Below are 52,682 nucleotides of genomic sequence, written 5' to 3'. Positions count from 1 at the left end.
CACCAAATCGAGCGAAGCCATGATCTATGTGGCTTCCATTGGTCGCATGCTCCGCCGCTTAGCTCCTTCACCCAACCAAGCTCCGTTCAAATACCGACTTACAGCATGAAGAGGATTCCGGATAGGCTCTTAGTCATTCGCTGTGATCGACTGCAGAAGCGGCTCATTCGTCGTCGTCGTTGATTGCTTCAGCTTCGGCACTCGAGGCGGATTCTTCGGCGGTGTTCTGTGAAGCAGAAGCCACGTAGCTTCGATATCGATCGGGAATCTTGACGAAAGCTGTGTATCCGGCGATTCCGAGCAGAAGAAGGAGTCCCAGTGCCGCGCCCAAATTGGTCATGGGGCCGTTGACGTGTTTTCCCATGATGTCTTTGCGAGACGTCAACCAGAACAGGATGGCTGCAATGAGCGGGGCACCAATCACTGTGACGGCCTGAGCCATGATGAGTGATGGAGTCAGGTCGAAGCCGAACAGGATCGCCGCAATTCCGAATCCCATTCCGGTTAACAGTGCGGCAGCTGTAAAGAGTCGCGGCCATTTTTCATCGGGACTTGCTCCGAGGCCAAGGCCATCCGAAAGAATGAATCCCCCGATCATTGAATTGACGAGAAACGAAGAATAGGCAGCTGAGAAAACCCCGAAACAGAAGATGACTTTCCCATTCGTACCGAATGTTGCTTCGAGAGCCTGTGCGATATCAACGGGAGATTTTAAGACGACGGGCTCTCCGGTATATAATCCCGCTGCTGCTGTCGACATCAGCATGATTGTCAGAACGCCCATAATCACAGAGCCGATTCGCGCGTCCATCAGACCGTTTTGAAGTTCCGATTCGCCCCAGCCTTTCTGTCGAACGAGATACACCTGATAAAACGCTGCTGTCGTGACGAAAGTGGTTCCCAGCAATCCGAGGAGGTCGAGTTCGATCATCCCGACTGATGGAATGAAACCTTCCGCCATCTCTCCGAGATCGGGACCAAGTCGAACTAAGTTGATCGCAAAGCTGACGAGCATCAGCCCGACGAAACCCATCATCAACCGTTCGAGCATGCGATAAAGGTCTTTAAACGCGAACAAAAACATTAATGCGATGGCATTAAATGCGACAATTAACCCGACGATGACTTCTTTGGAATCCGAGAATGCTTCGAAGGCAGAAGCGACTCCGAAGTTGTTTCCTGACTGATAAGCTGTCGCGATGAAGAAGACGCAGCAGCCGACCAGAATTGCCAGCCATGACCCTGCGTGCTTACGAATTAAATCGCCTGCGGAACGATCAGCGACAACTCCGAGTTTCGCTCCCAGCGTCATGTATAACATCATGAACGCGACGGAAACGACGACGATCCAAAGCATTGAATAGCCGTTGTTGGCACCGACCGAAGAACTGGTCGTAATACTGCCTGGGCCAATGACAACACATGCTGTGATCAGTCCCGGGCCAATGCGGTAGTACCATGGATTTGACGAAGGGGTAGAATTCATAAGTCTCGGTTCAATGGAAGTGCGCGGGCGTGCGAGGCGAAGCAGGTGAGTGATTCAGTTGCTGTTTTGTTTCTCGAGGGGATGAGGAGTCAGGATGGAATCTCTCAATGGCCGGGAGAGCCGATCGATGGATTGGAGCATCGATCGATTCTGACCGGTGACGTCGTTGAACAGGAGGGAAATCTATTTCAGTAGGGAGGCGTCAATCTGTTCTGCGAATCGGAATCCTTCACGCCACTTGGGCTGATCTAATTCTGTTGTTCCGACCAAGTCTGTTTCGTCAAGGAGAAGAGTCGGTTCGTCGTGAATCTTCCCTTGCTGATCTCGATAGACCTTGACCACAAATCGTCCGGGAGTGAAAGGATTTGGGGCGGTTGTTTCTGACGCCGATTCTCGGGGGGCGATCACCAAGAGGGTTCCATTCACCAAATGTCGCGGAGTCACTGTCCCTTGCGTGAAGGCGACTGGCTCATCACTTGCCATTTGGTGCTCTTCGTCCCAGGTGTGAATGAAGATCTGAACGGTCTCTCCGACGGGCCATGACTCAGGGATGTTTGTGAGTCGCACAACCTGTTGAGTCCCGATCCACAGATCTTGAGGAAGGTCGGAAACAATTTTGTAGTCGCCGTGGACAGCTTGTGCATAGTCATCAATCCACTTGATGATGGCTTTGTAAGTTTGGTCGTTGGGATGAAGTTTTAAGCCTCCATAATGGCTGACTGGATCAGACGAAGAAGGCGGGCCGAGTTCGTTTTCGCCGATCTTTGCAGGGAGTTTCGACATCGGTTTGAGGACGAGCAAACTCTTCGTGGGAGCCTCAAGGTTGAGCATGGGGTAATCTCCCGGCTCAGTCTGACGGCTTCGGCGAACGAGTTCGTCGATCGTTTGTTCGGGAGTCCGTTGAAAGAGATCGAGTCGATCGACAAGTTCCGGATGCTTCTCCGCGAATTCCCTCTGCTTCTTGATGACAGCCTGATGGCGCGGATTGGATTCGTCAATTTCAAAAGGTGTGTGACACGGGAAGCAACGCATGCGATGAGTCCAGACGGTCTTTGCGAAGGACTCGGCGAGGCTGCTGCGTCGAGTGTGTCGAATGACTTCGTCAGGCTTCGCCGGTCGAGCAAGTTGACTGGGTGAGAGCGGAGATCGATTCACCAACTCAGTGTCAGCACAGGACGCTTCGATCCAATTCGCGAATGCTTCGAATTCTTGCTGGCGAAGCTTTTCGTGAATGAGTTTGGCGCCCTCGTCGAGATCGGTTTCTCCCAACTGGATTAGTTTCAGGATTTTTGAATCGGTCGGAGTCTCGACATCAATCAAACCCTGATCACGGAGGGAAAGGAATGTCTCTTCGTGTGATGGGAGAATGTATTCTTTCAAATCAACGGAAGAGAGATGGCATTGGATGCAGCTTGACGGTTCCGGCGAACGAAAGATGGGCATGATCCGTTGATTGAAGACATCCTCTGCCTTCTTGGGATCAGAATCGTTTGCGAGAACGGATGTCTCGCAGAGAAGCACGACGAAGCAAGCATATCGTGCGGCGGTTAGAAACGCTCTCATCGTCCGTCTCCTCGAATCATGTGAAATGACATTGATCAGCGATGGAACACAGCAAGCGTTAAGATTAGCGGTTTTCGGAGGCGATTCCAAAGGTGGACTTAGCGAATCCCGTTCAACTCGAGTCAATGGTTCGATGAAGAATTCACTTTTAGCAGTGGAAACGCGGAAAGTGTCTGCGTTTCGGAATCATTCCTCTGAGTTTCCGTGGTCGCGATCACGTGTCGAAATTTCCCCGGCAGGTGACGTTTGGGACGGATCTCGTATGATTGATGTCAGATCCCCTCTCTGCATCATTGGAACAACGTGATTCAGTCGTTGATCAAAGACTTTCCATATCAGTGATCATCGATTGAGATCGGGAGTTGGAAAATTTATGTCTGCAAATCTCAAAAGTATTGAAGCACTGAGGGCGTTTCGGGCGTCCTTGATTCAGTTCATCGAAGACGCTTCGTCAGCGCTTCAGTCGATGGGAATGGAGTTGCAGAAGTCGCGCGAATGGATTGAGCATGATCGACCGCAATACTGGACGATTCAAACTCGCCGCGCGTTCGATTTGGTCAGCCAGACGAGAACAGCTTACGAAACTTGTCGGATGAGAACGGTTGCAGGCCATCGTCCATCGTGTCTGGAAGAGAAGGAAGCCTACAATGCCGCGCAGCGAAGGGTTCGCAATTGCCAGGAACAAATCGAGCATGTCAAACGCTGGGCGAATAAGCTTCAACACGAAACCGATGAGTTCAGAGGTCGTTTTGCGAGGCTGCAGATGATGCTTGAATCCGAGCTTCCGAAAGCAGTGGCTCGACTCGACAGGCTGGCTTCGATTCTGGAATCGTATGCCGAGATGGACGCACCGCCTCCCAAGACAGACCAGTCAAAGTGAAGTGAGTCCTGTTGATGGAAACGCTGGCAGAGCGACTTTGGAATGGACTCATTCAATCAAAAATTGCGTCGAGAAACGGTCACGCAGTGAAAGTCGTTCATGATTGGGCGAAGTCGTCGAATCAACATAGTCGTCGCAGATAAGAACAGATAGAAAACGGAGGAGTACGATGAGACCGGGGAATATTCAATCGGGGGCTGGGCAGCTGAAAGATGCGACCGAAAAACTTTCGCTTGCCTGGCAGTCGGTTCGCGAAGTCTGGAAAGACAAACAGGCGGCGGAGATTGAAGAGGAGGTGATCGTTCCTCTTCTCGACGAAGTCGCCAACTTGCTTCCCGCGATCAATGAAATCTCGTCCGTCATGGGCGCGGCAGTGCGATCGTGTGAGGAATAGGAATTGATGTTGGATCACTCTTCCATGAAGACGAAATCGGCAAACTCGTCGACAGAGAACTCGACCGGCGAGAGCCAGCGGTTCACTCGGGCGCAGCGACTGAGAAGCGGGCGCGACTTCGAGCGGGTCTACGCACGCAAACTCCGGGCGGGGAACGAGCATCTCTTGATCTTTGCTGATCGAAGCCCAACGCAAACAACGAGAATTGGGCTCAGTGTTTCGCGTAAGAACGGCAATTCCGTTATCCGGCATCGGATTCGACGACTTCTTAAGGAAGCGTTTCGGTTGGCGCAACACGACATTCCGGAGGGAATCGACATGATCCTCATTCCGCGACCGGGTTCGAATTCTACAGTGCTCGATTATCAGAAGGCACTTGTTTCTCTCAGCCGCAAATTGACTCGACGGATCGCTTCGGATTGAGAACTCCGATGGACTGTAGCGGTCAATCGGTCAGTTCAGACTCAAACAATCGGCTGGGAGCGATGTTGACCGCTTCGGCTTTTGGAGTGGATGGGCAAAATCTCGCAACTTCTCCGGATTGGACCATATCGAGAAAGCCGACAGGCATATTCTCTCGGCGAGCCAAACTGAATGTGTTTGTATAGGCGCGTGAATGTTCCGGGTTTGATAATTAGTGACTGCTGAGAAAGTCGACAGCTTGAGTCGAGTCGACCGACAAGAGGAGTTGACTGACCTGAGACAGAAGTCTTTCTAAGGGGAGTCCCTATTCGGTTGAGAAACATCTTGCTGCAGGTTGATTTGCGTGCAGAATCGAGTGTTTTCAGGAAATCTGCCATTCGGCTTCCTGGAGTCTTGTCCGCCGATTGCACATGGGGGCGACATCAGTTTGCCCGGGCGAGTTCGCGCGAGACTTATTCGATGATGCTTTGGATGTGTACGTTGCAATGATCCGATCTGCATTTCTCACTGTTGGACTCTACTTGCTGCTCTCTGGCGTCGTGCTTTGTGTTGTCGAAGAAGTGGTGTTTAATGCCAAGATCTCTGAGACACCCGCTCCAGTGGTGGAATTGCTGACGCGCGTCGCCGACAGCGGGCTTCGAACGTTTCATCCTCCCGAGTGGATGGCGTTCACGTTTGTCGGAGTCGGGGCCGTTACGATGATGTACGCGATCGCGTTGCCTCGAAGGGCTTAGTGCTGTCCCGCATGCTTTCTGCTTTCTCCGCAGAGACGAGTCGACTTGCAATGTGTTGGCCCGGTCCATTGTTCGCGAGTCTCGGCTTCTTCGCTCGATCAATGTGTTGAAGACTGAAGCGATGACATTCTTGTCTGCTTCGTCACTCAGGATCTGAGCACAATCGCATTCGGCTTGGAGATGTGAATTCCGCCTGTGTACCATCCAGTTTGAATCAGACGAGTCTCGGAAAAACCGTTTCTGGATAATGGCTGCTGAACGTCATCGGCGTTGGATGAAGCGAACAGATCAGGAGGGATGGAATGGTGCAATTTGACATGCTGCGTTTTGACAGGCTGCGTTGGGGAATCGTTTTGTCGATTCTGGGGTTTGGCACCTCAGCGACAGCGGGGGACTGGCCGCAGATTCTCGGTCCGAACCGCAACGGGATCGCTTCCGCTGATGAAAAACTGGCCGACAAGTGGCCGTCCGGTGGCCCCCCGGTGATTTGGGAGAAAGACGTTGGGAGCGGTTATGCCGGCGTGGCTGTGGAAGGCGACGACGTCGTTTTGTTTCATCGAGTCAAAAGAAACGAAGTTGTCGAAGTGCTCTCTGCCGAAACAGGGGAATCGAAGTGGAACGTGAAGTGGTCCACGGATTTTTACCCGCAAGTTGGAGGGGGCGATGGTCCGCTTTGTGTTCCTGTCATCGCGGGAAATCGCATTGTTGCGTTTGGAGCACAGGGAGTTTTGACGTGTATAGATCGTGAGTCAGGAGAACAACTCTGGCAAGTCGACACTCGGTCAGAATTCGGAGCGCGGGAAGGTTACTTCGGATTTGGGAGCACACCTCTGGTCATTGGGGAGCGTGTGATCGTGAATGTCGGCGGATCGAAAAAGAAGGCTGGTGTCGTGGCCTTTTCGCTGGAATCAGGAGAAGTTCTGTGGAGCAGGACCGAAGAGCCCGCCAGCTACTCCGCTCCGGTTGAGTGTTCCGTAGCAGGAATGCCGCACATCATGATCATCACGCGATACAAGTGCATGCTGATGGATCCCGAGAATGGGTACCTGCGATTTCAGTTCCCCTTCGGCCAACGCGGGCCAACGGTCAATGGAGCGAGCCCTGTTGTTTTGGGAGATCACGTCCTCGTGACGTCCAGCTACGGAGTCGGTTCAAGGTACGTCAAGTTCGACTTCTTCGGCTCCAAAGAGGTTTGGGAAACGGAACGGACGATGGCGTCGCAGTACTGCACTCCGATTGTCGTTGACGACAAGATTTACGTCATTGACGGCCGAGACGATATTCCTCCGGCCGATTTGAAGTGCCTGGACCTGAAAACGGGAAAGCTGCTCTGGTCTGAGCCGAATTTCGGTTACGGGACGCTGATTCACGCCGATGGGAAGTTTCTAGCCTGTCTCGTTTCCGGGGAAGTGCTGCTGGGCAGAATGGAGGAGACACGCATGAAAGTGTTGTCCCGAGCGAGGTTGTTTCGATCGACGATGAGGGCACTTCCGGCACTCTCAAACGGGAGAATGTACCTAAGGGATCAATCAACCTTGAAGTGTTACAGCGTTGCACCCGGTTTATAAGTCGCAATCGCGACGTTCTGTCGCTGAGACCTTACGAATTCTTCGAAATTGTTACATGTCGGTGAGCGAATTCACGATAGTTGCATTTTGATGGCAGACGCTCCGGTTTTGAATGCCAAATCGCCCTTGGTTCCTCCAAAAATGACCACTGAAGTTTTGACGGAAATCAAGTTGACCAAAAGAGATTTGACGCGTAAGAATAGGTGGGGAATCTGACTTTAATGAATTTTGAAGAAATCGTTTGTTCCCCAAAATTTTACGTGGACGAGGGGGAAGGGTGTGTTACGATGGCACCTCAGTTGAGGACAAAATTGACAACTGAGAGTCGCTGGTCGAATCGAACACACTTATTTGTTGACAAGATGTTACGGAAATTTGTGGTCCTCAGGATTCGACGACGGCCCCCAAATGGGAGCGAGTAAGGATGCTGAAGACCCCCGATCGTTTGGACTGTCGATTGCAACGGTTCTGCCCTCCTCTTTGTTTACTCAGACCTCCCATGTGCTACGGGTCTCCACCACGTTCAGGTTGATTGTCATTCATTGGCAGATTCGCCGAATCGTGTGAGTTAAAACGTGGTAAGCTTGGAATCAACCCGGTTGGAGAGGGTTGTCCACTGAAATGGTTTTGGGGTGACGGCACACCTGATGACCAAAAGCAGGTTGTTCTGGAAATGCAGATCCTTCCCCATGAAGACCTTGTTGGTTTTCTGTTTCTGCAAACCGCAGATTTGGTGAGACCAAGGGGTGGCAATCAGGCACTCAAAGCCGATTGCTTTCAGAATCATCCGGAAAGTCTGATTTTCTGACTTGTGTTCTGTCTGTTTCACTGGATGGTGGATCAGTTAGCAACCGTGAGTCATTTTCTCTTAAAAAGAAATTCTGTTGCTGCGGTATTGAGTTCTATGAGTGATGTGAAGATTTCGCAAACTCATCATGGTCATGGCAGCAGCTGTTGTTTACTTGAAATTGCATGTTGGATTGGAGTGAACTGTGCATCGGCTAGATTCTGGATTGAAATCGTTGATGGACCGCGCTCAAGCGCGAGGATTTTTGACATACCAGGCGGTTGATGAATTCCTCCCCGATGAGGGTGGCGACCCTGTGATGATGGATCGCATCATCCAGGCGCTCGAGGAATTGGATCTCCCGCTGATCAACGATCCCGATGCGCCTCGCACGGTCGCTGAAAAAACACGGATGGAGCAACAGCAGACCACCGAACCGGAAGTGACCGAGATGGCGGTGGCTCGTGGGCTGATTGAGCCTGAGACGCCAATGTCTTCTCGTGACCCGATCCGCATGTATCTCAGCCAGATGGGGAACATTCCTCTGCTGACGCGTGAGGACGAGATCTTTCTGGCCAAGCAGATTGAAATCACTCGAAAACGATATCGTCGAACGTTGATGGAATCGGATTTCGCGCTGAACACTGCCCTCGAAATTCTTGATCAGGTTCATTCGGGCGAGCTTCCATTCGAGCGAACACTTCGAACCTCAGACACTGAAAACACGAAGAAAGAACAGATTCTTGGGCGTATGCCGATCAATCTGCCGACTCTCAAGCAGCTTCTGGCCGAGAACGAAGCTGATTTCGAGTTGATGCGAGCCGAGGGAACTTCCACCGAGGAAATTGCCGAAGCACGTGAGCGGATGATGATCCGCCGCAGAAAGATGTGTTCGCTGGCTGAAGAACTCTCAGTGCGAACTCATCGGCTGCAACCCGTTTACAAGCGAATGCAGCAGATTGGTGACCGGATGAACGAACTCGTTCGCGACATCAAGATGCTGCGTCGTCGGCCGTCTGCTGCGAGCGAAGTCGAAATGATGCAGCGGGAACTCGCCGAGTTTGTCGAAATGACTCGCGAAACTCCTGCCGAATTCAAAGCCCGGCTCGGAAAGATCAAGCATCGTTTCGATGCCTGGACACATGCGAAGCAACAACTCTCCGGTGGAAACCTTCGTCTGGTTGTCTCCATCGCCAAAAAATACAGAAACCGTGGTTTGAGCTTCCTGGATTTGATTCAGGAAGGAAATGCCGGGTTGATGCGTGGTGTTGAAAAGTACGAATACCGCCGCGGTTACAAGTTCTCAACTTACGCGACTTGGTGGATTCGACAGGCGATCACTCGTGCGGTGGCCGATCACGCTCGGACGATTCGAATTCCTGTTCACATGTTCCAGAGCATTTCGACTCTGAAAGCGAAGAGTGAACAGATTCGTCAGGAAACCGGTCGCGAACCGACCACTGAAGAACTTGCAGAAGCTGTTGGTCTTTCCGTTGAAGAAACGGAACGGATCATGAAGACCTGGAAGCATCCGATCAGTCTCGATACTCCTGTTGGGGAAAGCGAAGACTCCAGCTACGGTGATTTCCTTCAGGACGGAAGTGAAAACACTCCTGCCGATTCGGCGATGCACCAGATGCTGCGAGACAAAATCAACCATGTGTTGAAAAGTCTGACCTATCGTGAGCGGGAAATTATCAAGCTTCGCTACGGTCTCGGCGACGGTTACAGCTACACACTCGAAGAAACCGGACGAATCTTCAAAGTGACGCGTGAGCGAATTCGTCAGATTGAATCGAAAGCATTGCGAAAGCTGCAACATCAAACCCGTGCAGAGCATCTGCGTGGATTCGTTGAATCTCTCTACAACGGCGAAGGTGACGAACTGCCTGCAGTCGAATCGGAAGAGTCTGTTCCCGTGTAGAAGCCGGATTCAGCGATGCCGGGAAAGGTGATCGTTGCCGAGCTTTCCAAACACTCCTGGATCAGGTGATCTGTTTGGAAACGGTCATTGGAAATCGGGAGAAAATTTGAACGAAGCGATCAAAGCTCGTTCATGCTTCCAGTTTCCGCCTCAACCGGGATTTGAATGTGTGAACACCATAAACCCGCCGATTTTTGTCGGCGGGTTTTTTGATGAGAAATTCATCCAACGCACATTTGTCTGAGCTGGGAATGAATCGAGTCACAAACTGTTGTGGTTCAATCCCGGTTTCGCAACAATACCGGCTTCCCTTGGAGTCCCTTGGTTGACTCCCGGGGAATTCCGCGTCTTCTCTCTGTTTTCCCTGGGTCTGTGGAGTGAAGCTTCTTCCGAACGAATCGTGCGACATCGGTCGTGGTTCGCAAGGCGGAAGAATGGAGTCGATTTTGCTACCCCGGAATCTCGCATGCTCATTCTCTGCACAGATCGTAGAGACAGAGTCTTCGATCGAGTAAGGGAGAGGGAGTTCAAAGTCATCGGTCGGTTTTCGGCGGGATGATTGCGATTTTCCCTGAGAGTACGCGAAAAGTTTCTCGGTGAAAGTTTCTCGGGAAAAATGAACGTGCGGGAGAGTTACGGGCTCCCACAAGAATCAATTGACGATGGCGCGTTGCCATCGATTGAATTCGTAGAAAACCCGAACGGGTTGCATACACACTATTGAATGTCCACGGATCGAGGAGGATTTCGGAGATGGCCGAAGTCACAGCTGCCGCAGTGAAAGCACTGCGGGAAAAAACTGACCTGCCAATGATGGATTGCAAAAAGGCTCTCGTGGAGGCCGGAGGCGATGAAGATAAGGCAATCGCGATCCTCCGAGAGCAGTTCGAAAAGGTCATGGTGAAGCGGGCGGACAATGAAACCGCCGAAGGTCGAATCTTTACTCTCGTCAGCGAAGACGGTTCACAAGCTGTTGCCGTTGCAATGCTCTGTGAGTCGGCCCCAGTTGCTGGCAGCGAAGGGTTGGCTGAAATCGGGAATGCAGCAGCCGCTCAGTTGATGAACGGGCCGGGTGCTGAATCCGGAGAAGCTCTGCTTGAGCAGGACAATCCTGCTGGCGGAACTCTCAAGGAACTTTACGAAACACAGATCAATAAGATCCGCGAAAAGATCGTCGTCGGTGAGATTGCACGCGTTGAAGGTCCCGTTGGTGTTTACGTTCACCACGACGGAAAGACCGCTGTTCTGTTTCAGGCAGAAGGCGAGCCCAAGGATCCGTCTGTGTTGCGGGACATCGCAATGCACATCGCTGCGATGCGACCAACGGTCACTTTGGTCGAAGAACTCGATTCAGCCGTTGTCGAAGCTGAACGAAATCGCCTCTCAGAAGAAGCGAAAGCTTCCGGAAAACCTGAGAACATCATCGAGAAAATCGTTGATGGTCGGATGAAGGTCTTCTATCGCGACGAAGCTGGCGTTCTGACTGAACAGCCTTTCGCGAAAGACGACAGCAAATCCGTCGGGCAAATCCTTGCCGAAAACGGTTTGAAAGCCAAAGGATTTACTCTGATTGCAATCGGTTCGTAGTCGAACCATGTGCCGAGAGCACTCGTGCTCAGGCTCTGAAACTTCGAAAAAGAACGCTTGGTTTCTTTCAGAATTGACCAGGCGTTCTTTCTTTTTAACCATGGGCTTGAGCCGAGCTTGAATCTGATCGGGAAACCATCCATTCAGGCGGAGCCGTAAAATCCCCGAAATCGTCTCAGGTGATTGGCGAAGGCGATTGCGTTCGAACAATGTTCGGCAAGGAGAGAGTTGATGGACGAGTTTGTTGCAGTCGCGAAGACCGGGGAAATTCCAGATGGGGAAGGGCGGACCTATCCGGTGAACGGCAAAATGGTCGCGATCTTCAATCTCAGCGGAGAGTATCTTGCGATCAACGATCTCTGTCCGCACATGGGAGCATCGCTCTCAGCGGGTTATGTCGAAGATGGTCAGGTGAGTTGCCCGTGGCATGCGTGGCGTTTTCGTCTCACCGACGGAAAGTGGATGGATAATCCGAAATCCGACATCAAGACAGACTGCTACGAAGTGAAAGTGGAAGAGACGGATATTCTCGTCCGTGTCCCAGCTCCGGAATCTTCTTCGGACGTGACCGACCTGGCGGAGTGAATCAGCGAGCAAGTTCGAAGACGGACTTATTGCTGAGGCGGACTCTCTTTGAATGATGCAACCGCAGCATCGACATCGGGATAAATCGGCCAGACAGAGGTCAGGTTGGTGACCTGCAGCACTTCCAGGCAATACGGGCGGAGTCCGCTCAATGCGAAACGTCCTCCCTCGGCGGATTTGATGCGATTCCACATCCGGAAAAGGGTTTCAATGAATGATGACCCAAAGAAGTCGATATGCTGCATATCGACAACGACTTGCGGGGGAATGCTGACTGTGTAGTCCAGCAGTTTCTGGCTGATTTCTTCAAGAGCATCTTCGGAAATGCTGACATCGTCAATTCCAATGACGAGCACCTGAACTCCTTCAACGTCTCGATGAGTCACCGGGATGGACATGGTCATTAATCCGACAGAGCTGAAGAGATTGGCACCGCAGAACTCACAGGGGAGTTCTCAATTGCATAGTAATGAGCGGGAGCAGGTTGTCAAAGTCTCGGCATTCCAATAGCTTCCGAGAATTGCAGTGTGGGAATAGAATTCACGAGGAAACTGCGCCGATCCCTTCCGGTGGTGTTGTCTGCCAGCGACTGATTTCATCGCTGTTTTGCAGTCGTTGTTTTTTAGTGACATCGGGAAGAGTGACGTTGGGAAACCGAATCGCATCGATGAGTCTTGACCTTTGATTGAGCGTCGCCTCGCTTCCAGTCATTCGGCTCACCGCGAGAATTCGAACAGCTGCTGAATTCCGTTCGGGGCTTCGCGCAAGTCGCGAATTGTTGATCAGCGACGTGTGTTTTGGTGAATTTCGGAGACTGTGATCAAGGCGATCAATCCGAGAGGTAGCGTCCGAGAGGCAGCGATTGAACTCTCAAGCGGTCGACACCATCCGAGCAGAATGACTGTTCGGATGGGAAATGACCGGGAAATCCATGCAGGTTAAGAAAACTTGCAGGAGAAAATAGAGGGTGAGCAACGGGATTTGAACCCGCGACCTCCTGAACCACAATCAGGCGCTCTAACCAACTGAGCTATGCCCACCACATGGTCAACCAATAACTGGTTTGGAGATACGCAGGTTATCCAAGAATTCGATTGGAAACAAGAGTCCCATGGCAGAATACGAAGTCGCTCTTCAGGAGTTTTTGAATGAGTTTCTGACTCCCAATCGCAGACAGCGGATTGCAGAGGTTTTGGATCAGCGGATTGCGTCACTTGCATTGATGTTGTTTGATGTTTACCAGAGTCACAATGCGAGTGCCGTGCTGCGAAGTTGTGATGCGTTCGGGGTTCAGGATGTCTATGTCGTGGAGCAGGAAAAGGAGTTTTCTCCGAACAGAGACATCGCGCGAGGCTCCGATCGATGGTTAACGATTCAACGCGATTCGGGGCCCGGGGCGATGGAGCGATCGCTCGCGAGTCTTGACCAGAACGGGTTTCGGTTGGTGGCGATGGTTCCGGAATCTTCCGGGAGCCAAACTGTTGCATCGCTTCCCGTTGAAGAGAATCTTGTGCTTGCCTTCGGAACAGAGAAAACAGGGCTGCCAGAAGAGATTATTGAGCGGGCGGAGTATCGTGCGTATCTCCCCATGTATGGCTTTGTTGAAAGTTGCAACGTTTCTGTGGCAGCTGCACTGGCGATGCAGGAGTTGGGCGCGAAGGTCCGCAACTCTCGGCAGGAGTGGCAAATCTGTTCGGAAAGAAAGCGGAAGCTGATGCTGGATTGGACGAAAAAATCGATTCCCAACGTGGCTGCCATCGAAAAGCGGTTTCGATCGTCCTGGAAGCAGGGTGCTCTCGATTGAACGGCGTTTCCGTTTCGGAAGCATCAATATCTGTTGACTTTATGGCTCTCGGTTTCGAGAGATTGTCGATTGCGATTGCCTATGCGTGTTGTCGAAAGTGATCATTCGGTCTATCGTCAAGTAACCTGCTTTTCTGCTGATGTCGCTGCGGAGATGAGTTGATGCTGTCGCAGACTGTTGAGTATGCCTTGCGAGCTGTCGTTTATCTTGCGTCTGTCTCTCCGGAGGGAAAAACCACTGCGCAGATCGCGGAGGCAACCAAAGTTCCTCAGGCGTATCTTTCGAAAGTGATGCAAGGGCTCAGAGGCGAAGGAATCCTCAATTCTCAACGAGGCGTCGGAGGAGGAATTTCACTCGCCGTTTCTCCAGAGACTCTGACCATTCTCGATGTTGTCAACGCGGTTGAACCGATTGGGCGAATCAAAACCTGTCCGCTTGATCTCCCTTCGCACGGGGAGCATCTCTGTCCGCTCCACGCTCGAATGGATCAGGCGTTTCAAGTCATGGAAGAAGCATTCCGTAAGACGACGCTTGCTGAGATTCTTGCTGATCCCAACCCCAGTATTCCACTGGTGGATTCATTGCTCCCGGGCTCCGATACCCTTCCGTCTGGAGAGGGAGAGGGGTAAAAGATTGCGACCGGTTCCTGCAGCGAGTTCATATTATTTCTCGCTGATTGGTGCGAAACGCGGAGTGGGATTCTAAAATGAGCAGGAGTGACTCTCTCTCACATACTCTGAGGACAACTCCGTGATGCGTGATCGTTTCTGCGACTTGGCAATCTTGTTCGCTTTGTTGGCTGTTTCTGTTCTCCCACGCCAATCGATGGCCGAAGTGGACTATTTGACGGAGATCGCGCCAGTCTTTCAAAAATATTGTGCAGGATGTCATAACGATGCAGATCGAGAGGGCGAATTCTCGGCGGAGTCGTTTCGATCCATGAGCGAAGGAGTTGAAGATCGACCAGCGTTTCTTGCAGGCGATCCTCAGTCGAGTCTTGTGTTTCGGCTGATCTCGGGAGTGGATGAGCCGAAAATGCCTCCCGAAGATGAACCTGCTCCCACTCCTGAAGAAGTTGAGAAAATTCGTCAGTGGCTGGAAGAAGGGGCCCACGGTCCAGAGGGAGAAGAACCGGACCGCATGACGTTGAAGACACCGCATGTCCCTTCCCGGACAGAATTGAAACCGATCACAGCTGTTGATTGGTCAATGACCGGGGATGCTCTGGCCATCGCGAGATTCGGAAACGTCGAAATGCAGCGACAGCTTCGGATTCGCGATGCAGAAACTGGAAAGAAGAAGCAAGTTTGGCATTCGGTGGCCCAGTTGTCAGATCTGAACGGAAAGGTCAACTCGGTTCATTTCTGTCTGGGCGGCGGGAAACTGATCACTGCTTCGGGAGTGGCTGGTCTGGGAGGTGTCGCGACGTTGTGGGAATGGCCTCTCGGAAGGAAAATCCTCGAGGTTCAAGGGCATCGCGACTTGATCTACGACGCCGAAGTTTCACCCGATGGAACTCTGCTCGCGACTTGCAGCTACGACAAAGACATCATTCTCTGGGATGTCAAAACCGGAGAGCCGCTGCGGACATTGTCGGGGCATAACGGGGCTGTCTATGACATCGCCTTCAGTCCTGACGGAACGACGCTCGCGAGCGCGAGTGCGGATGCAACGTGCAAGATCTGGCGAGTTCGAGATGGTGCCCGACTGGATACTCTTGGTCAGCCTTTACGAGAGCAGTATTGCGTCACGTTTTCTCCCGATGGAAATCACATTGCCGCTGGCGGGGCGGACAATCGGATTCGTGTCTGGAAGTTCCTTTCGCGTTCGGAAGCCCGAATCAATCCAATCGTCTCTGCACGATTCGCTCACGAGGGACCAATCGTTCAATTGCAATACACTGCTGATGGCAAGTCGCTGGTCTCGGTGTCCGATGATCGATCGATCAAAGTCTGGGAGACAGCTGGGCTGACAGAAACACAAGTCTTCGAAAACCAACCTGAGGTGGCGATGGCTCTGTCGATCTCGCCGAAGGGAAATCAATTCGTTGTTGGCCGCATGGATGGAACGCTCGACTTCTATCCGATCAAAAAAAACTCGAAGCGTGGATCGCGAGTCAAAGAACAAGTTGCGATTGAGATTCGACCGAAGGTCAGCGAAGAACAGCCATCTTCAACCGTCGCTGAGGTGGAGCCCAATCAGTCGGTTCAGTCAGCACAGGATGTTTCACTCCCCGTCACGATCACAGGGGTAATTCATTCGGATGAAGAAACTGATGAAGACTGCTTTCGATTTTCTGCAGAGGAGGGGGAAGAGTGGGTTTTCGAAGTTGATGCAGCCCGGTCGAAGTCACCGCTCGATTCGATCATCGACATCCGAGATGAATCGGGACGGCCTGTTGAACGCGTGCTTCTGCAGGCAGTCCGCGACAGCTACTTTACGTTCCGAGGAAAAACGGCAGATCAGTCGAATGACTTCCGGGTCTTCAACTGGGATGAGATGACGCTCAATGAATATCTGTATGCGAACGGGGAGGTCGTCAAGCTTTGGCTTTATCCTCGGGGACCAGATTCCGGCTACAATGTTTATCCGGGGAGTGGGAGTCGCTGGGGCTACTTCGATACAACCCCGCTGGCCCATGCTCTTGGTGAACCGTGTTATATCGTCCGTCCTTATCCACCCGGGAGTGAAATCATCCCGAATGGACTTCCGGTCTTTACAGTTCATTACGAAAACGACGACGAGTCGAGGCGACAGCTCGGGAAAGATTCTCGTCTCTATTTCGTTGCCCCGAAAACCGGACGCTACGTTTTGAGAATTCGTGATGTCCGAGGCATGTCGGGCGAGAATTTTCAGTACAAGTTGATCGCTCGTTCCCGAACTCCTGACTTTCGAGCGCATCTCGTTGACCGGAAATTGAACGTTCCTTCAGGGGGAGCAGCAGAGTTCCGACTTAAAGTCGATCGGCTCGACAACTTCGACGGAGAAATCACAGTCGACGTTTCTGGGCTTCCTCCCAGATTTCGAAGTTCGCTTCCCGTCACAATTGAACGGGAACAGCTTGAAGCTCAGGCAGTTCTAATTGCCGATCCCGGGGCAGAGAGTTTGACGGAAGAAGAGCTTTCGCGAATTGAATTCACCGCAAGTGCGAATGTTCGGGGAGAGCGTGTCCGTCATCCCCTTGAGAAATTCGATACCGTTTCTGTGGAAGCAGCCCCGAAGGTGCATCTCGTCATTGGGCCTGCAGCGGGTGGAGTCCAACCCGTGGCGACCAGCGATTCCGGGATTCTCGAGTTCGAAATTCGTCCTGGCGAAACCATCATGCTTGAGGTGAACGCGGAACGGCACGACTATGACGGACTCGTATCTTTTGGAAACGAAGACTCTGGGCGGAATCTTCCCCACGGCCTGTACGTTGATAATATCGGTTTGAACGGGCTCCTGCTTCCTGAGAATCAGACTCAACGAGAGTTCTTCGTCACCGCCGATGATTGGGTGCCACCGCAGACCCGGTTGTTTCATCTGCGAACAGGCAACGCTGGCGGTCACGCGACATTGCCGGTCCGCCTCAGAATTCTTCCAAATTCTCCCGAAGCCGAGGCGGGAGCGGAATAGGATACAGTGATTAGACGTATTACTTATCAAACAATGGACTTCGGGTGTGGCAAAATCATTGCCAGTGTCGCTCAGGTGTTGACCGATCTGTTGGTGCGGTCTAGAGTTGCGAAACTGCACTTCAGAAATGCTGAAAACGTCGAAAAAGCGAACGGATTTTGCTCCGTAGCAGATTCGCCGGATGGCATTTTTCATCACGACCCTATCTGACTGAATTTCGCGGCGATCTGTTTAATTCAGAGACGTGCAACGAACCACTTCCCAAGGATGCTGAGCTGATGACCTCGCTCCCACCAGAAAAAGAATCGTCCGAGCAAAATAAAAAGCCCAAAGGTGAAAAGCCTTCTGGTCCGACTTTTTGGTATCTGCTGATCGGCTTGATCGTCGCGATTCTGCTTTGGTCGTGGGTCAATGAAAATGGTCACGCTAACGAGCTGACCTTCGGGAAATTTGTCCAAGGTCTGAAATCGGGGGAATTCAACTCCCAAAACGTCCATGAACTGCGTCTTGGGTTGGAATACATCACGTTTCAGGATCAGCCCAAAGCGAAGTCTGCGGACGAGGAAGCGGCTTCTGCGGAGCCTGAGAATTCGACCACCGAAGCGTCCAATGCTTCTGAAGTCGACTCATCTTCCAATGGCAACTCCGTTGCAGACTCATCTGACACTGAAGAAACAGCCGAAGCGATGAAACGCTTCCGGATTCCGGTCGGAGGAATCTCGCCTCAGGATCTGGACAAGCTGACGGATCTGCTCGAAGAAGCGGGGATCGATTACACAGGAACGTCCCCGCAGACTGAATGGGGGACGGTTTTCTCCATCATGCTGATGGCTGCGGTCGTGTTAATTTTCATCGTCTTTCTGCGACGCATGGGCGGACCGGGACAGGCAATGTCTTTCGGTCGAAGCCGTGGTCGTCTCATGGCTGAAGATGACGTGAAAGTCACCTTCGACGATGTCGCTGGGATCGATGAAGCGGTTGAAGAGCTCAGAGAAGTCGTCGAATTCTTGCGAACGCCCGGAAAGTATCAGGCACTCGGCGGTCGAATTCCGCGAGGAGTTCTTCTCGTGGGGCCACCGGGAACCGGAAAGACATTGCTTGCGAAAGCCGTCGCTGGCGAGGCAGGCGTTCCGTTCTTCAGTCTCTCCGGATCGGACTTCGTGGAGATGTTCGTGGGAGTTGGAGCGGCCCGAGTTCGAGATATGTTTGCTCAAGCAGTTCAGAAGTCTCCGAGTATTATTTTCATCGACGAACTTGATGCCCTCGGTAAGACTCGCGGAAGTGGGATGCCGGGCGGACACGACGAACGTGAGCAAACACTGAACGCGCTGCTCGTGGAAATGGATGGCTTCTCGTCCGATCAAAGTGTGATCGTCATGGGAGCAACAAACCGTCCGGAAACACTCGACCCCGCCCTCATGCGGCCCGGCCGATTCGACCGACATGTTCTCGTCGATCGGGCAGACTACAAAGGTCGTGAGAAAATCCTGCAGGTGCATGCTCAGAAAATCAAGATGGACGATGATGTCGATCTGAAACGCATCGCGAAACTGACTCCGGGATTTGTCGGGGCGGATTTGGCCAATCTCGTCAACGAAGCTGCTTTGCTGGCAGCCCGAGCCAATAAGTCTGCCGTTTCGATGGTGGAGTTTGAGGAAGGAATTGAACGCGTCGTGGCTGGTCTCGAAAAATCCTCGAGGCTGATTCAGGAAGACGAAAAGCTTCGCGTCGCGTATCACGAATGCGGTCATGCCCTCGTAGCTTCATCACTTCCACAAACCGATCCTGTTCACAAAATCTCAATCATTCCTCGTGGGTTCGGGGCATTGGGATACATGTTGCAGCGACCGGAAGACGATCGCCATCTCATCACACAGACGGAACTGGAGAATCGGATTTGCGTCGCGCTCGGCGGGATCGCGGCTGAAGAGTTGTTCTTCGATGAAACTTCGTCCGGTCCTCAAAACGACCTCGAACAAAGTACGTCAATGGCCCGCAGGATGGTCATGGAGTTTGGAATGAGTCCCAAGCTGGGCCGCGTCAACTATCGGGAATCCAAACGCTCTCCGTTTCTGCAAGGCGTGTCGCAGTCGAGTGCTGAGTTTGCTCACAGCGAGCAAACGTTACGTGAGATTGATCTCGAAGTTCGACGGATCATCGACGAAGCAATGGAAACGGCGAGAGAGATCGTCCGGAGCCAGAAAAACGTTCTCGAAGAAATGACGCAAGAACTTCTCAAGAAGGAAGTCATGAATTCGGACGAGTTGAAAACGATCCTCGATCGCTACAAAACCGGCCCGCAACTGAAACCCGGCACATCAGTTGCCAAAAGAAGCGGAGAAGCTCCCGCTCCCGGTGAAGAAACTCCTGAAGCCCGAAAGCAGGGAACGGACGAGTAACACTCATTCACTCACGTTCCCCAACTCACGTTCTCCGACCACCGTTTAGTTCGCGAATCTTCTTACTCACCCGGATCAGTTTCTGTGGGAGTGGTTAGCTCCTGCGGGTAATGGACCTGGGCGAGATAAAGCCCGCACGCAGGTGCAGTTGCCCCGGCAATTTTTCTGTCCTGTGCATTGAGGATGTCGACAAGGTTCTCTTTGGTCCATGTCCCTCGGCCAATATTGACGAGAGTGCCGGTGATCGTGCGGACCATGTTGTAAAGAAAACCGTCTGCCTCAATTTCGAGGCTGATGAAGTCTCCGGCAGTTTCGTTCCCTGTTTGTTCAGAGGCGAGTTTTTCGTTCTCTTCGGGCTCGTTCGAATTCGTTGGGGACCAGAGATTCCAGTCGGAATGCCGTCGAAGGGAGATCGCGTGGACGGTTCGCACGCTGGTCGCTTTGTTGGGCCAGTGAGATTCGAAGCTTCGAAAATCGTGAGTCCCAACGAGAACCTGCGCTGCTTCGTGCATCGCAATTTCATCGAGAGGCTGAGCGATTCTCCAGACGAATGTTCTCCAGAACGGGTGTTCAACAACGCTGTTGTGAATGACGTAGCGATAACGTTTCGACACGGCCGAGAAGGTCGCGTGAAATTCATCAGCCACCTGATCTGATTCCAGAATGACGACATCCTCCGGAAGGTGAGACTGCAGTGCGGGCCGCCAGCGATGGGGAGGAATGTTGAAGTCGCTTCGAAAACTCGCCACTTGCCCGAGGGCATGAACTCCCGCGTCTGTCCGACCTGCACAGAGCACGCTCATCGCTTCGCCGGTCAACTTGTGGATCGCTGTTTCGATCACACCCTGGACGGTCGTCTCATTGGGCTGAACTTGCCATCCGCTGTAGTTTGTTCCGTCGTAGGCAATGCGAAGTCGAATCGTCGGCATAAAAGGGTTCGTCGTGTGAGACGGTCATGGGCAGAATTTCGGAAGTCGCTGCAAGATACTCTTTCAGGAGCACTCGATTGAACCCTCGCATTCAGGATTCCGTCGGGTTTGTTCTTTCCGGTGGTTGATGTGAGTGAAAGCGGTGAAACAAATTTTTCGCATCGCCTCTTGACGGAGAATGGTTTACATGTAAACTGTCGTCGTGCGAAGTGAATTCCTCAAGTGTTGATGTGATGTCTGGAAAACTGCAAAGCGAATTGAAGAAACGCAACCCATTCGACCTGCCGGAGCAGGAAGCGATGCTGAATCTCCTGCGCACGAACGACCAGTTTGAAAATCGATTTGGACGTCTCTTCCGGAAGTTTGGATTGACTTCCTCTCAGTACAATGTGTTGCGAATCCTTCGAGGTGAGGGTGAACCGATGCCCTGTCTGGAAGTCGCCAATCGCATGATTCAAGTGGTGCCAGCGATTACGGGACTGATCGACCGATTGGAAAAAGCGGAACTGGTCACACGTTGTCGATGCGAGAATGATCGTCGAGTCGTTTACATTTCTCTGACTGAGAAAGCTGAAAAACTACTTGAGCAAATGGATGAGCCAGTGATGGAATTGCATCGGACGTTACTCGGGCACATGAGCAAAAAAGAACTGACGGAATTGACTCGACTTCTCGAAAAGTGTCGGTCGAGTCTCGAGGAGTAACAGGGTGAGGCGGTTTTAAAAGCCTTCTGTTTTTTACCGAATTAGTTGACATGTGAATTATTGACTAGTGATTAAGGGAGAGTGGAGATGCGGTTCGAAGGTAAAGTCGTTGTGGTGACCCGTGGCACATCCGGGATAGGCCGGGAATCTGTGATTCAGTTCGCCAGCGAAGGGGCCAAAGTGGTCTTCGGTGGGAGACGTCAAAACGAGGGCGACGAGATCGTCAGCGAAGTGACGAAGTCAGGAGGCACTGCGGTATTCGTCAAAACAGATGTGACCAATGAAGCAGAAGTGAAAGCCCTTGTTGAAACGGCTGTCGAGAAGTTCGGGAAATTGGATGTCGCGTTCAACAACGCCGGCGTCGAACAGATCGGTGCGGTTCAAGAGTTTCAGGAAGAGGAGTATCGAAAAACGTTCGATGTAAATGTGCTTGGCGTCTTCCTCAGTCAGAAGTATGAGATCCCGGCGATGTTGAAATCGGGGGGCGGGGTGATTGTGAATACGTCGAGTGTTCTGGGGCATGTCGGAACCCCGGGAGCTGCAATTTACACCGCAAGCAAGCATGCTGTTGAGGGGATTACCCGATCAACTGCCTTGGAGTTTGCCCAGCAGGGAATTCGGGTGAATGCTGTCGCGCCTGGGCCGATTGAAACGGCGATGATTGACCGCTTCGCAGGTGAATCGGGTTCGGAGGGGCGAAAAGGGATGGAATCGTACGTCCCGGTTGGACGACTCGGAATGGCTGAAGAAGTCGCTAAGGCAGTGCTCTACCTCGCTTCGGATGATGCATCGTTCACGACAGGAGTGTCTCTTCCAGTCGACGGGGCCATCCTCGCTGGCTGACACCGAGAATGAGACTCGAACTTTAACTTAAGTGGTGCTTCTCAGAGTGCGCGCAGCTCGACAGAGACTCTTCATGCTGTGTGCGGGAGTTTTTAACAACAGATTGATGGTGTGGAGGGAATACGATGTTAACTGTCCGCAAAGCCAATGATCGTGGCAGTGCTGATCACGGTTGGCTGAAGACTTCGCATACGTTTTCGTTTTCAACGTATCACGATCCGAAGCACATCCACTTCCGAACTCTTCGAGTGATGAACGAAGATTGGGTCGCACCGGGAGAGGGATTTGGAACACATCCTCATAAAGATATGGAGATTGTGACCTACGTGCTCGAAGGTGCGCTCGAACACCGTGACTCGATGGGAAACGGCGAGATCCTGCGGCCTGGCGAGTTCCAGAGAATGACCGCCGGAACCGGGATTACGCACAGCGAATTTAATCCTTCGAGTGATGAACCGGTCCATCTCTATCAAATCTGGATTTTCCCCGAGGAGAAGGGGCTTGAGCCGAGTTATGAACAGAAGTCATTCGATGATGAGTTGATGAGAAATCAGCTGCTGCTCGTCGCGTCTCGTGCGCAGCAAGGGGATTCGTTGAAGATTCATCAGGATGCCGAAATCTTTCTCTCGCGACTTGATCCCGGTCAGAGTGTGACTCATCCGATCGCAGCTGGACGCCATGTGTGGCTTCAAGTGTTGAGAGGAAATGTGTCACTGAACGGAGAAGAACTGGAAGCTGGTGACGGAGTCGCTGTCAGTGATGAAGTGTCTCTGTCCATTCACTCGTCTGATTCGTCAGAAATCCTGCTCTTCGATCTTGCCTAATTCTTGTACTACTTCCGATCTGAAAGTGATTTAATCATGTCGTTTCCAAATCTATTTTCCTCGTTTCAGCTTCGAGATCTCACACTTAAGAACCACATTGCCATGGCTCCCATGACGAGAGGGCGGTCTGGTGTCGAGCGAATTCCTAATCAGTTGATGGCGGAGTATTACCAACAGCGCAGCGACGCGGGGTTGATTATTACTGAAGCAACCGTCGTTTCCGAGCAGGCAGTCGGTTGGAACGAAACTCCCGGAATTTACACCGATGCGATGCGAGATGGATGGAAGTTGATTACGGACACAATCCATGAAGCTGGGGGGAGAGTCTTTCTTCAACTCTGGCATTGTGGACGAGCATCTCACAGCACGTTTCATAACGGGGAGAAAGCGGTCGCTCCTTCAGCAATTGCCATTGATGAAGAGTACATCCACACACCCGAAGGGAAGCTGCCTCACGAAGTTCCGAGAGCACTGGAAACTGATGAGATTCCAAAGATCGTCGACGACTATGCCGACGCCACGCGTCGAGCTTACGAAGCGGGATTCGACGGTGTCGAGATTCATGCGGCGAACGGATACCTGATCAACCAGTTCCTGGAATCGAAAACGAACAAGCGAGATGATCGATACGGGGGAAGCATTGAGAACCGGTACCGCTTTCTGGGTGAAATTGTCGATGCTGCGACGTCGGTCTGGTCGCCACAACGCGTGGCAGTCCGGCTTTCGCCAAACGGAATTTTCAACTCAATGGGTTCACCAGAATACCGAGAACTTTATACCTACACCGCGAAACAGCTCGATGAATACGGACTGTCTTACCTTCACGTCATGGATGGCTTGGCCTTTGGGTTTCATGAGCTGGGAAGTCCGATGACCCTTGCGGAGTTTCGGGAGGTCTTCAGCGGACCGATCATGGGGAACTGTGGTTACGATGCTAAGTCTGCCGAAGATCAGGTTGAAAGCGGAAACGCCGATCTCATTGCCATCGGTCGTCCGTTCCTGAGTAACCCGGACTATGTCGAGAGAATCAAGAACGGATGGCCTTTGGCTGAACCTGCCGACCAAAGCGTATGGAGTTCACCGACGGGGGCAGAAGGATATACGGACTTCCCAAGCTATCAACCAGTCAGTGTGTAGGTCAGTCTTAAGTTGACTTTCTAATTCCATGAACTCGATTATTACACGCTGGACGGTGATTCTGAGAACGCATTCTTTATAAGTTTATTGCCAGGGAACCGTCCCGTAGCGTTGAAGTTCCTGTCTGAGAGCGGCGCTGAGTTCGTTAAAAATTCTCGGTGCCTTTTCAGCTAGGTTGTTCTGTTCCAGAGGATCGTTTTCGAGGTTGTAGAGTTCGAGCGGTTCGAACGGGCTGTTCTGGAGGAGCTTCCAGTTTCCTCGTCGGACTGCTTCAATTGTCTTTCCTCCATACCGGTTGCCTCCTTCCCGGCGTCGAAAGAACCAGAGTTCTCGTAGCTCGGATTGATTCTCTCCGATGCAAGTTGGCAGGAAACTGGCTGCGTCGAGATTCCAGTCGTCTTTCACGTCAATCCCAGCTGCTTCGCAAGCTGTCGGGAAGATATCCATGGTGAGAATACGAAAGTCAGAAACCGTTCCGGCCGGGATTTGACCCACCCAGCGTACTCCGGCCGGGATCTTGATTCCGCCTTCGTACACGCTTTGTTTCCCATCTCGAAGTGGTCCGTTGTTGGCACCGACGTTGAGTTGTCCTCCATTGTCGGATGTGAAGAAAACGAGCGTGTTTTCCGTTTGACCGGCTTCGTCGAGGCAGTTCAGAACTTCGCCAATCCCGTCGTCGAGATGTTCGATGAGCGCGACGAGCTTCGCACGGCCTTCGTCAATGTTCGGCTCACGTTCCTGAACACGCTTTAACCAGTCCTCTCTCGGTTGGATCGGTGTGTGTGGAGCGTTGTAAGCCAGGTAGAGAAAGAAAGGGCTCTCCTGTTTCGACTGCTCATTAATGTAATGACATGCCCATTCCGTAAATAAATCGGTGGCATGTCCCTCGGGATTAATTGTCTCGTTGTTAAGCCGCATGTAATTCTGTTCATGACGTCGGTGGTGATAATAATCATCCATCATGTCGCCCAGAAAACCATGGAAATGATCGAATCCTCGATCGTTCGGCCGATCAGGGTCTTCGAGTCCAAGATGCCACTTTCCGATACAGGCAGTATTGTAGCCGGCCTGTTGCAGAACTGTGGGCAACATGACAGCGTCATCGACGAGATTTCCCCAACTGTTGTTCGCATGTGTTCGAATCACTCCGGGGACACCGACGAGATCCTGATATTTTCCGGTCAGAATGGCTGCGCGCGTGGGGGAGCAGACCGGACAGTTGGCATAGAACTCGGTGAACCGCATTCCTTCACGGAAAAATTGGTCGAGGTGAGGGGATTGAAGGTCGGTCGCTCCATATGAGCTGAGATCTCCATACCCGAGGTCATCGACAACAATGATGAGGATGTTCGGTGGTGCAGCCTGAAGGGTGCGAAAAGAAATCAGGCAAAGAATCATCAAGCTGAGTCGAGGCAACAAAGCCGGAAAGCGATTCATTTGTGTCTCCGATGGGCGGGGTTGATGTCAATGAATTCGGAAGGGGATAATCTGGAAAGCGTGCCTAACGATAGCGAATCCATAGATCCTGGAATAGTTTGTGGAACGAGTCGACGAGATGGTCATCGTTGGTGATCACGATGTTTTCTTCGTTGCGGTCGGCTGCTGAACGTGTCCAGTTGTAGCTTCCGCAAAGTAAGATCGATTCGTCAAACAAGGCGAATTTGTGATGCATATGATACGGGCTGTTGTCGATGACGACGTCAATTCCAATAGACGCCAATCGTTCAATGTCCGAGCCCGTGTCTGAGGATTTCTCGTCATCGGTGATGATTCTCACCGCGACTCCTCGATTGTGCGTCTCGGCGATGACTTCGGAAATTTCGTCGTCGGTAATCGTGAAAACACAGATGTCGACGGTGTTTCGCGATTGCCTCAGCAGAGATCGAATTCGACTTCGGCACCGATTTCCCGGGCTGAAGTAAGCTTCGGTTTCGACGACGTGTCCTTTCTCTTCCGCCGGCTTGAGTGTTCGGATGACGTCTTCCAACCAGTCGATGACCGCGCCTTTGTCGAGGGCAGTCGGGAGTGTTTCGCGAGCCAGATCGAATGCTTCGTGCCGATAGACATCGAGTTCAGTCTGAGCTGGTCGCATGTCATTCAGCACGCTTTTGAGTGCTTTTCGTTCTCCCCGTGAGAGTCGTTGATCATCGAGTGTCTGGGCCAGAATCTCTCGGAATTCTTGTGCTGTCATGTCATTCCTTGTCGAAAGTTTCTTGCGAAAGCGGCAGCGAGGCATTGATTAACCGGCCTCGGTCGTCATGGTCCAAAGAGTAGCGGAAGAGGCGAAAGATCTCCTCTCTCCTTGCAAGTTGGCCGCCACTATGAAAGATTGGTGATCATTGATGTTTGTCGCCGATGAGGGAATCCCGAAGATGAAAAGACTTCTGTTGAATCTGTGTGTGGCCGTCGTGCTGAGCACTGTCGCGTTCGGTTACGCAGCTGCTGAGGAACGTCCCAACATCGTCTTGATCATGTGTGACGACATGGGGTTTTCAGACATCGGCTGTTATGGCGGAGAGATCCGGACGCCAAACATCGACCGTTTGGCCCAAGAGGGAATGAGATTCACTCAGTTTTATAATAACGCGAAATGTACAACGACACGTGCTTCGCTTGTGACAGGTTTGTACCCGCGAAGAACAGGTTCGCTCTTAAACTCAGAGATGGTCACGATTCCCGAAGTCCTCGGGCAGTCAGGGTATCACAACGTGCTCAGTGGGAAGTGGCACCTTGGAAGTCGTGCGCCACATCGGCCATCGGATCGCGGGTTTGATCGATACTACGGTCTGTTGGATGGGTGTTGTAATTTTCACGACCCCTCGATGCCGGATCCTGATTTTAAAGGAGGTCGAGTTCGTTGGTTCGGAGAAGACGACGAGCGGATGACTTCGTTCCCGGAAGGATTTTATACAACAGATGCTTTCTCAGACTATGCGTGTGAAGCGATTCAGAAGTCTGTCGAGGCAGAGAAGCCATTCTTTCTACACGTTTGCTACACAGCTCCACACTATCCCCTGCATGCGAAGCCAGAAGACATCGCCCACTATCGTGGGAAGTATCTCGACGGCTGGAGCAACTTGCGACAGAAACGCTATGAACGACAACTGGAGATGGGGCTTTTTGATCCATCCTGGGAACTTCCTCCGCCTGATCCGGAAGTCGGTGATTGGGAGTCTCAGGCGAATCAGGAGTATATGGATCACTTAATGGCGACTTATGCTGCCATGATTGAATGTATGGATCGCGGAATCGGACAGATTTTGACGACGCTTGAAGATCAGGGTGTGTCACAGAATACGGTGGTGATGTTTCTTTCAGATAATGGCGGATGTGCAGAGTTGCCGGGCGGGCTGGACGAAAGCCGCGTTCCGGGAGCGAAAGAATATTATACGTGTGTTGGCCCCGGCTGGGCCTATGCACAGAATACACCGTTTCGACGTTATAAGCAGTGGGTGCACGAAGGAGGCATCTCCACTCCGTTTATCGTCCGCTGGCCTCAACGGGTCGCTGAGAACTCTTGGTGTCGAGAGGTCGGGCATATCATTGATGTTTTGCCAACCTGCGTCGAACTCGTAGGCGGCGAGTATCCTTCAAAGTACGGCGAAGAAGACATTCACCCGACTGATGGAATTTCCCTGCTTCCACTCTTTGAAGGGAAAACGCGAACCGGACACGAAAAACTGTGTTGGGAATGGAGCGGCAATCGAGCCATCCGCCGAGGGGATATGAAGCTTTGTTGGGACAAGAAAGTCCGGAAATGGGAGCTTTACAACATCGTCAATGATCGTACAGAGATGAACGATCTCGCGAGTGAGCATCCTGAGTTAGTCGCTGAAATGTCCCGTCAATGGTTTGACTGGGCGGACGAAACAGGTTTGCGCATGAGGACGAAATAGATCTCGTCATTCTCTCAGCGCACTCGTCAGAACATGTTCTGCACGGCGAGTGCAATGCTTGAGTGTTTAACGAAGAGCTTGGTTCAAGCTGCCTTGTCTTGTAGTTTTCCTCGATACTCATTCGCCCACGCATCGTCTGATTCATATCCAAGATCGATCAGTCGGTCCGTCAGTTCAGGAAACGTCTCAAGGATTTCGGCGATGCGTGTTTGATGCTGAGTCCCTCGCCAGCGTTCAATTGACTTGGTCTCCAGTGGTCGGACTCCGTTGAGCGCTGCTTTGTCAAATCCGGCTGGCACATTCTGATGAAAGGAAGTAAACGGCTGAGTGAACTTCAGCTGTGTATGGGAAGCGATCTGTTGTTGAACGTGATCTGCGTGCTGCACGAGGTCTTCGTATTTGATCGTGAGAACATCTTCCTGCTGGGCCTGTCGAGTCCACTCCGTCCAGATGCTTTTCCACCGCTCGACGCTGACATAATACTCTCCCGGAAGATTCTCGTGCATTGATGTCAGCACTGCTCGTGGATCGCGAGTGAAGAGCACGAAACGTGGAGTTGCGGGGAAACGAGCGTAACAATCGCGGATCTGATCAATATCGAAAATGTCGTTCGGACGTTTCGAGACGACCGTCGGTTCTCTTTTGATCACATACTTCGTGACGCGAAGTGCGCGTTCTTCCTTCGGAAAAGCCTGGACGTTCTCAGCACACGTCTGGATCATCAGCTGGCACAGGGTGGTTCCACTTCTTGGGAACCCACACATCACAACATGGGTCTTGAATCCCTCGAAGAACAGGCCACGGTTAGAAAGGTTCGCCAGTGGGATATTCGCGATGTTCGTGAACTTCTTGATCAGTCGATGCACCGGGTTTTGCGACGGTGTGGCGGGGCCTTCGTAGAAAATCGACATGTGTCATTCTCGCATAGATGGACGATGTATCTCGTCGTCGCGCTCCTCGCGAAACGATCATCATACAGCAGCGTTCGGATAGTAGGATTTCAGAGGAAATGCCAGCAAGAGGAATGTTTTCAGCATGAAAATGGCCGCAGAACGACATTGAGCGGCCTGCTCGGATTCATTTGGAATTTGAGGAGATGGCCCGGGCAACAAGTCATGTTGCTCGTTTTCTGCGATTCGCCTACAGTCGAGCCCGTCGGGTTCTGATGTTGCAGAGCGATCCGATTCGAGAACAATGCTTTCCCCGTTTGCCATGTGTGGCGAATATTGAAGCTCGATCGGTGCCGTTGGAATACGATGTTCAGGATTGAACCGGAATTTCGTTGTATTGAACAGGTGATCTATGGACGGATCGAAAGTATTTTGCATTGGTTTTCATAAGACGGGAACGACAAGTCTTGCAAATGCTTTGACGGTACTCGGCTATCGAGTGACGGGTCCCAATGGCGTGAGAGATCCGAAGATCGAACAGAATGTTCAAACGATGGCGATCGATCTGGCCGAGAAGTTTGATGCGTTTCAAGACAATCCGTGGCCCATTCTCTATCGGGAAATGGATCTGCGATTTCCCGGAAGCAAGTTTATTCTGACGTTGAGAGACTCTGAGTCGTGGATCAAGAGTCAGATCAAACACTTTGGGGAAAAAGAAACTCCCATGCGCCGTTGGATTTATGGAGTCGGCTGCCCGGTCGGGAATGAAACGACCTATATCGAACGCTTCGAAAGACATAATCGGGAAGTTCTCGAACACTTCAAGGATCGTCCGGAAGACTTCATGACACTTGACCTCAGCAACGGCGATGGCTGGGAAGAACTGTGTCGCTTCCTTGGAAAAGACGTCCCGGATGTCGAGTTTCCACATGCCAATAAAGCGGCTGATCGAGAGCGAAAGCAATCGAGTTGGTTGCGAATGTTCCGTCGATTAAGGCTCCCGAAAGCGGGTTAGAGCTCCTCCGTCGGAGCATCGGACGGAATGACAAGTTCATGTCAGCGACGACTCACGGATCAGGAAGAACTCACGGAAAGCAGTCTAAAACCAACCGCGAATCTGTCGCCACAGCCCTTTTGGCTCGTTGGATAACTCGGAAACAAGCTTCAAAAGCTCTCCGTACAGTTCGTTCGCGGTCAGGTATCTTTTGCTTGGGTTGCGATCGAGACACTTGCGGATGACGGCTTCGAGGCGAGTCGGAATGTTTGGATTGATCGACCGAGGTGTCGCTGGGTTTGACGTTGTGATCTGCCGAATCATCTCGGACTTTGAGGTCGAGTCAAAAGCGGGCTGAAGCGTACACAATTCGTAGAGGGTGGCCCCGAAGGAATAGATGTCGGTCAGTTCGTTTGTGATCCCGTCGAATTGTTCCGGAGCCATATATCGAAGCGTTCCTGCGAGGGGAAAAAACTGGTCGTCCAGAAAACGTTCTCGCCCCAAAGCGAGTCCAAAGTCGGCGACCCAGACGGTTCCCGAACGGTCGATTAACAGGTTTCCGGGTTTGATGTCCCGATGCAATGTTCCTTGCCGGTGGGCATAACGGATGGCATTGACGATCTGAACAGCGAGTTTCACGATCTGAGCCCAGTTGTCTCGTTTGAGAAGCTTTCGTTGATGCCCTGGCTGCGGATTCGTGCCGCGGTTTTCATGTCCGAATTCTGTTCCGTGGACAGTGGTGATTAAGTCTTCAACATCAACTGTTGAATCGATGTCTTTCCAGTAGCTGATGAGTTTGTCGAGCCCAACGCCTTCAATTAACGGCATGACGTAGTAAAGTCGCCCGTCTTCTTCTCCGAAACTAAACACCGAAACGATATTCGGATGTTGCAGCTGAGCAGCTGTGCGGGCTTCGCGATGAAACTGCTGTGACCACTCTGTTTCCTGTTTGAATTTCCAGGGAAGAAGTTTCACCGCGACGCGTCGGTTGATCGGGGCCTGTTCAGCTTCGAAAACGACTCCCATTCCCCCGCGGCCAACTTCGCGAATGATTTTGCAGTTTCCGAGATGAGAAATATCGAACTCATCAGGAAGCGGATGTCTGACGACCTGATTTTCTTTCTCGGTCTTCCACCCTTCCATCGCCAAAATCAGCGGAAGAAACTCGCGTAGCTCGTCTTCCATATCGGGATGGTTCTTGATGAACGATTCCATGTCGACCGGTTGGCCGCTCCGCACCTGATCTAAAAAGTTTGACGCGATCGTTTCCAGTGGAAGACGCGCGTGTGACTCCACCCGACGAGGAAGTCCCACAAGCTGAGTGTGGTCGAGATTGTCTGACGATTCAGGTTCGCTCATGTGTCGCTCATTACGACGAAATCGTGGACGTTCTTATCGGTGTGATTCAGAAACCTCCGCGTCGAGAAATCTTGGGAATCAGGAATCGAATGAAAGTCCGTTGCCGGACGATCTCGATCAGTTTCATCGGTCGTTTTTCAAAGAAGCAATGCAAGTACGTCGTTCGCTACTCAAGATCATATTCTTGAAAACCTGGAATGGCGATCAGGATCTTCTTAAGACGACCAAGAGCACGAACATATCTCAAGCTCGCTGCTTGTTCCGACAAATTGAGCACCGTCGCTGTTTCGCTGTTCGTCAGCTCTTCGAAGTGCCGCAGGGCGAGGACTTCTCGATCGAGGTCCCCCATCGACTCCAACGCGACACTCAGCTGTTGTGAGAGCTCTGCCCGCACCGCAGCATAACTGGGGGAAGTCAAATGTCCGAGGAGATGATGCGAAAGTGAAAACGACGTCGATTTCGAACTCCATCCGCCACTGACAGAACGGTCCCGGCTGGCGTCTCTTGCTTTGGCTCCGAGATGACGTCTGTGGACATCGACCATCGTCTGATTCACGATCAGCCGCAGCCAAATGAAGAAACCTTCGGGTGAGTCATGCAGAAAGTGCTCGATCCTTTTCTCGGCGTTGATGTACGACTCTTGCAGGATATCGTCAGCATCCACCCGGCCGACCAGTCGAGTGTCGAGTCTGAAATTGACGATTCTCCAGAGACGATTCCTGTGATAGTCGAAGAGTTTGCCCAAAGCGGCACGATCACCCTGGATCACCTGAGCGACTAACTCTTCAACTTCGGATTCTGACAGTGGATCGTTCATGGAATGTCTGTACCGAATGCGGACCGCAAAGCTGTTTTCTCCTGTTGCCTGAATTCTGTAATGTTAGGCCCTTGCGATGTCGGGAAGAACGGCTTTCTGCAAGAATATTACGAATTGTCTTGGACAAGATCGACTTTGAATTGTTCTCGACTCCCCTTTTCGTCCAGCCAGAATGAGAGATGAGATGACAAAACTGAAGCGCCTCAATCGACAAATCTCTGCGGCGGTTGTCACCGCCGTTGTTCTCTTTGCCAGTGTTCAGGTCCGCGCAGCTGAGTCAATTCCGACCAAGCCGAACATTGTCTTCATCCTTGCTGATGACATGGGCTATGGGGATGTGCAAGTTCTGAATCCAGAATCGAAAATCCCGACGCCCAACCTCAATCGTCTCGCCGAGCAGGGAATGACGTTTACCGACGCTCATACTCCTTCAGCGGTCTGCACGCCGACTCGTTATGGAACGCTGGCCGGGCGATATTGCTGGCGAACGAAACTGAAGAGGGGAGTTCTCAACGGATACGGAACTCCCCTCATTTCTCCTGACCGGACGACAGTTGCCGATTTTCTGAAAAGTCAGGGATACACAACCGGAGCCGTCGGAAAATGGCATCTCGGATTGGGATTCGCCAAAGAGGGGAAAGACTTTGATTTCGCGAAGCCCGTTTCGGACGGTCCTCACACGCATGGCTTCAAAGAGTCTCACGTCATTCCAGCTTCGCTCGACTTTCCTCCCTATGTGTTCATCGAGAACGGTGTCATCACCGAGTTTCCCGGGATCACACAACCCGCTCAGAAGTTTCCCCGTTTTCTTCGTAAAGGCGAGCGATCAGACGATTTCGTCATGGAAGAGGTTTTGGACCATCTACTCGAACGCGCGACAAGTTTCGTGTCTGATCATGCTGACGATGAATCACCATTCTTCCTGTACTTCCCTTTGACAGCTCCGCACAAACCTGTCTGGCCGCATCCAAAATATGTCGGAAAGACAGAGTTGGGGCCGTACGGGGACTTCGTTCATCAGGTCGATGATATTGTCGGACAGTTTCTGAAAAACCTTGATGAAGCGGGAGTCGCCGACGAGACACTTGTGATTTACACGAGCGACAACGGGTCGTTTATGTACCGCTATGAAGATGGTCGTCCTGATCATCTGGACCAAGAGTCAGTGCAGGGGTATCGACCGGAACACCATACCGCCAATGGAAAACTTCGAGGAACGAAAGCAGACATTTGGGAAGCGGGGCATCGCGTTCCGTTCTTCGTTCGCTGGCCGGAAGTGGTCCGTGCTGGGTCGACCTGTGACACGCCAATTTGTCTGACTGACTTCTTCGCGACTGTCGCAGACATCACGGATGCGACGCTTGAAGACGACACCGCTCCGGACAGTTTCAGTTTTCTGGAATGCCTGCAGGAGGAAGATCTCTCTTCGCCGCGAGCTCCCATTATCAATCACTCCGTGAACGGAACGTTTGCCATTCGTGATGGGGAATGGAAACTCGTTCTGAGTGATGGCTCAGGTGGACGGGAAGCACCGAAAGGCAAACCATTCCAAAAGCCGTATCAGCTCTACAATCTCAAATCCGATCTCGGCGAAACCGAGAACGTGATCGATAAGCATCCGGAGATTGCTGAACGGCTTGAACGCCAATGCGAAGAGATTCGGAATTCCGGTCGCAGTCGCATCGCTGGTGTTAGTCAGTAAGCGAGTTCGTTCGCGAGTGACCACTTCCGTGAAGGCGAGTGGTCACTCAGCGTCCCGCTTCAGAATTCTCTGATCTGCTGGGTTGAACACTTGAAGGTGTTTGCAAGCAAAGGCCAGCGATCAGAAAGTGAGAACGTCAAGCAACTTTGGGGTCACTCGTTGATTCCCGATTCGGCGAGTACGCCTGCGAGTCCAACTTCGACGACATTCTTTTGGTTGACGCCCTTCGGAATCCCGGCATCTTCTTCGGTGACGTGTGCAAACACGATCTCTGCTTCAGCGACGAGTTCGTCGCCACAGTGAGCGACAACCGAAGTCATTCCTCCCTCTTCCCGAGCATCGGTCAGAGTGGCTGTGTAGATCAACTGATCACCCGGGCGAACAGGGCGATGTGACTTGAACTTCGGCACCTTGGCCAGAAAGACAAGGTACTTGAATTTGTGCGATTCGCCGAGAAGAATTCCGCCGGTCTGAGCCATGCCTTCCATGATCAGCGAGCACGGCATCACTGGAAATCCCGGAAAGTGATCGTGAAGGTGTTCTTCTGAGAGTGAGACGTTCTTGATGGATCGGGCCTGTTTTCCGCTCTCGAACTCGATGAACTTATCAATCCAAAACCATCTCATCTCTTCTGCCTTCTTACGAGCAACGTCTGTATCTCTTTTGAGTCTCGATCACCATGACAGCACGTTCGTAAGAATCATACTGAATGAAATCGTGATTCAACACCGGAACGGATTGTGAACAAAAAACGACCGCATGTCGTGACATACGGTCGTTGTGAAATCAACGAAAACCGACTTCATTTGACTCGCACGAGCGACAGAAACGAGTTCAGGCAAGTGCTGAGAAATCATGAATACGATTTAGCCGTCCAGTTTGCTGCCGACGAATTTGCAAATCATGTCGACGGTGAAAAGATTCTGGACGTTGGTAACTGCTGGATCTTTCGCGAAGCTGTCGATGTCTGCGTGAGGCATCTTTTCTCGCATCTCTGCGATCCCGGTCTCAGTGACTTTGCCATCAACGACAAACCCTGAATCGGCGGAAGCAAGATTTTCGGGGAAGAGTTCTCCACGAGGAATCTTGATATCGAAAGCTTTCTCCAGTCGAAAAACAATGTCGAGGAAGTCGATCGACTCTGCACCCAAATCGCCAATCAGGGTTGCTTCAGGAGTGACTTCGTCTTCGTCGACTCCGAGAGCGTCTTCGAGTACTTCTCGAATCTTCTCAAACACTTCTTCTTGATCTGCCATATCCACGAACTCCAAAGTCAATGTTCGAGTCAATACGACTCACTTCCCACCGTCAATTCCCAACCAAGGATGAATTCACAGACAACGGTGAGAATGCCTCGAACTCGGATCAATTTGAATTCACTCATTCATCGGAATCGGTCGTGAATCCCACATTCTCGACCCAATCCTGGTGTGAATCTTCGCATCAGCCAGACAATTCTGGCACGGCAAGCCACAATCGTCACTTGCCTCTATCATCAAATAGTTCGAACGAATCAACAAGGTCAATTCGTTTCGTGAATTCTTCTCAAAAGCCGCCGAGCGTCAATCCGCCGTCGACGGTCAAAACGTGTCCGGTCACGTACCCAGCTTCTTCGCTTGCCAGGAAAACAACCGCGTTGGCGATATCCTCAGGTTTTCCTAGACGTCGAACGGAAATGCGTTTCTTGATTTCGCCTTCAGCTGCGTTTCGGACAGCCACGGTCATATCGGTTTCAATGAACCCCGGAGCGACGGCGTTCACGGTGATATTCCGACGACCAACTTCTGTGGCGAGGCATCGGGTCAACCCCTGGATGCCCCCTTTGCTGGCGGCGTAGTTGACCTGTCCCTGATTTCCGAACTCGGCAGCCACGCTGGAGACGCTGATGATTCGACCATACCGCTGAGACATCATCTGACGCATGACCGACTGAGCGAAGTTGTAAACGCCGGTCAGGTTTGTGTCGATGACAGCTTGCCAGTCTTCTTTCTCCATTGTCGCGAGGAGGCCGTCTTTGATGATTCCCGCGTTATTGACGAGGATATCGATCCGTTCCCACTTCTCGACCACTTCAGCGACGATGCGTTCTGCGTCGTCTTTGCTTGAAACATCACCTTGAATGGCGAACGTTTCGAAGTTTTGTTCTGCCAGTTCAGAAACCATTGCGTCGGCGGCTTCTTTGCTCGAACGATAGACAAATGCGACTTTCGCACCCGCTCGCGCAAGTCCTTCAACGACAGCTTTTCCGATTCCCCGGCTTCCGCCAGTCACCAAAGCGACACGTCCGTCAAGGTTGAACATTGCTTCCTCTCAGCCTGTACGTTCTGGGATTCCAGAACCTGGTATGTTAATGAATCTCTGATGAAACACTGGGACTTACGTTCTTCAGGTGCAACGACAACTTCCACCTGTTGAACGAAAGTGTTGGGATCGACTCCATCCGTTTCCGATGAGTGTCAATGCTTCACTTGATGTTTTGGCTGTCTCAATGAATTACGAATCGAAGGGTCCGGTCCGAGTTGATCATCTAAACAGATGACGCCTTCGTGAGTTCTTCTCCACACAGTGTCGCGAACAATTCTTTCGCGTGGTGGGTTTGTAATTCATCGCCTGCTGCAATCTTCGGATACTGATCCGCAAGATTGAACTGTGTGAGCGTCAATTTTGCACTCACGATATTGGTATCATCGACAGAACCGGCTGCTTTGAATGTCCACCGGGTTCGGTCTTCGTTTTTCTTCTGAACTCGGCAATCGATGCTCATCGAATTCCCGGGGGCCAGAAACTTGTTGAATTTCACTGCTCTCGCTTCTTCGAGAAGAACAGTGCTGTATGCGAAGTCGCACGAAGATCGCATCAACCAACTGCAACTCTGAACGAGTGACTCCACAAGTAGAACACCGGGCATGACCGGGAATCCAGGAAAGTGGTCTTGCAGGTATTCCTCAGCAAGTGTCAGGTTCTTGATCGCGGTGATTGATTCATCACGCTCAAGTCCGGTGATTCGATCAATCAACGAAAATCGCATGAATAACCCGAAAAATGAGTTCTTTGAATAGGTTCTGCTTGTCCACAGTGACAGGCTCAAGTCTCTTCAAATGAAGGGAATCTCTCTCACCGGGTGCGATGAGGTTGACCCGCGAGCCTGTTTCCAGCACATCTCACCCAGCACAAAGTCGCCATTGAATTTGCGCAACGCAACCGCTGGGTCAGTCGACCAGAGGCGAAATATAGGCCAATCGACGTCTCAGTACAACTCGATGCCATTCCGTCGGTCGTTGACGGCGTTTGCGGAAGTCACGTTCATCGGCGGGGAGAATCGACTTCTCCCGGAATTCACACAGATCTGCAACTGCGCCCCGCTGGCATCCCGGGAGCCTTCTGTCTAAGATTCCCCCGACTCAATCCATTCTCATTCCGCAAAATGACTCCGCATTTGTGCTGTAAGTTATTTTGCGAACTGGTTTTAAGTGAAAATGTGATTCGAGTTCTCAGCGCCCGTAGCTCAGCTGGATAGAGCAGCGGACTTCTAATCCGCAGGTCAGGGGTTCGAATCCCTTCGGGCGTACTGGATATTCAGTAGTTTCCGGATAGCGGACTAACAATCCGCGATCCGTGGTCCGTTGATCTGATGGAATCGCTGTTCTGGGAACGGTTGCCGGTACCCGTAAGGGCCGGGCACTTGTATTTCAGTGTAGGCCAAGCGCGAACAGTGCGGCGGTTCCTTCAGCTCAACGGGCGATAACATCAAAAGAATTTGAACGCTTGCCGTCGATGCGCTCTGTACACTGGTCTCTCGTTCGATCTTGAGACCGTACCGTGGGGGAATCGTGAAGCCGAAACATGTTCTTTGGGCGTGCTGTGCGTCGTTCTTTATCGGATACAATTACGGGTCGTACGTAATGTGGTCCGTCGTTGGAGAATCGCGGGAATCGAAAGACGAACAACCGAATTCGGTTTCGGAAAAACATGAGACGATCTCTGGTGATGGTGAGGCGACACTTGAGGAAGTCGAGTCGACTGAGAAATCCGAAACGGTTGAAAAATCAAAAACTACTCGAAAGATTTTCAATGTCGGTGATCGAGCGAAATTGTACGCTGACGATGGTAGCGCAGTGATCTTTGCAACTTCGGAATCAGCGTTTCGCAAGTGGCATGCAAATTCCGTTGCAGGTGATGACCTCGGATTGCGTGAAATGGCTTTTGCAGGTGAATTGATGGCGACCGACGCCGACACGAATTGTCTAATTCTGGAACGTTCGTATTCCATGGTCTCCGTCTCGTTTTACAAGGTTCGCTTGCTCGACGGCACTTATTCCGGTGACTTAGCGTGGGTCATGATGACGAATGTGGTTCCACAATCTGAGTAGCAAGCGATTAGTTATTCCAATTCGATTCTAGGCTTTAAACCGCGCGACGGGCGAGCGTGGGAACGATTTGGTAGGCCAAGCTTTCGTTCGTCGTCGCGCGGTTTTTGTGCTTGCTTGGAATCATCAGCGGAGTTGTTTGGGTGGGCTGTTCGGCGGGCTGAGTCGTCTTCATCTCGACTTCACGCTAGGTTGCGTTCCTGAAACGTGCGACCGAAATTTCGGGCGAATTCGGGGGCGTTCGGCTTTTCCGAAATGACTTAGAAATCTTTTCCGTTTGTTCTTTTTCTGACGACGGGTCGGTTGCAATCCGGCGAACTTTGTTTTTATGTTTACCGGTGCCTATTAGAAATACCGCCTGCTGAGCGTCTCAGTGAGTCTTGAAATTGTGTTGCAACTCGCGACCAGTTCCGGGGCGGCGGTGAATGTGAATTGACCGACTGCCCGCCCTCGTATTTGGGGTTAGGCCGGAACTTGTTAGCGAGTTTTTTTATGCGCTGCTTCGGCTTCGCATCTTGTTCGACCGTTGTGGCTGATTGACTTGACCGATCAGCCATAACGGTTTTCTCTCGCGCTGGTTTCTGCTGCGCTCCTCGGGGCTTGGGGTCGACGTTCTGACGGATCGACCTGGATGTTTGCGATTGCCGACGGAACGACGGGATTCTGTAGAGAGGAATTCCGCTGATGATTTCAACAACCAGTCCGTCCAAGACTCCGGACGTGATCAACTTTCAACAGTTTTTGCGCGACCGGGCGAACGATTGCGGGGCCTCGTCTCCCGAATCGATCCGAGACGTTTTCGAACAACGCTACGAACCGATCGCCGACGTGGTGAAAAACACTCTGAAGGAATATCGAACAGCGCTGTCACATTGGGACCGCATCGTCGGGGCTGTTCCGGTTGCCGACGTCGACGGCGAAACGATTCGGATGTTTCGGACGGAGCTGGTCGCCGATGGAACGGTACGGCGAACGACGGCGAACAAGTATCTGAGGCATTTGCGGCGGCTGTTTGGAGTCGCCTGCCGAGCTGGATTGATTTCGGCGGTGCCGACGTTGTCCGACCTGACCGATTCGTGGGGATTTTCGAAAGCCGAACCGTTGCCGAAACGCGAACTTTTGACTGTCGACGACGTCACGAAATTGTGGCGGGGATGTTCTTCGGCGACGTATCCGTCATGCGGCGGTTGGATGCCTCCGACGCCGCTTTTGTGGCGGGTCGTGTTGGTGCTGCAATGGACCTACGGACAACGGACCGAAGATTGTCTGCGCCTCCGCTGGGACAACGTTTTATGGTCCGACAAGCGAATTCGTTTCCGAGCGTCGAAAACGGGGAAGCTGCAAGGGTTGCCGATGACGGAAAACGTCGAAGCGCATCTGCGGTCGATCTATCGCCAAAATTCCGACCGGGTGTTTGTTGGCTTCAATCGTCCGGGCGGCTGGTCGAAGAAACGCCAAGCGTGGGAACGGGGCTACTATGCGACGTGGCGAAGCGAAATACGCGACGCGGCCGGGCTTCCCGATGTGGATCTGAAGAACTTTCGGCAGCGGGTCGTGACGGAATACAACGCGGCGTTCGATTCGATCAAGTTGGGGTCGTGGATTGCCGGTCATTCCGTGCAGGGCGTTTCCGCGCAGAATTACGAACAACCGACGAACGCGATTCGGGAAGCGATCAACGCGGCGCCGGTGCCGGCGTGCTTTTCCGAAATCGGATAACTGGGAATTGCGTTTCGACGGTTGCCCTGCAACGCGCAGCCTCTTCTTTCATCGTGTGCTTTCGAACTTCAAGTGCGGTCGGTGTGTTGCTGGCCTTGGTCGGTCCGGATGTTACTCCAGAACCGGACCGACCTTTCTTACTCAACCCGTCGCTGCGTGGCGTCGGCGGCTGCCTGTGTATGGCGGCCGGAATCATCAAGGCAGGGCAGCCCGCCTGCCTTGATCGCTGCCCTGTCGAGCAACGCGAATACCCAAGCTTCGAACGGCCCGTCGAAGCGGGGTTGCTCCAGGGCAGCTTCTTTTTTGAATCATCAGTGAGTTGCCGATTTCCCTGCCCAGGCGTTTCCAAGATCCATCGGGAGGATGTTGAGTCATGAGCCCGGATGATCGCAGGTCACATTTGGAGAACGCTGGTTTCGCGATCGCGATGAAGCCGTTTCGTTCGCAGCATGGACTTCGCTGGTACGGGCTGCAGTTGCTGCCCGATGGGACGCGGGGAGGAACCAAGCTCGCCGAATTGGCCGGACGGCAGTTCTCGATCGACCTGGAGACGGGTCGCTGGAACTTCTGGGGCACTGTGGGTGAGCAAGAGTTTCACGAAGGACCGTGGTGGGATGGCCCACCTGCAGAGACTCCCGAACCGGCTCCAACTGAACAACACGTGACGCCGACTCAAAAGAGATTACTGGTGCACGATCGGACCCACGAGGTCGTCGGTGAGACGACACCAGAACACGAGACGTTCCTCGATCGCTGCCGTGACTTCGGATTGGAGTGGTCCGGCCCATTGAATCAGTTCGGCAACGTCTTCGCGACACGGGCGAAGCGTCGTTATCTGATTCACACCTGGTCGAAGAAGCTGACCGACTGCTCCGCCCGGCCACAGAGGATTGTGACACTCGACCAGCTGGTCTCTGAAACGCTCAACAACGAAATCACTGAACCGCCGGTTCCCCGGCAACAAACCATGACGATCGATCGCAGGCCGGTCGTCGTGCAGGGAGCCAATCGGCAAACCAGCCTGTTTTAACGTTGGATCAGGAGAAGCACGATGCTTGTGTTATCACGACACGTCGATGAGGACATCATCCTTGTGTTGGAGGATGGCCGTCGAATCGAGATCAAAGCGGTCTCGATTCGCGGTGACAAAGTTCGCATGGGAATCGAGGCTCCCAGGTCGATCGGCGTTCATCGTCGGGAGATCTGGGATCGCATGAACACGAAGGTCTCAGCTGCAGAGTCTGCTTGAAAGGACAGGGAATGTCCAAACGGAAACAGCAGGGACTCGACTGGAACCGTGGGGCACAACTGAGGGCGTTGAACGAATACCCATTCCCGAAGCGCCTCCGCGGTTATGGACGTCCCGTCTCACGAGCGACAGCGGCCTCAGTGCTGCGCATGATTGATGATCACCAAAGAGAAAAGGAGGAAGCCTGGCCATCGCTCGAAACGATGGCTGCGTGCGTTCGTCTCAGCACGAAGACCGTTCAGAGGGCCATTGATGCACTGCGATCGATTGGCCTGGTCACCGTCTGGAACGAGACGACGAAAAGAGGTCATCCTCTGCTAAAAGTCGCAATCAACTGGGATGTGGTGTTTGGCTGCCGTCCGGAGCCAAAACCAAAGCGAGCACGCCGTCCGGGTGCACGCAAGAAAAATCGATCGGCGACACACCGTCCGGGTGCACGATCGACCAAAAACCCAGAGGACACTGTGGCTCAGCCAGAGGACATTGAGACCGACCCAGAGGACACTGTGTCCCTCGCACCATATAAGAACCGCCCAGAGAACCGCACAAGAGAAGCGTCTCCCCCCTCTCCCCCCAAAGTTTCATCAGCATCTGCGGCGAGTTGGGAAGAGGTGGAAGAGGAGTTATATCGGCGAGGAGTTCAAGCCTACGATGCCGCCATTCGATCCGCATCGCGGTTTGTCGACGCCGACCACGTGCTGGCGATCATCGCCGCCTTCGACCAGCTCCGAACGCCTTCCTGGCGGCCGGGTGCGTTGTTCGTCCGGGTGCAGAAAGCCCGCACCTGGCTTGAACCGACCGATGGCTGGGTCAACGGCGAGCAACAGCAGCTCGACTTCGATCGAGAGCAACAACTCGCGATCGAACGTCAGCAACGAGAACGCGTCGAATCACTGAGTGATTCGGAGTTCCGCGAGATCGTCCGCTGCAACGAGACACTGCAATCGATGGCGAGGATGTACCACAGCCTCGCCGATCTGCGTCGAGACGCGACGGCCCAGAAGATCGTGATTCAGGAGCTGAGTCGCAGACAGGAAACCCTCCAATGAAAACCATTCTGGAACGTCCCCGTCGCAAACTGATCGCCGGTCAAAAGTCACTGATCGATCCGGAGGAACCTCCGGTGACTTACTGCCTGATGTGCGGCCGACGGCTAAAGACACCGCAGTCGATCGAGCATCAGATGGGACCGACCTGCCTACGGAAATCGAAAGAACATGGCTGCCGATCAGAGGAGGAGTGATGAGCACGTTGTTTCCGCCGGTGATCGATGATCTGTTGACGATTCAAGAACGTCAGCGCGTGACACTGATCCTCGAAGCGATCGAGGCGGAAACCAGTTTGGATTTAACCCCCGGTGAGTCACCGGGGGCAAAGCGTGAATCACCGGGGACAAAGCGTGAGTCACCGGGGACAAAGCGTGAGTCATCTCGGGCGATCAAACACACAGCGAAACGCTCAAAACGGCAACGCAAGAAATCCAAGCCGATTGAAGGGACTGAAAGTGATGGTCTCGGGACGTGGGTGACTTTGTTGCTGACTGCAGCGGAATGGTCGGCGCTGTTGGAGTCTGCTCAACCGCATCGGGCAGGTCCGGCGATTCCGCAGATCCATCAAGCCATTCAGGGGCACTCTGCGGATGAAACAGTTCTGGTTTCGATGTGGGAACGATCGGTTGTCGATCTGTGCAGTTCGATTCTGAACAACAAGCGGGCCCGAGTCTCAGCGTTCGATGCGTCCAAGGCTCTCGTGATTCAGGTTTCGAAGTTTCATGCGAAAGGGAATCGATGAGGAGAACGCCACTCACGAAAAAGCGAACTCCCCGGCGACTGGCGATCGCTCCAGCTGATCGCACGGAGGTCCGCTATGGAAATTGGCACACTTCCGCGAGGGGGCAGTTCACATGCAATACGGGGAGGGGACGATTCAGCGAACGACTAGAACGAACGGTTGAGCTTAGCGATTCCGAATCACGACCTCGCGTTTGGCGCGCCTATGCGATGGTGCCGATGGTCCCTGCGGATGTCCGACCCACGAAAGGACAGCTCCGCGACTGGTTCATCCTGTGGGAAGTCGAGGAGTGGTACGAAAAACCGAAGTGCATGGTGCCTCCAACGGATCCATTCTTGCTCAAGCACGTTGTCGGTGAGTTCTACGCCGTCCTGGCCGAGTGGGATCTGACGGAGTTGGAGAAGGCGGTCATGTCGGAGCTGCGGAATCGGTGACAGAAGTCGTGGATTTGCAACCTGGAGCGAGCTTCCTAAGCTAGATGTTATTAAAACTGTTCTTCGAGGTCTATGTGGACTGCTTACCACTGCTGATTTCGATCGATGTGGCTGGAGCAGGTTGCGATGACAAATTCTTCTGCGAAGTACATCAACGAAGGGCGAAATCATTGAAGAGGATGAATCTGCGGGAGCTCTACCACACTTTTGCATCGCAGAATGGATGTAGATTGCAACTTAGAAAAGCTTTTGAAAATGCCAAACATTCGCAAAACGCAGTTCAGATTGCTTGCATTGTCGGTGTGTTCTTCAATTCTTTTTGTCCAAATCGACACTGTTTGAGTCGTGCAACTTGACGCTTTTGAAAATATCACGCGAATGTCGTAGTATCCCGACAAGCCATGGCAAGGGCCTACAAAGATCGACCGTTGTACTTTGCACACTCTATCGAAGGGTCGGCGGACACCTTTCAATGGGAAAGGCTTGAGGTTCATTTACGCGAAGTTGCGGAGTTAGCGTCCGTCTACGCCTCTTCCTTCAATGCCGCAGAATGGGGAGAAATGGCAGGCCTTTTACACGACGTTGGAAAGTATTCGCTTAAATTCCAAGATTACTTACTGACTGCAAACGGCATCGAAGCTCACATTGAGCAACGAAGCAAGGTCGATCATGCCACCGCTGGCGCCCAGCTTGCCTGTCAAACGATTCCAAATCTCGGACGATTGCTGGCTTATGTCATCGCAGGCCACCACGCTGGTCTGGCAGACGCATCAGGTGAGTCGTCGAGTCTCGACGAACGTTTGAAAAAAGATGTCGAGCCATACCAACACGCGCCCAGCGAGTTTCTTCAACCGGACATTTCACTCTCAAACCCAGAACTGGAATTCGACCAGTCCGATCGTGAGATGGTCGGGTTTCAACTTGCCTTTTTCACACGAATGATCTTTTCCTGCCTCGTTGATGCGGACTTTCTTTGCACCGAGCGTTTTATGAGTCCTGAACGCGCTGAACAACGCCCTCAGCCTCGTTTAACTTTTGAAGAGATGTCCTGCACTCTTCGAACATTCCTCGAAAACAAGTCGGCAACTTCCACCGAGGGAACCGTCATGCAATGTCGTCAAGGTGTCCTGGCTGCGTGTCGCGAAGCAGCATTGCTGCCGCCGGGTTTGTTCTCCCTCACTGTGCCAACTGGAGGGGGAAAAACTCTCTCGTCACTCTCGTTCGCGATCGAGCATCTTTTGAAGCATGGGAAAACTCGCGTCATTTATGCGATTCCATTCACCAGCATTATTGAGCAGACCGCAACGGTTTTTCGCGAGGTCTTTGATGCCCTCGGTGACGACATCGTTCTGGAGCATCATTCGAATCTTGATCAACAGCGGGAAGAGGATCATCGCTCGCGGCTTGCGGCAGAGAACTGGGATGCTCCACTTGTCGTAACGACGAATGTGCAGTTTTTCGAATCATTATTTGCGAATAGGACCTCTCGCTGTCGGAAGCTGCATAACATCGTTAACAGCGTGATTATTCTTGATGAAGCTCAGACACTCCCAGTCGATCGGTTGCGTCCGTGTCTGCAGGTCCTCAATGAGCTGACTCGCAACTATGGCTGCACCATTGTCCTCTGCACTGCGACGCAGCCAGCCATCGAGAAAGGTGATGACTTCACAATCGGTCTTGAAAGTGTCACAGAAATCATCCCGGATCGCCGATCGCTTTATCGCCAGATGAAACGAGTCGACGTGAAAAATCTGGGAAATTTGACCGACGCCGAACTGATCGAACACCTGAGTGAACACGAGTCGTTTTTGACCATCGTCAACACTCGCGGTCATGCTGCAAAGCTGTATCGCGAACTTGTCGAACAGCGTGGCCAACACGAAGGTCTCTATCATCTCAGCACGTTGATGTGCGGCGAGCATCGTGCTGACGTCATCACCGACATTCGACAGCGACTCAAGGATCGGCGTCCTTGTCGCGTCATCAGTACTCAACTCATTGAAGCTGGAGTCGACGTCGACTTCCCTGTGGTTTATCGGGCAATGACCGGCATTGATTCCATCGCTCAGGCAGCCGGGCGTTGCAATCGGGAAGGTCGTTTGGACTCTGCCAACGTTTATGTTTTCGAACCGACAGATGTTCGGCTGATTGGTTATCTCGGGGCCGTCGCTCAGACTGCTCAGGAAGTCATTCCCGACTTCCCGGACCTCCTTGCTCCTGAAGCGATCGAGAAGTATTTCGACCTGCACTACTACAAACAGTCAGGTGAGAACGACTGGGACAAAACAAAAGATCAGGGCGTGATGAACTGTTTTCCATTCGCAGAAGGCAAGATGCTCTTCAATTTTCGCTCCGCTGCCGAGCGTTTTCAGTTGATTGATGACAACGGCGTCAGCCTGTTTGTTCCGTACGAAAGCAAAGGGCAAAAACTGATTGAAGCGCTCAGAGAGAACGGACCGAATCGCTTCTTGCTGCGAAGGCTTCAGCGCTACAGCGTGAACCTTTTCGAAAACCTGTTCCAATCAATGAAGTCAGACATTGAACTTTTTCATGACTTTCCTGTGCTGACTAATCCGAGCGCCTACGACAAACAACTGGGAGTGCGCATCGACCGACCAGGGCATATCGAAGCTGGGGATTTGATTTCCTAGAACCGCGGGCAATCGGTCTGAATCGCATTTATATTTGATTGATTTGCCAGCTGGCTTGGGGAGTGAACGTGTGGACACTACTCTTTAGTTGGCATCAAGTGGCAACAACAGCGGGAGCCAAAATGAAGACGTCACCAATCAAGCTCAAAGTCTGGGCTGACTTCGCCTGTTTTACGCGTCCGGAAATGAAAGTGGAACGCGTGAGTTACGACGTGATTACGCCGTCAGCGGCGCGCGGCGTCCTCGAGGCAATCTACTGGAAACCACAAGTTCGATGGGTGATTGACCGCCTGCATGTGCTCAAGCCGATTCAGTTCACCAATATTCGGCGTAATGAGGTTTCTTCAAAGGCTTCAGCGACCAATGCGAAGTCTGCGATGAAGGGGAATGCGAACGCCCCGCTCGCATTGTTCATCGAAGAAACGCGACAGCAACGCGCCGCCACAATTCTCCGCGACGTGGCCTATGTCATTGAAGCTCACTTCGAGTTGATCGATGACAGCGATCCAATCGAAAAGCATTACAACATCTTCAAACGCCGGGCTGAGAAGGGTCAGTATTTTCATCACCCCTATTTGGGCTGCCGCGAATTTCCTTGCGACTTTGAATGGATCGACGGGTCAGTTCCGGAATCCGAACTCACCGGCGAACAAGACCTTGGTTACATGCTGCATGACATGGAATTCCAGCCCACAAAGGAGAAGAAGGCCGACACGATTTGCGCACACACCGGTGAACGACGAAATGCAATTCCCCATTTCTTTCGAGCCAAATTAGTTAGCGGAATTATCGATGTTCCGCCGCTCGAACCATCGAATGCAGAGGTCCGGTCATGATCTTGCAGGCACTCAATAGTTACTACGAACGACTGGAAAACGATTCCGATCAAGACGTCGCTCCTTTCGGTTTCAGCCGACAGCAGGTCTCGTTCTGTGTGGTTCTGGAAAGAGACGGGACGCTGGCCAACATCGAAGATGCACGAGTTGAGATTGGAGAGAAGAAGAAACGACTGGTGCCTCAATCGTTTGTCGTATGCGGCGGAGCAAAGCCGTCAGGTTCAGGCATCAACCCGCGTTTTCTCTGGGACAATCCTGCCTACATGCTGGGATATAGGCGGGAAGACAATAAACCTGAACGGACTCTGCAAGAGTTCGAGGCGTTCCGCGACAAACACCTCGAACTCGAGAAGCAGATCAACGTCGACGAGTTCTCTACGGTCTGCCGTTTTCTCGAAAAATGGGAGCCATCAAATGCATCCACCTATGAGAAGCTCGTTGAAGTCGGGACCGGATTTGGGGTGTTTCGAATTCGGGCTGAGAAGAAGTTCATTCACGAGCACACTGGCATCCGCAACTGGTGGCAAAGTCAACTCAGCTCTGATGACGCTGACCAATCAGGTGAGTCAGGGCAATGTCTTGTGACAGGTAGGTCCGGAACACTGGCCCGGCTACATGAACCGAAGATCAAGGGTGTCGCCGGTGGACAATCAGCAGGAACAGCGATTGTTTCGTTCAACCTCGATGCGTTCGAGTCATATGGAAAATCGCAATCGTTTAACGCTCCTGTCAGTGAGCAGGCCGCGTTCCAGTACTGCACTGCGTTGAATCACTTACTCGTCGATCGCAGTCGCCGAGTGCAGATTGGAGATGCCACCACGGTTTTCTGGACCGAAAAGCCGACACAGGGTGAGAATTTTTTGGGCCTCGCTCTCGGAACGCAGTCTGCGGAAGACGAAGACACCGAAACCATTCGCAAAACACTTGACGCCATCGGCAAGGGAGGCTTCCCCGCCGAACTCGGCGACCGCGACACCCCATTCTATGTTCTTGGTTTGTCACCAAACGCAGCCCGCGCGTCAGTCCGCTTCTGGTTGAAAAGTACGCTTGGGGAGATGTTTGAGAAATTGAAGGAACATCACGACGATTTGGAAATCGACCGAAGCCAACGCGACGCGCTGTACATCTACCCCTGGCAGATCATTCGTGAAACAGCCCGTGAGTCCAAAGATATCCCGCCGCTGTTAAGTGGCGCTCTGATGCGATCCATCCTCACCGGCGGTCCGTATCCCCAAATGCTGCTTTCATCAATTATCCGCCGCATCCGTGCCGACCGTCGCGTCAATCACATTCGCGCTGCGACGATCAAAGCGTGCTTGAACCGGAATTCGCGTTTTAACATTCAGAACCTCGAACAGGAGATTCCCATGTCTCTCGACTCGGACCGTGAAGATCCACCATATCGACTTGGTCGACTCTTCGCGGAATTGGAGAAGACTCAAGAAGATGCACTCACCGGCATCAACGACACCATCAAGGATCGCTATTTTGGGGCTGCGTCAGCAACTCCAGGCAGTGTTTTCCCTCGACTGATCCGAATGAGTCAACATCACTTAGGAAAGTTGGAGAGAGGCAAGAAGATATACCACGAGAAGCGCATTCAGGAAATTTGCGAGAAGCTCGATGGCTTTCCACCGCACCTGAATCTCCGCGACCAAGGGCTATTCGCAATTGGCTACTACCACCAGCGACAAGACCTCTTCAAGAAGAAATCTGAATCCGAACCCGTTTCAACACAGGAGTAACTCCATGATTCCACGGTACGATTTTGTCTATCTGTTCGATGTCAAAGACGGAAATCCCAATGGCGACCCTGATGCCGGAAACCTTCCCCGAGTCGACCCGGAAACCGGTCAGGGACTCGTCACGGACGTTTGCCTGAAACGAAAGATTCGTAATTACGTCGGACTTGTGAAAGAAGAGCAACCTCCCTTCGAGATCTATGTCAAAGAGAAAGCTGTTTTGAACAATCAGCATGCGAAAGCATACCATGCACTGGAGATTGATCCAAAGAAAAGAAAATCAAAAGGCAAAGACAAAGCGGAAGAAGATCGGGAACTCACGAAGTGGATGTGTCGGAATTTTTTCGACATCCGTAGCTTCGGCGCAGTCATGACGACCGAAGTGAATTGTGGGCAAGTGCGAGGGCCAATTCAGTTTGCAATGGGGCGAAGTGTCGATCCGGTTGTTTCGCTTGAACATGCAGTCACCAGGTGTGCTGTCACCACTGAACGGGAAGCAGAAAAACAGGATGGCGGCAATCGTACGATGGGCCGCAAGTTTACAATTCCATACGGGCTCTATCGCGTTCACGGTTTTATCAATCCACACCTTGCTCAACAAACCGGATTTGACGAGAACAGTGAGGACCTCGACCTGTTGTGGACCGCTCTTGCTCAGATGTTTGAAACCGACCGCTCTGCTTCTCGCGGAGAAATGTCTCCCCAGGCGTTAATCGTCTTCGAACACGAGAGCCAGCTCGGCAACGCCCCTGCTAACAAATTGTTTGATCGCATTCGGGTCAAACGGAAGTCCGACGACGACTCTGTTCCTGTTCGCACCTTCGATGATTACGAAGTGACTGTTGACGAAAGCAGCATTCCTGAAGGAATCACGGTTCATCACAAGCTGTAACGTCTCTTCCCTCAACGCCCAACCCCGGACCCTAACCCGTTGTACTCTGAAGACGACCTCCTGCCCATTTCCGCTTTGCAGCATTTGCTGTTCTGTGAACGGCAATGTGCGCTGATTCATGTCGAACGGCTGTGGGCGGAGAATCGTTTTACTGCCGAAGGCAATCATCTCCACGAAAAGGCTCACACCGGCAAACCTGAAACCCGTAACGGTGTTCGCATCACTTGCAGCTTGCCTCTGCACAGCAACACGCTTGGGCTCGTTGGACAGGCTGACGTCGTCGAGTGGGAACCACCTGCGTCACAGCGCATCAGCGGCAAACGACTCGTCGACGTCCTGAAGGCAGCAACACCAGAAGATCGACAACAATGGCGCGTCACTCCGATTGAATACAAACGAGGCAAACCCAAACAGAATAATTGCGATCGCGTTCAACTCTGCGCACAGGCAATATGCCTGGAAGAAATGCTCGATGTAAAAATCGAACAAGGAGAACTGTTTTACGGTTCGAAACGTCGACGCGTTACTGTGAATTGTGATGAGGCACTGCGTGAGATCACTCTCCATGCGGCTCAACGACTCCATCACATCATCGATCACCGTCTGACTCCACCTGCAATCCGCGAGAAAAAGTGCGATTCCTGCTCACTGTTGAATTTGTGCCTGCCAGATGCCATCGCACCGAATCGTTCAGTCAACGATTACCTTAGTGAGATTGCCAATTTTTGAGAGTCTGCGAGGGCCGCATGAAAACTCATCTCAACACTTTGTTTGTCACACTCGATGGCACATATCTCGCGAAAGATGGTCAGGCTGTCGTAGTTCGCCAGGATAAACAAACCAAGCTTCGCGTTCCGCTGCACAATCTCGATGGAATCATGTGTTTTGGCCGCGTCAGTGTCAGTCCGTCATTGATGGGAGCCTGCGCAGCCGGTGGAGTTTCCATCTCGTTTCTGACACCATACGGGAAGTTCCTCGCATCGGTCATCGGTTTTTCGCCAGGCAACGTTTTGCTGAGACGTCAGCAGTATCGCGCCGCAGATGATGATCAACTCGCCGCATCCGCTGCTCGTTCCATCATTCTCGGCAAACTTGTCAACTGCCGAACCGTCTTCCGCCGGGCCGCGCGAGACGCCACGGACCCACATCGAATCGAACGCCTGCAAGCGACCGCCAACCGCCTTGGAGCGAACATCATCGACGTTAAAGCAGCAAGCAATCTTGATCGATTGAGAGGACTGGAAGGAGAAGCCGCCACCAGTTACTTCGGCGCGTTCAACGATCTGATCAACACCAGTGATTCAGCATTCGAATACACGAGGCGAACAAAGCGACCTCCCAAAGACCCGCTCAACGCGCTGCTCTCATTCGTTTACGCCCTGCTTTCACATGACGCCCGCTCGGCATGCGAGGCGGCAGGCCTCGACGCAGCCGTAGGGATGTTGCACCGCGATCGTCCAGGACGTCCCGGGATGGCACTCGATCTGATGGAGGAGTTTCGCCCCTTTCTTGCAGACCGCCTCGTTTTGTCGCTGATCAATCGTCGACAAGTTTCTGCAAGTGGGTTCGAGTATCTGGAAACAGGGGCTGTTCGCATGGATGATTCCACTCGCAAAACGATATTGGTCGCGTATCAGGTACGCAAACAGGAGCCAATCACGCACCCGTTTCTCGGTGAGAGAACTTCCGTGGGATTGCTCATTCACCTGCAAGCCCGACTGATGGCGCGCTGGCTCAGGGGAGATCTGGAAACCTATCCTCCGTTTGCCTGGAAATAGCAAGAACGAGACGATAAAGGAGCTCGACGATGTATGTGCTCGTGACTTATGACGTGGCGACCTCTTCAGCCGATGGTCGCAAACGCCTCCGCCACGTCGCCAAGGCATGTCTCGACTACGGTCAACGTGTTCAGAATTCCGTGTTTGAAATGAAGGTCGATCCGGCTCAATGGACCGACTGTCGTAACCGTCTCGAAGAGATTATCAATCCGAGTGAGGACAGTTTGCGATTCTATTTTCTTGGAGCGAACTGGAAACGTCGCGTCGAACACGTCGGAACCAAACCAGGTTACGACGTTGATGGGCCTCTGATAGTATAGTGCGAACGTGAAGCAGACATGAAAGTCTCTGTTTGTTCGCGAACTACTGAAGTCGTGACACGTCAACAGCTTGCGTGCATGAATTTGTTCTTCATTCTGGAAAGCACCCTGCCATTGTCCAGGTTCGCGGACTGTGTACGATTTCCTAAGATCATCACTCAAATTAAACTGACGCGATCGCTCCCTCACGGGAGCGCGGATTGAAACCTCTAAGCTTTGGTTGCTCCACTTGTCCGCGTCTGATCGCTCCCTCACGGGAGCGCGGATTGAAACATCTCGTCTGGTGCGCGCCTGTTAAACTTCACATAATCGCTCCCTCACGGGAGCGCGGATTGAAACTACTGCAATGACTGTGCAAAGTCCGTCACATGGAAATCGCTCCCTCACGGGAGCGCGGATTGAAACCATCGTCGCAAAATCGAGATGCACATTTCAATCCCTACGAACACCGTTTTCCTGCTCCGGTCCTGCACACCGCTGTGGGTTTTCCGTCGACGGGATTCTTCGATTGCATGGTCTGGAATTGGTCAGTTTTCTTTCTCACTACCGCTTGTGAATCACCTCAGATGCATTCGAGGCACAGTACCGCGGCGGAGCTTTTGGAACACTTCCAAACTACCCACCGACGCACCCCGGTGAGAACCAGATCGTTTCGCGGGATTTGTTTTCTTTCCCGCGGGTGCCTTTCTTTTTGCTGGTGTTGGCCCAGCCTCCGTGGGTTGTCCAGGAGTGTTTGGTCCAGCCGTGATCATTCACGAGATTGTCGTGTTCTCCCGAATAACCGCAGAGGGCGATTCTCAGCCGGGGATTGCTGCCCGACTGTTGGCACCAGCGGTTGACGTCGGCGACGAGTTGGTCGACCTGGCTCTTGTCATCATCGCATAGGTAACAGTCTGTGCGGCCGCGATCGGGATCTGAGACTTCATTCGCGAGACCGAGCAGCTGCTGCACACGGGCCAGACTGTGGGCGTACGGTGGATCCAGAAAGACTCCAGCGATTCCGGTCTTCCCGTACAACCCCAGCGATGAGGGAGAAGAAACCAGACGATGCCAGTCCCC

Annotated in this window: 50 protein-coding genes, 2 tRNA genes and 2 pseudogenes; 37 read left to right on the top strand and 17 right to left on the bottom strand. The window is 52.4% G+C overall.

From position 1 onward, the window contains the following. Positions 1-163 precede the first annotated feature (163 nt). Positions 164-1,486 (bottom strand): Nramp family divalent metal transporter, encoded by a 1,323-nt coding sequence (locus KOR42_RS19950; RefSeq protein WP_146511601.1) that lies wholly within the window; start codon positions 1,484-1,486, stop codon positions 164-166. A 45-nt stretch (positions 1,487-1,531) separates the two neighbouring features. Between KOR42_RS19950 and KOR42_RS26885 the strand changes: the two genes are divergently transcribed. Further along, positions 1,532-1,681, top strand: a complete 150-nt coding sequence (locus KOR42_RS26885; RefSeq protein WP_197441378.1) for a hypothetical protein — start codon at positions 1,532-1,534, stop codon at positions 1,679-1,681. On the opposite strand, the gene KOR42_RS19945 is transcribed toward KOR42_RS26885, so the two are convergent. Then, positions 1,670-3,049 (bottom strand): hypothetical protein, encoded by a 1,380-nt coding sequence (locus KOR42_RS19945; protein ID WP_146511600.1) that lies wholly within the window; start codon positions 3,047-3,049, stop codon positions 1,670-1,672. The two genes, KOR42_RS26885 and KOR42_RS19945, sit on opposite strands and share 12 nt — an antisense overlap. 373 nt (positions 3,050-3,422) lie before the next feature. Between KOR42_RS19945 and KOR42_RS19940 the strand changes: the two genes are divergently transcribed. The 8 genes from KOR42_RS19940 to KOR42_RS19905 all read left to right on the top strand — a co-directional run bounded on the left by KOR42_RS19940 (position 3,423) and on the right by KOR42_RS19905 (position 11,931). Continuing rightward, positions 3,423-3,929, top strand: a complete 507-nt coding sequence (locus KOR42_RS19940; RefSeq protein ID WP_146511599.1) for a hypothetical protein — start codon at positions 3,423-3,425, stop codon at positions 3,927-3,929. Positions 3,930-4,098: 169 nt separating this feature from the next. Further along, positions 4,099-4,323 (top strand): hypothetical protein, encoded by a 225-nt coding sequence (locus KOR42_RS19935; RefSeq protein WP_146511598.1) that lies wholly within the window; start codon positions 4,099-4,101, stop codon positions 4,321-4,323. A gap of 6 nt (positions 4,324-4,329) precedes the next feature. Continuing rightward, the gene (gene rnpA, locus KOR42_RS19930; protein WP_231741022.1) at positions 4,330-4,746 is read left to right on the top strand and encodes a ribonuclease P protein component; all 417 of its coding nucleotides are present in this window, start codon (positions 4,330-4,332) and stop codon (positions 4,744-4,746) included. Positions 4,747-5,156: 410 nt separating this feature from the next. Then, complete coding sequence (locus KOR42_RS19925; RefSeq protein WP_146511596.1) at positions 5,157-5,480, top strand: hypothetical protein; 324 nt, start codon at positions 5,157-5,159, stop codon at positions 5,478-5,480. A gap of 302 nt (positions 5,481-5,782) precedes the next feature. Continuing rightward, positions 5,783-7,048, top strand: coding sequence for a PQQ-binding-like beta-propeller repeat protein (locus KOR42_RS19920; protein WP_146511595.1), 1,266 nt, complete (start codon positions 5,783-5,785; stop codon positions 7,046-7,048). Positions 7,049-8,073: 1,025 nt separating this feature from the next. After that, a complete protein-coding gene (locus KOR42_RS19915; RefSeq protein ID WP_231741021.1) occupies positions 8,074-9,759 on the top strand; it encodes a sigma-70 family RNA polymerase sigma factor in 1,686 nt (561 codons plus the stop codon). Positions 9,760-10,512: 753 nt separating this feature from the next. Continuing rightward, positions 10,513-11,346 carry a translation elongation factor Ts gene (gene tsf / locus KOR42_RS19910; RefSeq protein WP_146511593.1) on the top strand — a complete coding sequence of 278 codons (834 nt, stop codon included), beginning with the start codon at positions 10,513-10,515 and terminating at the stop codon, positions 11,344-11,346. A 231-nt stretch (positions 11,347-11,577) separates the two neighbouring features. Next, positions 11,578-11,931 (top strand): Rieske (2Fe-2S) protein, encoded by a 354-nt coding sequence (locus KOR42_RS19905; protein WP_146511592.1) that lies wholly within the window; start codon positions 11,578-11,580, stop codon positions 11,929-11,931. Between the two features lie 26 nt (positions 11,932-11,957). Here the strand turns inward: KOR42_RS19905 and KOR42_RS19900 are convergent, their stop codons facing one another. From KOR42_RS19900 to KOR42_RS19895, 3 genes are all read right to left on the bottom strand, one after another. Beyond that, the gene (locus tag KOR42_RS19900) at positions 11,958-12,329 is read right to left on the bottom strand and encodes an STAS domain-containing protein (protein ID WP_197441377.1); all 372 of its coding nucleotides are present in this window, start codon (positions 12,327-12,329) and stop codon (positions 11,958-11,960) included. Positions 12,330-12,471: 142 nt separating this feature from the next. Continuing rightward, positions 12,472-12,642 (bottom strand): hypothetical protein, encoded by a 171-nt coding sequence (locus KOR42_RS26880; RefSeq protein WP_197441376.1) that lies wholly within the window; start codon positions 12,640-12,642, stop codon positions 12,472-12,474. 255 nt (positions 12,643-12,897) lie between these two features. Further along, positions 12,898-12,971: transfer RNA gene (locus tag KOR42_RS19895), tRNA-His, on the bottom strand. A gap of 71 nt (positions 12,972-13,042) precedes the next feature. Here KOR42_RS19895 and KOR42_RS19890 point away from each other — a divergent pair. The 4 genes and pseudogenes from KOR42_RS19890 to ftsH all read left to right on the top strand — a co-directional run bounded on the left by KOR42_RS19890 (position 13,043) and on the right by ftsH (position 19,749). Continuing rightward, entirely contained in the window at positions 13,043-13,735 is a 693-nt protein-coding gene (locus KOR42_RS19890) for a TrmH family RNA methyltransferase (RefSeq protein WP_146511590.1), read from the top strand. A gap of 161 nt (positions 13,736-13,896) precedes the next feature. Beyond that, positions 13,897-14,364 carry an RrF2 family transcriptional regulator gene (locus KOR42_RS19885; protein WP_146511589.1) on the top strand — a complete coding sequence of 156 codons (468 nt, stop codon included), beginning with the start codon at positions 13,897-13,899 and terminating at the stop codon, positions 14,362-14,364. 124 nt (positions 14,365-14,488) lie between these two features. After that, positions 14,489-15,679, top strand: a pseudogene (locus tag KOR42_RS27910) (c-type cytochrome domain-containing protein); the annotation flags it as partial. 1,949 nt (positions 15,680-17,628) lie between these two features. After that, positions 17,629-19,749: an ATP-dependent zinc metalloprotease FtsH gene (gene ftsH / locus KOR42_RS19875; RefSeq protein ID WP_146511587.1), complete on the top strand. Its 2,121-nt coding sequence runs from the start codon at positions 17,629-17,631 to the stop codon at positions 19,747-19,749. Between the two features lie 62 nt (positions 19,750-19,811). Here ftsH and truA read toward each other — a convergent pair whose 3' ends face one another. Then, on the bottom strand, positions 19,812-20,678 hold the full coding sequence (truA, locus tag KOR42_RS19870) for a tRNA pseudouridine(38-40) synthase TruA (protein WP_146511586.1): 867 nt from the start codon (positions 20,676-20,678) through the stop codon (positions 19,812-19,814). A gap of 233 nt (positions 20,679-20,911) precedes the next feature. On the opposite strand from truA, the gene KOR42_RS19865 reads away from it, so the two are divergent. From KOR42_RS19865 to KOR42_RS19850, 4 genes are all read left to right on the top strand, one after another. Next, positions 20,912-21,382, top strand: coding sequence for a MarR family winged helix-turn-helix transcriptional regulator (locus KOR42_RS19865; RefSeq protein WP_231741020.1), 471 nt, complete (start codon positions 20,912-20,914; stop codon positions 21,380-21,382). A gap of 87 nt (positions 21,383-21,469) precedes the next feature. Next, the gene (locus tag KOR42_RS19860; RefSeq protein WP_146511585.1) at positions 21,470-22,225 is read left to right on the top strand and encodes an SDR family NAD(P)-dependent oxidoreductase; all 756 of its coding nucleotides are present in this window, start codon (positions 21,470-21,472) and stop codon (positions 22,223-22,225) included. A gap of 125 nt (positions 22,226-22,350) precedes the next feature. Continuing rightward, positions 22,351-23,049 (top strand): pirin family protein, encoded by a 699-nt coding sequence (locus KOR42_RS19855; protein ID WP_146511584.1) that lies wholly within the window; start codon positions 22,351-22,353, stop codon positions 23,047-23,049. A 36-nt stretch (positions 23,050-23,085) separates the two neighbouring features. After that, complete coding sequence (locus tag KOR42_RS19850) at positions 23,086-24,186, top strand: alkene reductase (RefSeq protein ID WP_146511583.1); 1,101 nt, start codon at positions 23,086-23,088, stop codon at positions 24,184-24,186. Between the two features lie 84 nt (positions 24,187-24,270). Here the strand turns inward: KOR42_RS19850 and KOR42_RS19845 are convergent, their stop codons facing one another. Further along, a complete protein-coding gene (locus tag KOR42_RS19845) occupies positions 24,271-25,623 on the bottom strand; it encodes a sulfatase family protein (protein WP_146511582.1) in 1,353 nt (450 codons plus the stop codon). Between the two features lie 64 nt (positions 25,624-25,687). After that, positions 25,688-26,377 carry a phospholipase D-like domain-containing protein gene (locus KOR42_RS19840; RefSeq protein WP_197441375.1) on the bottom strand — a complete coding sequence of 230 codons (690 nt, stop codon included), beginning with the start codon at positions 26,375-26,377 and terminating at the stop codon, positions 25,688-25,690. Between the two features lie 181 nt (positions 26,378-26,558). On the opposite strand from KOR42_RS19840, the gene KOR42_RS19835 reads away from it, so the two are divergent. Then, positions 26,559-28,082 carry an arylsulfatase gene (locus KOR42_RS19835; protein ID WP_146511580.1) on the top strand — a complete coding sequence of 508 codons (1,524 nt, stop codon included), beginning with the start codon at positions 26,559-26,561 and terminating at the stop codon, positions 28,080-28,082. Between the two features lie 83 nt (positions 28,083-28,165). Here KOR42_RS19835 and KOR42_RS19830 read toward each other — a convergent pair whose 3' ends face one another. Next, on the bottom strand, positions 28,166-28,993 hold the full coding sequence (locus tag KOR42_RS19830; RefSeq protein ID WP_146511579.1) for a sulfotransferase: 828 nt from the start codon (positions 28,991-28,993) through the stop codon (positions 28,166-28,168). A gap of 391 nt (positions 28,994-29,384) precedes the next feature. Between KOR42_RS19830 and KOR42_RS19825 the strand changes: the two genes are divergently transcribed. Then, positions 29,385-29,987, top strand: coding sequence for a sulfotransferase family protein (locus KOR42_RS19825; protein WP_197441374.1), 603 nt, complete (start codon positions 29,385-29,387; stop codon positions 29,985-29,987). Between the two features lie 84 nt (positions 29,988-30,071). Here KOR42_RS19825 and KOR42_RS19820 read toward each other — a convergent pair whose 3' ends face one another. Both KOR42_RS19820 and KOR42_RS19815 read right to left on the bottom strand, forming a co-directional pair. After that, entirely contained in the window at positions 30,072-31,325 is a 1,254-nt protein-coding gene (locus KOR42_RS19820; protein ID WP_146511578.1) for a serine/threonine protein kinase, read from the bottom strand. Between the two features lie 166 nt (positions 31,326-31,491). Beyond that, a complete protein-coding gene (locus tag KOR42_RS19815; protein WP_146511577.1) occupies positions 31,492-32,142 on the bottom strand; it encodes a sigma-70 family RNA polymerase sigma factor in 651 nt (216 codons plus the stop codon). Positions 32,143-32,326: 184 nt separating this feature from the next. On the opposite strand from KOR42_RS19815, the gene KOR42_RS19810 reads away from it, so the two are divergent. Next, positions 32,327-33,844: a sulfatase family protein gene (locus KOR42_RS19810; protein ID WP_146511576.1), complete on the top strand. Its 1,518-nt coding sequence runs from the start codon at positions 32,327-32,329 to the stop codon at positions 33,842-33,844. A gap of 152 nt (positions 33,845-33,996) precedes the next feature. On the opposite strand, the gene KOR42_RS19805 is transcribed toward KOR42_RS19810, so the two are convergent. The 4 genes from KOR42_RS19805 to KOR42_RS19790 form a co-directional block, all read right to left on the bottom strand. Continuing rightward, positions 33,997-34,470, bottom strand: a complete 474-nt coding sequence (locus tag KOR42_RS19805) for a 3-hydroxyacyl-ACP dehydratase FabZ family protein (RefSeq protein WP_146511575.1) — start codon at positions 34,468-34,470, stop codon at positions 33,997-33,999. A 240-nt stretch (positions 34,471-34,710) separates the two neighbouring features. After that, the gene (locus tag KOR42_RS19800; protein WP_146511574.1) at positions 34,711-35,100 is read right to left on the bottom strand and encodes an acyl carrier protein; all 390 of its coding nucleotides are present in this window, start codon (positions 35,098-35,100) and stop codon (positions 34,711-34,713) included. 289 nt (positions 35,101-35,389) lie between these two features. Next, complete coding sequence (gene fabG, locus KOR42_RS19795) at positions 35,390-36,145, bottom strand: 3-oxoacyl-[acyl-carrier-protein] reductase (protein WP_146511573.1); 756 nt, start codon at positions 36,143-36,145, stop codon at positions 35,390-35,392. A gap of 226 nt (positions 36,146-36,371) precedes the next feature. Further along, positions 36,372-36,872 (bottom strand): 3-hydroxyacyl-ACP dehydratase FabZ family protein, encoded by a 501-nt coding sequence (locus tag KOR42_RS19790; protein ID WP_146511572.1) that lies wholly within the window; start codon positions 36,870-36,872, stop codon positions 36,372-36,374. A 466-nt stretch (positions 36,873-37,338) separates the two neighbouring features. Between KOR42_RS19790 and KOR42_RS19785 the strand changes: the two genes are divergently transcribed. Both KOR42_RS19785 and KOR42_RS19780 read left to right on the top strand, forming a co-directional pair. Continuing rightward, positions 37,339-37,412: transfer RNA gene (locus KOR42_RS19785), tRNA-Arg, on the top strand. 262 nt (positions 37,413-37,674) lie between these two features. Beyond that, complete coding sequence (locus tag KOR42_RS19780) at positions 37,675-38,214, top strand: hypothetical protein (protein ID WP_231741019.1); 540 nt, start codon at positions 37,675-37,677, stop codon at positions 38,212-38,214. Between the two features lie 34 nt (positions 38,215-38,248). Here the strand turns inward: KOR42_RS19780 and KOR42_RS26875 are convergent, their stop codons facing one another. Next, entirely contained in the window at positions 38,249-38,386 is a 138-nt protein-coding gene (locus KOR42_RS26875; RefSeq protein ID WP_197441373.1) for a hypothetical protein, read from the bottom strand. 509 nt (positions 38,387-38,895) lie between these two features. On the opposite strand from KOR42_RS26875, the gene KOR42_RS19775 reads away from it, so the two are divergent. The 15 genes from KOR42_RS19775 (at position 38,896) to cas2 (ending at position 51,623) form a co-directional block, all read left to right on the top strand. Next, on the top strand, positions 38,896-39,930 hold the full coding sequence (locus tag KOR42_RS19775; RefSeq protein WP_146511570.1) for a tyrosine-type recombinase/integrase: 1,035 nt from the start codon (positions 38,896-38,898) through the stop codon (positions 39,928-39,930). Positions 39,931-40,013: 83 nt separating this feature from the next. Then, positions 40,014-40,307, top strand: a complete 294-nt coding sequence (locus tag KOR42_RS19770; protein WP_146511569.1) for a hypothetical protein — start codon at positions 40,014-40,016, stop codon at positions 40,305-40,307. After that, the gene (locus KOR42_RS19765) at positions 40,304-40,960 is read left to right on the top strand and encodes a hypothetical protein (RefSeq protein ID WP_146511568.1); all 657 of its coding nucleotides are present in this window, start codon (positions 40,304-40,306) and stop codon (positions 40,958-40,960) included. Before KOR42_RS19770 ends, KOR42_RS19765 begins: the two co-directional genes overlap by 4 nt. A gap of 21 nt (positions 40,961-40,981) precedes the next feature. Beyond that, positions 40,982-41,179: a carbon storage regulator gene (locus tag KOR42_RS19760; RefSeq protein ID WP_146511551.1), complete on the top strand. Its 198-nt coding sequence runs from the start codon at positions 40,982-40,984 to the stop codon at positions 41,177-41,179. 11 nt (positions 41,180-41,190) lie between these two features. Beyond that, positions 41,191-42,228 (top strand): helix-turn-helix domain-containing protein, encoded by a 1,038-nt coding sequence (locus KOR42_RS19755; protein WP_146511567.1) that lies wholly within the window; start codon positions 41,191-41,193, stop codon positions 42,226-42,228. After that, positions 42,225-42,422, top strand: a complete 198-nt coding sequence (locus tag KOR42_RS19750) for a DUF6011 domain-containing protein (protein ID WP_146511566.1) — start codon at positions 42,225-42,227, stop codon at positions 42,420-42,422. Before KOR42_RS19755 ends, KOR42_RS19750 begins: the two co-directional genes overlap by 4 nt. After that, positions 42,422-42,970, top strand: coding sequence for a hypothetical protein (locus KOR42_RS19745; RefSeq protein WP_146511565.1), 549 nt, complete (start codon positions 42,422-42,424; stop codon positions 42,968-42,970). The genes KOR42_RS19750 and KOR42_RS19745 overlap by 1 nt, the downstream gene beginning before the upstream one ends. Then, entirely contained in the window at positions 42,967-43,404 is a 438-nt protein-coding gene (locus KOR42_RS19740) for a hypothetical protein (RefSeq protein ID WP_146511564.1), read from the top strand. Before KOR42_RS19745 ends, KOR42_RS19740 begins: the two co-directional genes overlap by 4 nt. A gap of 401 nt (positions 43,405-43,805) precedes the next feature. Further along, positions 43,806-46,055, top strand: coding sequence for a CRISPR-associated helicase Cas3' (gene cas3 / locus KOR42_RS19735; protein WP_146511563.1), 2,250 nt, complete (start codon positions 43,806-43,808; stop codon positions 46,053-46,055). 122 nt (positions 46,056-46,177) lie between these two features. Continuing rightward, positions 46,178-46,891 carry a type I-C CRISPR-associated protein Cas5c gene (cas5c, locus tag KOR42_RS19730; protein ID WP_146511562.1) on the top strand — a complete coding sequence of 238 codons (714 nt, stop codon included), beginning with the start codon at positions 46,178-46,180 and terminating at the stop codon, positions 46,889-46,891. After that, entirely contained in the window at positions 46,888-48,636 is a 1,749-nt protein-coding gene (gene cas8c / locus KOR42_RS19725) for a type I-C CRISPR-associated protein Cas8c/Csd1 (protein ID WP_146511561.1), read from the top strand. Before cas5c ends, cas8c begins: the two co-directional genes overlap by 4 nt. Before the next feature lie 4 nt (positions 48,637-48,640). Beyond that, positions 48,641-49,525, top strand: coding sequence for a type I-C CRISPR-associated protein Cas7/Csd2 (gene cas7c, locus KOR42_RS19720; protein WP_146511560.1), 885 nt, complete (start codon positions 48,641-48,643; stop codon positions 49,523-49,525). Positions 49,526-49,564: 39 nt separating this feature from the next. Further along, on the top strand, positions 49,565-50,254 hold the full coding sequence (gene cas4 / locus KOR42_RS19715; RefSeq protein WP_146511559.1) for a CRISPR-associated protein Cas4: 690 nt from the start codon (positions 49,565-49,567) through the stop codon (positions 50,252-50,254). Positions 50,255-50,271: 17 nt separating this feature from the next. Then, positions 50,272-51,303 carry a type I-C CRISPR-associated endonuclease Cas1c gene (gene cas1c, locus KOR42_RS19710; protein WP_146511558.1) on the top strand — a complete coding sequence of 344 codons (1,032 nt, stop codon included), beginning with the start codon at positions 50,272-50,274 and terminating at the stop codon, positions 51,301-51,303. A gap of 29 nt (positions 51,304-51,332) precedes the next feature. Continuing rightward, positions 51,333-51,623, top strand: a complete 291-nt coding sequence (cas2, locus tag KOR42_RS19705; RefSeq protein ID WP_146511557.1) for a CRISPR-associated endonuclease Cas2 — start codon at positions 51,333-51,335, stop codon at positions 51,621-51,623. Positions 51,624-52,238: 615 nt separating this feature from the next. Here cas2 and KOR42_RS26870 read toward each other — a convergent pair. Beyond that, positions 52,239-52,682 (bottom strand): annotated as a pseudogene (locus KOR42_RS26870) (hypothetical protein); the annotation flags it as partial.

Origin of the sequence: Thalassoglobus neptunius (assembly GCF_007859735.1) — a bacterium.
In the GTDB taxonomy this organism is placed as follows: Bacteria; Planctomycetota; Planctomycetia; order Planctomycetales; family Planctomycetaceae; genus Thalassoglobus; species Thalassoglobus neptunius.
The sequence above is the reverse complement of the archived record's forward strand: the minus strand, read 5'-3'. Positions and strand labels throughout refer to the sequence as shown.

Excerpts from the sequence above, each read along its gene's own strand:
- KOR42_RS19950 (WP_146511601.1), bottom strand. The coding sequence starts at position 1,486 with ATGAATTCTACCCCTTCGTCAAATCCATGGTACTACCGCATTGGCCCG.
- KOR42_RS19945 (WP_146511600.1), bottom strand. The coding sequence starts at position 3,049 with ATGAGAGCGTTTCTAACCGCCGCACGATATGCTTGCTTCGTCGTGCTT.
- KOR42_RS19940 (WP_146511599.1), top strand. The coding sequence starts at position 3,423 with ATGTCTGCAAATCTCAAAAGTATTGAAGCACTGAGGGCGTTTCGGGCG.
- KOR42_RS19935 (WP_146511598.1), top strand. The coding sequence starts at position 4,099 with ATGAGACCGGGGAATATTCAATCGGGGGCTGGGCAGCTGAAAGATGCG.
- rnpA (WP_231741022.1), top strand. The coding sequence starts at position 4,330 with ATGTTGGATCACTCTTCCATGAAGACGAAATCGGCAAACTCGTCGACA.
- KOR42_RS19925 (WP_146511596.1), top strand. The coding sequence starts at position 5,157 with ATGGGGGCGACATCAGTTTGCCCGGGCGAGTTCGCGCGAGACTTATTC.
- KOR42_RS19920 (WP_146511595.1), top strand. The coding sequence starts at position 5,783 with ATGGTGCAATTTGACATGCTGCGTTTTGACAGGCTGCGTTGGGGAATC.
- KOR42_RS19915 (WP_231741021.1), top strand. The coding sequence starts at position 8,074 with ATGGACCGCGCTCAAGCGCGAGGATTTTTGACATACCAGGCGGTTGAT.
- tsf (WP_146511593.1), top strand. The coding sequence starts at position 10,513 with ATGGCCGAAGTCACAGCTGCCGCAGTGAAAGCACTGCGGGAAAAAACT.
- KOR42_RS19905 (WP_146511592.1), top strand. The coding sequence starts at position 11,578 with ATGGACGAGTTTGTTGCAGTCGCGAAGACCGGGGAAATTCCAGATGGG.
- KOR42_RS19900 (WP_197441377.1), bottom strand. The coding sequence starts at position 12,329 with ATGTCCATCCCGGTGACTCATCGAGACGTTGAAGGAGTTCAGGTGCTC.
- KOR42_RS26880 (WP_197441376.1), bottom strand. The coding sequence starts at position 12,642 with ATGACTGGAAGCGAGGCGACGCTCAATCAAAGGTCAAGACTCATCGAT.
- KOR42_RS19890 (WP_146511590.1), top strand. The coding sequence starts at position 13,043 with ATGGCAGAATACGAAGTCGCTCTTCAGGAGTTTTTGAATGAGTTTCTG.
- KOR42_RS19885 (WP_146511589.1), top strand. The coding sequence starts at position 13,897 with ATGCTGTCGCAGACTGTTGAGTATGCCTTGCGAGCTGTCGTTTATCTT.
- ftsH (WP_146511587.1), top strand. The coding sequence starts at position 17,629 with ATGACCTCGCTCCCACCAGAAAAAGAATCGTCCGAGCAAAATAAAAAG.
- truA (WP_146511586.1), bottom strand. The coding sequence starts at position 20,678 with ATGCCGACGATTCGACTTCGCATTGCCTACGACGGAACAAACTACAGC.
- KOR42_RS19865 (WP_231741020.1), top strand. The coding sequence starts at position 20,912 with ATGTCTGGAAAACTGCAAAGCGAATTGAAGAAACGCAACCCATTCGAC.
- KOR42_RS19860 (WP_146511585.1), top strand. The coding sequence starts at position 21,470 with ATGCGGTTCGAAGGTAAAGTCGTTGTGGTGACCCGTGGCACATCCGGG.
- KOR42_RS19855 (WP_146511584.1), top strand. The coding sequence starts at position 22,351 with ATGTTAACTGTCCGCAAAGCCAATGATCGTGGCAGTGCTGATCACGGT.
- KOR42_RS19850 (WP_146511583.1), top strand. The coding sequence starts at position 23,086 with ATGTCGTTTCCAAATCTATTTTCCTCGTTTCAGCTTCGAGATCTCACA.
- KOR42_RS19845 (WP_146511582.1), bottom strand. The coding sequence starts at position 25,623 with ATGAATCGCTTTCCGGCTTTGTTGCCTCGACTCAGCTTGATGATTCTT.
- KOR42_RS19840 (WP_197441375.1), bottom strand. The coding sequence starts at position 26,377 with ATGACAGCACAAGAATTCCGAGAGATTCTGGCCCAGACACTCGATGAT.
- KOR42_RS19835 (WP_146511580.1), top strand. The coding sequence starts at position 26,559 with ATGAAAAGACTTCTGTTGAATCTGTGTGTGGCCGTCGTGCTGAGCACT.
- KOR42_RS19830 (WP_146511579.1), bottom strand. The coding sequence starts at position 28,993 with ATGTCGATTTTCTACGAAGGCCCCGCCACACCGTCGCAAAACCCGGTG.
- KOR42_RS19825 (WP_197441374.1), top strand. The coding sequence starts at position 29,385 with ATGGACGGATCGAAAGTATTTTGCATTGGTTTTCATAAGACGGGAACG.
- KOR42_RS19820 (WP_146511578.1), bottom strand. The coding sequence starts at position 31,325 with ATGAGCGAACCTGAATCGTCAGACAATCTCGACCACACTCAGCTTGTG.
- KOR42_RS19815 (WP_146511577.1), bottom strand. The coding sequence starts at position 32,142 with ATGAACGATCCACTGTCAGAATCCGAAGTTGAAGAGTTAGTCGCTCAG.
- KOR42_RS19810 (WP_146511576.1), top strand. The coding sequence starts at position 32,327 with ATGACAAAACTGAAGCGCCTCAATCGACAAATCTCTGCGGCGGTTGTC.
- KOR42_RS19805 (WP_146511575.1), bottom strand. The coding sequence starts at position 34,470 with ATGAGATGGTTTTGGATTGATAAGTTCATCGAGTTCGAGAGCGGAAAA.
- KOR42_RS19800 (WP_146511574.1), bottom strand. The coding sequence starts at position 35,100 with ATGGCAGATCAAGAAGAAGTGTTTGAGAAGATTCGAGAAGTACTCGAA.
- fabG (WP_146511573.1), bottom strand. The coding sequence starts at position 36,145 with ATGTTCAACCTTGACGGACGTGTCGCTTTGGTGACTGGCGGAAGCCGG.
- KOR42_RS19790 (WP_146511572.1), bottom strand. The coding sequence starts at position 36,872 with ATGCGATTTTCGTTGATTGATCGAATCACCGGACTTGAGCGTGATGAA.
- KOR42_RS26875 (WP_197441373.1), bottom strand. The coding sequence starts at position 38,386 with ATGAAGACGACTCAGCCCGCCGAACAGCCCACCCAAACAACTCCGCTG.
- KOR42_RS19775 (WP_146511570.1), top strand. The coding sequence starts at position 38,896 with ATGATTTCAACAACCAGTCCGTCCAAGACTCCGGACGTGATCAACTTT.
- KOR42_RS19765 (WP_146511568.1), top strand. The coding sequence starts at position 40,304 with ATGAGCCCGGATGATCGCAGGTCACATTTGGAGAACGCTGGTTTCGCG.
- KOR42_RS19760 (WP_146511551.1), top strand. The coding sequence starts at position 40,982 with ATGCTTGTGTTATCACGACACGTCGATGAGGACATCATCCTTGTGTTG.
- KOR42_RS19755 (WP_146511567.1), top strand. The coding sequence starts at position 41,191 with ATGTCCAAACGGAAACAGCAGGGACTCGACTGGAACCGTGGGGCACAA.
- KOR42_RS19750 (WP_146511566.1), top strand. The coding sequence starts at position 42,225 with ATGAAAACCATTCTGGAACGTCCCCGTCGCAAACTGATCGCCGGTCAA.
- KOR42_RS19745 (WP_146511565.1), top strand. The coding sequence starts at position 42,422 with ATGAGCACGTTGTTTCCGCCGGTGATCGATGATCTGTTGACGATTCAA.
- KOR42_RS19740 (WP_146511564.1), top strand. The coding sequence starts at position 42,967 with ATGAGGAGAACGCCACTCACGAAAAAGCGAACTCCCCGGCGACTGGCG.
- cas3 (WP_146511563.1), top strand. The coding sequence starts at position 43,806 with ATGGCAAGGGCCTACAAAGATCGACCGTTGTACTTTGCACACTCTATC.
- cas5c (WP_146511562.1), top strand. The coding sequence starts at position 46,178 with ATGAAGACGTCACCAATCAAGCTCAAAGTCTGGGCTGACTTCGCCTGT.
- cas8c (WP_146511561.1), top strand. The coding sequence starts at position 46,888 with ATGATCTTGCAGGCACTCAATAGTTACTACGAACGACTGGAAAACGAT.
- cas7c (WP_146511560.1), top strand. The coding sequence starts at position 48,641 with ATGATTCCACGGTACGATTTTGTCTATCTGTTCGATGTCAAAGACGGA.
- cas1c (WP_146511558.1), top strand. The coding sequence starts at position 50,272 with ATGAAAACTCATCTCAACACTTTGTTTGTCACACTCGATGGCACATAT.
- cas2 (WP_146511557.1), top strand. The coding sequence starts at position 51,333 with ATGTATGTGCTCGTGACTTATGACGTGGCGACCTCTTCAGCCGATGGT.